This window comes from Bacillus mesophilum, from assembly GCF_008923265.1.
GTDB lineage: Bacteria > Bacillota > Bacilli > Bacillales > Cytobacillaceae > Cytobacillus > Cytobacillus mesophilum.
The window spans coordinates 173,015-230,685 of record NZ_WBOT01000004.1 but is presented as its reverse complement, the minus strand read 5'-3'; the positions used below and the strand labels follow the sequence as shown (position 1 = coordinate 230,685).

Genomic DNA, 57,671 nt, shown 5'->3' with positions numbered 1-57,671 from the left:
ATTAGTCAGTGAACCCTATATTGGAGCTACTGGCAGGTTAATGATTCTGGTTTCTGTTCCCGTTACAGATCAATCAGGTTTATATGCCGGCTATCTTGGAGGGACGATTTATCTTGAAGAATATAATAGCTTAAAAACGGTTCTTGGCCAGCATCCTCTCACTGGAAATAAATCTTATGTATATGTCGTTGATTCAAATGGGACGATTATTTATCATCCCAATAAAAATTTTGTGAATAAGAATGTCCAGTCAAATGTTTCAGTCCAGGAAGTCATGAAGGGGAAAACTGGAAGTCTTCAGGGAGAAAACTCAGAAGGTATTGACATGCTGGCCGGATATGCTCCTACAGCTGCTTCAATCGGCTGGGGAATCATCTCTCAAACACCAGTCAATACACTAATGGAACCGACAGCCGAGCTGGTTAAAAAGTCTATACTCAACATGATTCCATTTATGATTTTCATTCTAGTTTTTTCAATTATATATCTGACTAGAATCGTGCATCCTATTCGTGACTTAGCTCTATATGCACAAAATATAAGCCGCAATAAACCTGAACAAATAAAAAAAATACCAGCATGGTATTTTGAAGCCCGCGAACTCAAAAGAGCCATATTAGTAACTGTTGAACATTATCAAGCGCGACTAATTGAAGCTGAAAGCGAGTCAAAACGGGATCAGCTCACAGGCTTATACAATAGACGGGCATTAGATAAAATGATTGAAGATATTAATCATTATTCTCTCATTTTATTTGACATCGATTATTTTAAAAGTGTGAATGACCAGTATGGCCATTTAATGGGGGATCAAGTTCTTCGCTATACGGCAGAAACCATTATGGCAGAAACGAAAAATACTGATTTTTGCTTCCGCTGGGGCGGCGAGGAGTTCCTTATTCTCCTCCCGGAAACAAAACAGGAAGAAGCCTATTTTATATCAGAACGAATTAGAGAAGCATTCGCTCGCACATTAAGCCCGATAGATAAGCCAATCACCATTTCAGCAGGTGTCGGGACTCTGTATGAAACGTCTGATTACTTCTCCGAGCTGCTGCATTTGACGGATCAGGCATTATATGAGGCAAAGCATTCTGGCCGCAATACAACGATTAGAGCGAAAAACACGCCTAAATTAAAATAAATGACTTGTCATGTAAGCAGTCAACAAGCTGTACCTCACCTGCCCGCCGCTTGGCGGGCAATTTTTGTATTCATCTACAATTACCGTTCATCATGGCAATTGTTTTTTCAGACTGGCGTTTACCTCATCTTCAAGACCTTTCATTTTCAGCTCAAGCCGGTGAATACCTTCATCAATGGTATTTTCTTTCTTGGCTGTCCCGCTAAATATCAGCGGTTCTCCGAAAGTGATAATCGCTTTCCTGCCTTTTAGAAGCTGCGAAAAGCTTGTTGGCCCTTCATAGTGTGCTGGCAAGATCGGGGCATTTGCTTTTACTGCAATGGTTACCGCACCTCTTTTTAATGGTACATCCTCACTTGTTCTGGTTCCGCTTGGAAAAATCCCTACACACTGCTGTGCTCTAAGCAGTTTTAACGGAGTCTTGATCGTACTAGGCCCAGGGTTTTCACGGTTAACAGGAAAGGCATGAATGGAACGCAGAAACTTATTCTTCCATCTTCCCTCAAATAACTCTTTTTTTGCCATAAAATGTACTGGCGTGGGATACAAGGCTATGGCCAATATAATTACGTCTACCCAGCCTATATGTGTACATGTAACAATAAAACCGGTGTTCTGTGGAATATGGTGGTTTCCTTTTACTCTTACAATCTTAAAGATTCTTAAAAAAATATAAATAATAGTGCTGATAAATTTATACATTCCCCACCTCTTATAACTAGATTATAGTACCTAGTCATAATTATATAATGGATAAGTTTGTCTCGGCAATTTTTTTATTTCCTAGACTATTATCTGCTTAAGATGGAATGTATCTTTAAGAATATTTTAATTCTGCATATCAGGAGAACTGTTCCCTGCTCTCCTGATCTTCGGCATCTACTTGAGGTTGAATAGTTCCATAGGCGGCTGTTGATCATTTTTGCAGGTGAAGAAGTGTGGATTGTTTTCATCGTCGAAGACAAGGATATGCGATGTTTGTTCATTTGGAATAATGATAATGAGTTCATCGACATAACCATTCAGCCATTGGTTTTTGACGGGAACACTTGGTTCTAGTGGAATTTTGACCATATAGCCTTCTTTCGGCAGAGGATCAAGCTTTTTATAAACGCCTGTGATTTGCTTAATCATCTTTTCAGCCTCTTTTTGAATCTTTTCATTTGGTGTAATAATACTTGTGACTTCCCTTTTCTTAATGTTATAAATTTCTACATTCTTAGCTGGTGTTGCAGCACTCGTATACATAGGTATTGCTATCGCGAATAAAAAGAAAAGCAGAACTGCCGCTTTTAGTTTCTTCATATTATCACCTCATTCATACGATGCCCTATTATAGTGATGATATGACTTATCCAATTATAATAAAAACCTTAGCCCTCTGCTGAATGCTGCCGGGACATTAGACATATGATTTTCGCCTGCACCTGCAAAAAACTCTGTCTCGAGATTAATCTTTGGGTTGAGGCTTCGTCTTTCGTACATCGCTTTTGAATCTTCAAAGATATCCCCTGCCATTTCCTCGCTGCCTGCAGTGATAAATAATTTTGTTGGGCTTTTAAGTTCACTTTTGGTGGTAAATGATGCTTCTAAATTCAAGATGCTTTTCTGATCCCACCAAATGGATGGGCTGCTGACAAAATAATTCTGAAAGCTGTTTGGCTTTTGGAACAGTGTATATAACGCAAATAAGCCCCCAAGTGAATGACCATATAGTGTTTGTTTTCGTACATCAATTGGATATTTCCGCTGAATTTCCTTCTGTATTTTTTCAGTCAGAACTGATAAAAACTGTGCTGCTTTTCCGCTTTCTGGCCATGGCTTTCCATCTGGCCTAGATGGAATGTTCTTTTCGTCAACAGGTGTTGTGAAATCAGCAAACCTTCTTGGATGAAATCGTTCCTCCCCAGGGTATCCAATGCCTACAAGGATCAGAGGCGATATACCCGTTTTTTCAGGCTGGAACAATTGCAGTTCAGCTATTTCTGTAAACATGGTGAAAAATGCATTGGCATCAAGTATATACATAACCGGAAAACCTTCTGCTGGAACTGGTGTATTTGGAATTGAGACCATGATCTGATATTCTTGTTCCTCTGCTGTCCATTCCCACTTTTCTATTTTGTTTGAACTCATATGTATAACACTCCCCATTAATATGATTGCAGAAACGAAAGATAATGATAATCATTATCAATTAAAATATACCTTATTTTACTACTTATAACAACCGGAATTTAAGAATAGTACACTTAAATTTGAATGTTGCCTGACACTTCTATATTAATGAGATAAAAACGGGCAGACCCAATTGGGTCTGCCTGCAGGATTGATTAGTCTTCTAAATCCACATTATGATAAACACGCTGCACATCCTCTAAATCTTCGAGGGCATCGATTAATTTTTCAAACTGAGCTTTTGCCTCTCCATCAAGTTCAACATCCGTTTGCGCCAGCATCGTTTGCTCTGCGACAGTAAATTCGTTAATTCCAGCATTTTTTAGAGCTTGCTGTACGGCATGGAATTGATCAGGTTCAGCATAAATAATAACGGAATCATCTTCTTCAATGATGTCACGCACATCCAGATCTTCTTCCATTAAAATTTCTAAAATGTCATCAGCTGTTTTTCCTTCTAGTCCTATAACAGCTGTAGCATCAAACATATAGGAAACAGATCCGCTCACGCCCATATTTCCGCCGTTTTTTCCAAAGGCAGCACGAACATTGGATGCTGTTCTATTCACGTTATTTGTCAAAGCATCCACAATGATCATAGAACCGTTAGGACCAAATCCTTCATAACGCAATTCATCATAACTCTCATCTGAACTTCCCTTAGCCTTTTCAATCGCGCGATCAATGATATTTCGGGGCACATTGTATGTTTTAGCACGCTCAAGCACGAATTTCAACGCTTGGTTTGACTCAGGATCAGGCTCCCCTTGTCTTGCCACAACATAAATTTCAAGTGCAAATTTCGAATAAACCCGGCTCGTATTTGCATCCTTTGAAGCCTTTTTTTCTTTAATATTGTTCCATTTACGGCCCATATTTCCCACTCTCTTTCAGCTTTTAACTCTATAATAAATGAATGTATATGCTTGCATATACCGAATATGAACTATTCAAACCATATTATAGCGCAAACCTTTAGGCAAAAAAAGCATCTGGCACTTAATTACATTTGTACTGTATTTATATCATTATTTAAGTAAATCTTTTTAAGTCTTTTTAACCTGCCTTGATGTCTAATATATAAAGGGGGTATTTTCTTGGAGATAGCAGATTTATTAAAGAAAGCCAAAAAAGGCAACGACCATGCTTTTTATCTTTTAATAAAAGTACATAGGGATCGGCTCTTGAAAGTAGCCATTTCGTATTTAAAGAATGAAGGAGAAGCTCTCGAAGCACTTCAAGAGGTTACATTCAGAGCTTATAAATCCATAAAGAAAGTAAAAAAGCCAGAATACTTCTCCACTTGGATCACTCGAATCATGCTTAACTATTGCCACGATCAAGCAAAACATAGAAAAAGAATGACCGTAACAGACTTGTTTGAAGATGATAACAGTAAAGAAGACTATGAACAAAAAATAGTGATAGAAGATGCCTTAGCCAAAATTGATGACCGTTCCAGAGAAGTCATTATCTTAAAGTATTATCATGATCTCAAAATTAAAGAGATTGCGGATATCCTTGGCAGTCCTGAAAGCACCATAAAAACCTGGCTATATAAAGGGATGAAGTCACTGCGAAAAGAATTGGATGAAGGGAGCGGTATTCATGTTTGAAAGAGAAGAAAAAGAGCTGGCACAATCAAGAAACAAAATTGAAAAGATTATGGTTTCTGAAGAATTAGCAGATCAAGCCATATTAAAAGGAATTCAGAAAGCAAAAACTATACAATTAAAGAAAAACAAAACAAGACCTTTGAACTGGCTTCTGTCGGCCTCCATTATTTTCTTGTCGTTTTTCCTTACTATTCACACCTCAGAATCAGCTGCAAATTTTTTTGCCAATATACCTGGTTTAGAGCAGGTCATAAGTAAAATTCGAAATGATACGGGCCTTTTGGCGGCTGCTGAAAACAATTATATTCAAAAAATAGGAATGACCAAGGAACATACAAGTGGAAGTGTAACCATTGATTCTATTATTCATGACGAGAAATCTCTCATTGTCTTTTTTACAGGTGGAAATCCAGATGCTGCTTTAAGCATATCTTTGCTTGATGACCAGCAGGAGCCATTAGATACAGAATATAAATTTGAACAAACAGAAGCATTAGACATATCCGATACATTAGAGTCTGATACCTTAACTTTAACGGATCCTCAAGATACTATGCCGGATGAGATAAATATTCGTGTAGAGGTTAATACAGATAAAATCGAGTATCTTACATTTCCGGTAACATTGGATAAAGAAAAGGCTGCAAAAAAGAAGGAAGTTGAACTAAATGAAACAGTCACAGTTGCTGGGCAGCAAATTACCTTTACTTCAATTGAAATTTATCCAACCATGACAGCTGTTCATGTAAAATACCCGGAAGAAAACAGCATGGAGATTTTTGGATTTAACAACCTGCAATTAAGTGATGAGAACGGAAATGTATGGAAGCAATACCCGTCAGAGCCTGCTGCCAATACAAGTACTAAAAATGAAGAAGTGGTAATCCTAGAAAGCATTTATTTTACAGAGTCCGAAAAGCTATATCTGCACTTTAACTCTTTAAGAGCTTTAGATAAGAAGGAAACATCCGTTGTCATAGATGCAGCCAAAGAGCAATTTATAAAAAAACCTAGTGATGGTCTGTTATCAGATTTGTATATAATAAAGAATGATCTATACATTCGCTTAGATACAAATACAAACTCATTTGAAAATCTGATCTTTCCTTTAGAAGAGGTAAAGGACAGTACAGGCGGAAGTTATGGAATCGCTAAAGATTCAGACCACATGCGTTACAGCATTCCCTACAATGGGTCACAGCTAATTCATTTGAATTTAGTTGATTATCCGGCTGAAATTGAAAGGAAGACAAAAATAGAAATCAAATGACTTTTATGCAGCAAAACTTCTTTATATAGACTTTTTTACAAGGAAATTTGACCAGTGTATAGAGCATTTGGGTTACGACCTCTCCTGACTCGCCATTTTTAATATGGATCAGGAGATTTTTTTTTGCTTTCCTATCAATTTCGGGCTTTTTCCCATCAATTTTTTTGACTTTCCTATCAAATTCAAGCTCCTTCCTATCAAAATTATTCGCTTTCCCATCAAATACAAGCTCTTTCCTATTAAATTGCATTCCCAACGGTGCAATAGTACAAAACCACCACTCCCTCTCCCTACAGTAAAGGGGTTCCGAATTTATTTTATTTTGATATACTGTTTTTTATAAACTGCAATTATGGGGATGAACATGTTTTGAATTTACTTATGATTATGCTGCCAGTTTTGCTGATTTTTGCTACTGGCTATTTAGCACAGAAAAAGTTCGGCTTTGATATAAAGTCCATTTCAAGAATGGCTCTTTATATTATGTCACCGGCTCTCGCCTTCCGAACGTTTTATGCAAATGAAATTACGATTGATTATTATTATATTTTACTGTTTAGTTTTGGGCTCAACATTATCCTTGCGCTGATCGTAGGGGCTGTCAGCTATTTTACCAAAGCAACCCGGCAGCAAATGTCCGCAATGATGCTTGGCGGTATTTTTATGAATCAGGGGAACTACGGTGCACCAATTGTTCTTTTCGCCTTTGGAGCTGCAGGCTTTGATTATGCGGTCATTATGATGGTCTTTCAATCTTTCTTAATGAACACAGTTGGATTATTCTTCGCTTCTCTTGGCGGAGAAGAAGGTGCCAGCATTAAAGAATCTTTACGAAGAATGGTAAGAATGCCAGTATTGCACGGTGCCGTTTTAGGTGTAGTTCTTCAACTGACAGGAGTGAGTATTCCTGTTAATTTCATGGATGCAATCAGTTTAGTTGCAGACGCCTCCATTCCTACTGTGATGCTGATATTGGGTATGCAGCTTGCCGTTATTTCAAGAAAAAGAGTGGCCTATCGATTCGTTTCGATTGTTACGGTTATTCGCATGGTGATTTCACCAGTTATCGCCATTATTGCAGTGCATTTTATGCCGATCCCAGATTTACTGAAGCATGTTTTCATTATACAGGCTGCCATGCCATCTGCTGCGAATACAACCATGCTGGCAGTACAGTTTAACACAGAACCTGATCTTGTATCTTTTACGACCTTTATAACGACAATTTTGAGCATTATATCCATTCCGCTTATTCTAATTTACATTGGGGTATAGACCTTTAAACCGTTTTAGAAATGTTGAAAGGTTGTTATCCTCATGAAAATTCTCAGCCATTCATACCGAAAAAGAGGCGGAATTGAATTTGTTTTTGCAGAGTTTCCAAATTCCAAGGTCCTTCTTGTGCCAATTAAAAAATATTATTTCGTTAAATCTGTGCGCTGGAGTGCTGAGGATCCTCCTGTTTCTCGGCGAGATTTAGAAAAAATGGAAATAGCCGTAAATGAATTATTAGGCACAATTGACTTTTATAAGCAAAGAATATATCCTTTAACTTCATTGAAGAAATATTGAAGTAAAATGAGCATACCAGCTGCACTTATACTTTCTGAAAGTAATAAAAAGGACAGAGTGAAACGTAAAATGTACCCTTGTAAAGGACATTTTAACGATTGCTCTGCCCTTTTTTATTGGAAAATTCACCCTCAATTGTTTTATGTACATTCTTTATTCATAAGTTTTTGTCCCTAGTTAATACTACATATGGAAAGATTTTTAGGAGGGATTCTAATGGAGAACACGGAAAAACTGACTGCGAGCGAACTATCAATATTATTCGGAACATTTCTGTCGGAATCTTTATCAATTTGTGTTTTATCGTACTTTTCACAGCATGTAGAGAACCCTGCAATAAAGCCTTACATCCAGACAGGACTTGAAATATCTCAATCAAATTACGATTACATTCGAAGTTTATTGGAATCGGAAGAAATCCCCATTCCTGATGGCTTTACAGATACCGACGTAAATACTCACGCCAAACGATTGTATACCGACGAGTTCATTCTGCATTATGCTATGAATATTGGCCTTATGGGAATAAATGCCTTTAGTTCTGCTCTCCCCAGTGCAGCCCGAAAAGATATGCGAAATTTTTATGCTTCATGTCTCCAGACAAGTACGAACTTTTTTAATCAGGGAATTGATATTGCACAGGAGATTGGCAATTATATTTGGGCTCCATATATCCCATATCCAACTGAGGTCGAATACATTCATTCCAAGAAATTTTTAGGTGGTTGGTTTGGAGAACAAAGACCACTGACATCAGTTGAAATATCTCATTTGTTTACAAACTTATATCGAAATATGCTTGGTTCTGTTTTGCTTATGGGATTTTCTCAAACCGTAAAAGCGCCTGAAGTAAAAAACTTTTTAAAAAGAGGCGCAGAATTAGCGAAGCATCATTGTGATGTATTCTCCGAATTTCTTAAAGAAAGTGATCTAATCTCGCCAGCAAATTCAAGTATATATGCTACCGCTTCAACTGACCAAGTCTTTTCGGATAAGCTCATTATGTTTCATACAAAAGCCTTGTATTCAGCTGGCATCGGCTTTTATGGAGCAAGTATTGGAGCAAGCGCAAGAAGAGATTTAGTTACAGCTTATACACGGCTCATTGCTGAGGTCGGTGATTATTCAAAAGACGGTGTGAGTATCTCCATTGAAAAAAACTGGCTGGAAAAGCCTCCTACAGCTCCAGATCGTAAAAAACTTTAAAGTGAAACTGCTTATCAGCAGGAATTAAGATAATTCCTGCTGATTATCATTTGATCTTCCTAATTTACACTTAGTCTTCCGGTGGAAATGAGAAATGCAGAGCATGCAATAACCCCACTGTTTTTCATTCCTTTCTTCTTTGAAAAAATCATTGTGATTTTCCTCACAAAATGTTGTATTCGCATTCATTATTCTAATAACTTCTATTTCTGTAAAAAGTTGAAACGACACCAAATTTTCTAGCCTATAAATATTATATTTGTATATCTTATAAACTTCTGTTCAATATTTAGTCAAAACTTTATTACAAGATTGTGAAGTTAATCACAATATTAGTGAGATAAATCTGCTCTCATGTTATATTTTAAGTGTAATCAATAACATAATTCTTATCAATGAAAGGAAGATGTAAGATGATTAACAATTGGCTAAGAGAAAATAACATTGCTGCTGCTCTATTAACAGTTATTCGTGTATACTGGGGTTATTTATGGCTGACTGCAGGCTGGGGGAAAATTACCGGGGGATTTGATTCGACAGGATTCTTAACAAATGCCGCTGCAAACCCCGTTACAGGACCAGATGGCGGACCCGTTTTTGGATGGTACAGCAGCTTCCTTGAAAGCTTTGCCTTACCAAATGCAGAACTATTTAACTTTATCATTCCTTGGGGAGAGTTTTTAGTAGGACTTGGATTAATTCTAGGCTGCTTGACAACCGCAGCTGCATTCTTCGGAATGGTCATGAACTTCTCTTTCTTACTAGCTGGAACAGTATCTCATAATCCAACAGATATATTAATGGGTGTCTTTATAGCTGCTGCTGGATATAATGCAGGTAAATTTGGACTTGACCGTTATGTATTACCTTTCCTTCGCAAGCAACTTAACAGAGCAAAAGACAGCGACGCAAGCACTAGCCGGGCTTAACACTTCCTTGATATAAATAAAAGAGCCATCGATCTTTAGATTGATGGCTCTTTATTTTAGCTGTTTTGTTCGAAGAGATCATTCAGTATACTCATAATAAAAGCTGTTTTGTGAAGTTTGTTTTAGATAAAAAAAGACAATGCACTAAACTTCTTGCATCGCCCTACACATTCTCTTATTTAATTAATTCTTTTACTAACTCCCGGTTCCGCTCCTTAAATGCATCATTATGAGAAGAAACCATGCCATACTTTAAAGCATCTGGCTGGATGAATTGTTTTGCTTTGTTTACAGCATTTGCTGCATCCTGAAAGGCTCCTGCTATTAAATGAAGCTTGCCGTCATGCTTAAGGATATCTCCTGCCGCATATAGACCTGGAACGGAAGACTCACTATTTGCTGAACCTTTGACATAGAAGTCTTCTTCCATTTCAATTTTCAGCTCGCTATTTTGAAGGAGGGCACTATCGCGTTCATATCCATGATTAATTATGACTTCATCAATCTCCAGGTATGTAACCTCTCCTGTTTCGCTATTGGTTAATTCCACTTGTTGAATCAACTCATGATTGTCACCGGCAATCAGTTTTGTAATCGTTGAATTGAAATAACAATCGCAAGAGCTTTCCATTAGCTGCGTGATCTGCGCTTCATGACCATTTAGTGAATCTTTTCTATATGTTAAATATACTTTTTTTGCAATGGATTCCAGCTCGTTTGCCCAGTCAATCGCTGAGTTTCCTCCGCCTGAGATGACGACTGTTTTATCTTTAAAATGCTGTAATGATTTCACAGTGTAATTTAGATTTGCAATTTCAAAGCGCTCTGCACCTTCAATATCAAGCTTTTGAGGTGTTAGAATACCGCCTCCAACGGCTACAATTACAGTTTTAGAATAATGAATTGCACCAGAAGCTGTTTTTAATACGAATATTCCATCTTGATCTCTGCTGACCGAAACGATTTTTTCATTTAGTACAACCTCAGGATCAAACGTTAATCCCTGCTGCACTAATTGTTCAATCAGCTTTGCTCCAGGGATCGGCGATAAGCCGCCTACATCCCAGATCATTTTTTCTGGATATACATGTATTTTCCCGCCAAGCTGAGGCTGAAATTCAATTATTTTCGTTTTCATTTCTCTAAGTCCACTATAAAATGCTGAATAAAGACCAGCCGGGCCACCGCCAATAATCGTGACATCAAACAATTCATCTATGTTCATGCTATCTCCACTCCTCAGCTTGCACTAAAATTGATAATCATTCTCACTATACTATACATGGTTTGAGAATATTTTTCAACTAGGTTTGTGAACGTTTTTCAACATCCGTTGACTTCTTTTATTGTTAGGTTTATAGTTAAGTAGAAAGTTGAAATGAGAATCGTTATCACTATTTATATAAATTCTAAATTAGACATAATGGAGGGCTATTATGGTTCGCCTATATACAAAGGACTTAAATATTGGATACGGTGAACGTCTAATCGTAAAAGACCTCACTGCCTCGATCCCTGATAAACAAATTACAACCATTATTGGTGCTAATGGCTGTGGGAAATCCACATTGTTAAAAGCCATTACAAGAATTATTTCTCATCAATCAGGAACTGTCATTCTTGATGGTGAAAATATTGCCAAAGAAAATACAAAGTTGTTAGCCAAAAAAATGGCCATTCTGCCGCAGACGCCTGAAAGTGCGAGCGGCTTAACCGTTGGAGAGCTCGTTTCTTATGGGAGATTCCCCCATCAGACTGGCTTTGGGCGTTTGACAAAGAAAGACTATGAAGTGATTGACTGGGCATTAGAAGTCACAGGAACTGCTGAATTCAAATCCCGCTCTGTTGATGCTCTTTCTGGCGGTCAAAGACAGCGTGTTTGGATTGCAATGGCCCTTGCTCAAGAAACAGAGATTATTTTCTTGGATGAGCCTACTACTTATTTAGATATGGCACACCAGCTGGAAGTGCTGGAGCTTCTTCAAAAACTTAATCGTGAACAGGAACGCACTATCGTTATGGTGCTTCATGATCTAAATCAGGCTGCACGCTTTGCCGATTACTTAATTGCTTTAAAGAATGGCGAAATTGTTAAAGCAGGAACATGTGAAGAAGTGATTACACAAGAGGTTTTACGAGATGTATTCCATATTGACGCATTGATTGGACGTGATCCGCGTACAAACAAGCCGATGTGTGTAACATATGATCTTGTAAGAAATGCAGAACAAGAGATTCGGCAGCCGCTTTTATCAGCTGCAGGAGCACTTTAATTGATATATCAGAGGAATTCCGGAAACGGATTCCTCTTTTTTATTGTTTTGCATAATCCTTAACTATGAAGGAAATAACTATATTCTCCATTTGATCCTGTAAGCTTCTAAATGGGATGAATACCTCCAAATCGTTTTAAGAATAAGATATAGATGCTAATAGATAGACAAATAAACCTAGATATCGTATCTTAAACACAAAATCTATGCAGCGAATTGAGGTTTATTTATGAAACGTATTTTAGGCTTTGCTGTTTTTATTCTTATATACACAGCCATCGCTTTTTATATTAGCTGGAATGCCTGGGTTTGGCTTGAGACTGTGTTTGGATTTCAAAACCAATGGCTGTTCGCCTTTCTTGCAGGAATTTTATTTTATTCCTATCTCATTGGACAAAGCTCTAAGCGACTTTCCTTCTTTCGGATGATCGGCTCCTATTGGTTCGCCGTTCTTCAATACGCTCTACTATTACTGCCTATAGCCAATCTTACCGTCTGGTTATTGAAACTAATAGGAATTCCTCAAGATGATGGTATTACCTGGGTTGGATTAATCGTCGTAATTATTTTTATTTCCCTTTTCCTTTATGGTTCCTATAATGCGTATTCACCTGTGATACGCACCTATAAAGTTAACATCAATGAACAAAGCAGGATTGATTCCTTTTCAATTGCCATGGCATCTGATATGCACTTTGGCCATTTATCAGGATTAGCGCATGCACGGCGTTTAGTAAAAGAGATTGATCAGCTTCAGCCAGATCTCATTCTGCTTCCAGGTGACATTATCGATGACGATCCTGGAGCATTTATCCGTAAAAATATGGGTGAAGTTTTAAGTGGATTATCTGCGCCGCTTGGCGTGTATGGTGTACTTGGCAACCATGAATATTATGGCGGAGCAATTCCTGAATTTTTAAAAGAGATGGACCGAATAGGCATTCGCATCCTGCAAGATGAAGTCCTCTCTATTAAAGACTCCTTTCACCTTGTCGGCAGGAAGGATAAGACGGATAAGCAGCGAAAATCAATTGCCGAACTAACCAATGATTTGAACAAAAACATACCAATTATTATGATGGACCATCAGCCTGCTGAAATTAAGCAAGCAGAAGAGCATGATGTTGATCTTCTGTTAAGCGGGCATACACACAGGGGACAAATGGCACCAAACCACCTCATTACAAGAAAAATCTTTGATTTGGACTGGGGCTACCGCCAATTTGGCAAATTGCATGCGATTGTATCTTCGGGATATGGATTTTGGGGTCCGCCTATTCGAATCGGCAGCCGTTCGGAAATTATTAAAATTGAAGTTAACATTGCAAAAAAATAAGCAGAAAAAAGCCATCTCCTATTAATTGAGATGGCCTATTTTAATACTTTGATTTTCACCTTATTGCGGCCGCTGGCCTTTGCTTCGTATAAAGCTTTATCAGCATCTCCGATTAACTGAAAAATATCATCTGGATATTGAGCTTTTCCGGCTGTCACTCCAATGCTTATGGTGATATGATTAGCAGCACTTGAGTACCCATGAGGAATCATAAGACGTTCAATCGCTTGTCTCACCTTTTCTGCTTTAGCAAATGCCTCATCGAGATCTACATCAAATAGAACCGCCACAAATTCTTCACCGCCAAAGCGGGCCAGAATGCTCGATTCTTCATTTAAATGTGTTCTAAAGACTCCAGCAACAGTAGCAATCACCTGATCTCCCTCTAAATGACCATAATGATCATTATAATTCTTAAAAGAGTCAATATCCCCCATCAGTACAGCAAACGGTCTCTTTGCTTGAATGTTTTCAAATTCATTCTGAACATATTGACGAAACCCGCGCCTATTAAGTATGAGCGTTAGTTCATCCATCACAGAGAGCTGCTTTAACTGATTATTTGCACTCGCAAGTTCCTTATAAATTTTCTCATTTTCTTCCACTTTTAATCCTAGGTTTTCATTCATTTCCGTTAACAGAAGTCTCTGGTAAAAATTTGAGGAATAGCTTGTATAAAGCATACGGGATGCTAGCCAGCAAAAAAACAAGAATACGGATAGATTGATATAATGACCCGAGACAATCTCTCCGGAAGGCTGTGCATATGGGAGCCCAATATATAACACTGCTACAGGAAGACTGTATAAATAAAGGATCGTTTTATTTGATGCATGAAATAAAACCGAAACACACATAAAATTAACAGCAAATGCCATAACATGACCATAGTTTCTCTGATCAACTAGAGTCACTAATGCTCCCCATGTTAAAAAGAAAATCACAAATAGCCACAGTCCCTTCTGGAACAGCTTTGTCTTTCGCTCACTAAGATTGCTGCGTCTTTCATAAATGGTAATATATATAACCATCAGGATACTAAAACTCCATAATAGCAAATATAAAATGATATATGCATCAAACACTAACAGGGTGCCACTATCTGAATAGGAAGAATACATATGCATAAGAATCAGAATGGTTTCAAAGAGAATCACTATTTTAGCAAAAAGCTTACAGCGCTTAATATTATCCATTAATAGATGCTTTTCAAGCAGCCGTTTTTTATCCTCTGAAACCTCCTGAACAGGAATGGGAAAAATCTTTTTCATCGCTAGCCTCTCAAATCATATTCCAATATGCTTTATTTATTTTGTAAATCCTGATTCATCAAAAGGATAAAAACGGAACTTTACTTCACCCACAACCGCTTCTTCTGATATAAAACCAAACTCTCTGCTGTCATAGCTTCTTAAACGATTATCTCCCATAACAAAATAGGAGTTTTCCGGAACTATGTTCTGTCCCAGAAGCTCTTGTAATGTAAAATCAGCTGTCACTTTATCCATGACTAGATCTCGGTTCACGTAAGGCTCCTTGTAAGCTTTGCCATTTACATATAGAACATCATCTTTCATTTCCACTGTGTCGCCAGGCATGCCTATTATTCTTTTGACATAGTCTTGATCTTCCACAGGAGAATGGAAAACAATCATATCAAACCTTTCAATCTCACTCGTTTTGCTCACAATTAATTTTTGTTCATTCGCAAAAGTAGGCACCATGGACTCTCCACGGACTGTGACAGGTTCAAATATAAAATGCCGGCAGATAAGAGCTATAATAAATGCTAATGCAAGTGATTTAATCCATGAAACAATTTCGTTTTTCGTTTTAGTTTCCATACAGTCCCTCCTGCTTCTTTTTTACCATTTTAACATAAAGTTTATAGCTGTTTATCACCTAAGCTTTTTAAGTTGAAAATAAACTCACAGTGCTAGAATGGTTGATGGTTTGCCATAATAGCTGCTATTTATATGCAGGGCTAAGTTCGCTCCAAACATCAAATAAGTTCCCATCACGATCTGAAAACACAAAATTCCTGCCTGCATGTCCTCTATCCTCTATTTCTCCTATTCCCACTCCTTTTTCCTTCAGCTCTTTATGAAGTGCTTGGAGACTTTCTAATCCATTAACCTCAAATGTCATTGAAAAGCGCTTCTCCCCATAATAATCTATAAAATTAGCACTTTCTCCATCTTTTCCTTTCACAAGAAAAAAGCTTTGATTTGCAAAATTAACAATGGCTTTATCCTTATCACAATAGCTAATATCTGCTTTGAGGATCTTTTTATACCAGTTTGCAGCCTGTTCTGGATTTTCTACAGGTATATATTGAGTGCCTACACGGATTAATTTTTGCTGACTCATTTGATCCCTCTTCTTTCTTTTGTTTGGTTATTTTTGTTAACATCACTTCAAAAAACATATTGTTTTGTTATGATTTCAACTCTTGTATACTCGCTTTCCGGCGGGTCGGGTATGAGCCTCCCGGCATACAAAGAGCCTGAAGTATTATAACAACAGGCTTGCCGATTGAATGGGAGAATCATTCTTTATTTGTTTACACCTTTAATTCAAAACGCTCATTTACTTCTTCTACTAAGTCTATAAGTGCTTTTTTGCTTAAGACAATTTTTCCATCGGCGAGAGCCACGTTGTCATCCAGTATTTCACCTGTAACTAGACATGCTTGTCTGCTTTCGTATTTACGCAGTATAATCTTTTCATCTTCTACGAAAATCTCAATTGGATCCTTAATTTGGATGTTCAATGTTTTCCGAAGTTCTTTTGGGATTACAATTCTACCCAATTCATCAACTTTGCGCACAATCCCAGTACTTTTCATACATTCCCTCCTGCAACCTTAATTTTCTGATTATTCTTATATATCAAGCTATATAAATTTTATATTAAATTACTATTTTTTACAATCAGAAATATTGACACATTTATTTAAAGATCAGAGCTGAGAATGGTTTACTAATCAAAACTTTTACAGCATACAAATAGACTGTTAGACATGCTCGTACCATTGCGCTGCGATCCTACTGGGGAGGAAGAAAAATTATTTAAATAAACATAAAAAAACCGAATGATTAAAAATATCCCCTAATCATTCGGATAGATACTATTCATTGAATTCTTATTGGACCAGCCGCTTTGCTTGATTATCTCGTCTTCATAAGCAAATAGATAAAGTATGGTGCTCCCAGGACAGAGACAACTAAGCCGACTGGTAATTCTGCCGGTGCCAGAACAACTCTTCCTAATGTATCTGCAGTCAAGAGCAAAAATGCTCCAAGCAAAACGGTTACAGGCAGCATTCTTGCGTGCTTTGCTCCTACAATTCTCTTGGCTAAATGAGGTGCTACTAATCCGAGGAAGGTGATGCCTCCTCCTACTGAAACACATGCACCTGCAAGAGCAACGGCTATAATAAGGAGAATCCTTCTTTCCCGTTCCACATGACTGCCCAGTCCAATGGCCATCGGGTCCCCTAAATTTAATACATCAAGAACTCTTGCTTTATAAAAAGCGATCGGTGTAAAGATAAGAAGCCACGGAAGCAGTGCCAGCACAAATGTCCAATTGGTTCCCCATATGGTTCCTGATAACCAGACAAGCGCCTTCGTGAAATCATTCGGTTCCATCATCAATTGAAAAACAAGCATGGCTGCAGCAAACGCAGAATTAATGCCGATTCCCACAAGAATTAACCGAATCGGTGTTACGCCGCCCTTCCAGGCAATTACATAAATAAGAAGTGCTGCAACAAAAGCTCCTAATAATGCTGTAAATGGAAGGGAGAAAATCGATAAAGCTCCAATGGCGAACCCTGTTCCCTGTGAAAAGAACATAAAGAGCACAACAGCAAATCCTGCACCAGCATTAATGCCTAATATTCCAGGATCTGCAAGAGCGTTTTGTGATACTCCCTGCAAAATAGCTCCTGCCAGAGAAATTCCTGCTCCCACTAATAATGCCAGAACCATACGCGGCAGGCGAAAATCAAATAATACCATCTTTGTACCTTCGTCTCCTGATCCAAAGATTGTTTTTACCACTTCAAGAGGCGGGATTTTCGTTAACCCGGTGTTTAAACTAACGAAAAACATAACAATTATCGCGGCTGAAAGGATACTGAGTACAGATATTGTTTTTTTCCATTGCTGACCAAATGAATCCATTTAAAAATTTCTCCCTTCATTCCGTGCGAGATAGAGAAAGAACGGCACACCGATTAAAGCCGTTACAGCACCAACTGGTGTTTCAAAAGGTGCATTAATCATTCTTCCTGCAATATCAGCCACAACAAGGAGAATCCCGCCTAAAACAGCTGAACACGGAACAATCCATCTGTAATCCAGTCCTACTAAAAATCGGGTAATATGCGGAATAACCAAACCAACAAAACCAATCATTCCTGCTATTGATACTGCTGCACCTGTTAAAAGTAAAACAGCAATCGTTCCCAATAGCTTAATTCGTCCGGTATTTTGCCCGAGACCCTTTGCAACATCTTCTCCCAGGCTCAATACGGTCAAAGACCTGGAAAGAAAAATGGCAAGAAGAATTCCAATTGCAACTGGCAATAATAAATATAGAACGCTTGTGCTTTGAACTCCTGCCACACCGCCGGCATACCAGAAGCTTATGTCCTTGGCAACATCAAAGCGAATTCCAATTGCTGTAGAAAGCGAGCTCAGCAGTGTGGTAATCGCCGTTCCTGCCAATGCAAGCTTTACAGGTGACATGCCGCCTTTAGAAGCAGCTGTAATTCCAAAAACAAGTGCTGCGCCTAAACCTGCGCCTGCAAATGAAAAAATCATCAATCCTGAATAATGCAAGCCAGGAAGTACAGCATAAGCTATAGCCATTAAAAAAGAAGCTCCTGCCGTCACCCCCATGATGGATGGAGATGCAAGCGGGTTTCTCGTCATTGCCTGCATAATAGTTCCAGATACGGCTAAGGCAGCACCAATTAAAGCAGCCGCCAAGGCTCGCGGTAAACGAAGCTCACGAATAATCTGATGTGCAGGGTTACTGCTATCAAACTGAAAGACTCCTTGCCAAACCGTACTTAATTGAATGTCCGCGGCACCAAATGCAATAGATGAAGCAATAATGAGAAACAATCCAATTGTCCCTAGAGTTAAGATCAACCAAGCAGCAAATGGCTTTGTTTCTACTTTATATTTTTCATCGTGCTTTTCCGTGACATGCTTTGCTTTTCCTTTTTCATGAATGCTCATATGTATATCATCCTTCAATTTGGCGAACTGAAAATCATTTTCATTATAGGGGAATGCTGTTAAAATCTCAATGTGTTACTCCATAAAGCAGCTGATTCTATTTATTATTTGAAGATTTTTTGAACATTAAATAATATATTTTTTGATCTGCATAATAATAGATTGTAATTGCAAATGAAAATTGTTATCATTTAGCAAGAAGCTTTATTTAAACTATAGGGGGAACAATCATGAATTCAACCAAAAAGAAACTATATAAATTAGCGGCAATATGCACAATGGCACTCGCATTAGCTGCATGCGGAAATGATGAGCAGCCAGCAGAGGATAATGCATCAAATGACTCTGCCTCTGAAGAAACCGTTGAAAAAGACCGAGTATTAACGGATGCCTTAGGAAATGAAGTTACGATTCCAGCAAAGCCAGAACGGGTTTTAGCATCTTACCTTGAAGATAATTTAGTCGCATTAGGCATTACCCCAGTTGCACAATGGTCCGTGAGAGATGGCGATCCCCAGGAATATTTACAAAAAGAATTAGAATCAGTTCCTATGATTCCACATGACCTTCCTTTCGAAGCAGTAGCGAGCCATAACCCTGATTTAATTATTATGGATTCTCCTGGTATGGTAGAAGGCGGCAAGTATGATCAATATAATAAAATTGCTCCAACTTATGTAATAGGTACAGAAGAAAATAATGACTGGCGACAAGAGCTCCTGACAATTGGTGAAATCTTTGGCCGTGAAGATGACGCCCAAAAAGTTCTTGATGATTATGAGGGAAAAGCTGAAGAAGCTAAGCAGCAATTAACAGATGCGATCGGAACACAATCGGCTGCTGCTGTGTGGCTAGTAAACAATAGCTTCTTTATCGTAAGCGATAACCTATCGAGCGGTGCTGTCATGTATGGAGACCTTGGTTTAACCGTACCAAGTGTAGTAGAAGAAATTTCAGCTAGTGCTACTGGAAACTGGAGTGCCATTTCACTTGAGAAATTAGTAGAATTAGATGCAGATCATCTCTTCTTAATAAACAGCGATACGAATATTGAAGATTCCGCTATTAAAGAAGAACTATGGCAGAATATTCCTGCTGTTAAGAATGGTAATGTATATGAGTTCGGACCTGATACAGCTTGGTTATATACAGGTGCTGTAGCAAATGAACAAATTGTCGATCACATTATGGGAAGTTTAGTACAATAATGAAGAAGCCCCCCTTGGGATATGACCAAGGGGGTTCTTTTTTTATAATTTTAGATAGTAGAAATCAGCAGCACTAAGAAAATCCAACTCAGTTTTAATGTAAAAATCTATTAGTGGAATTAAGCCTATGTCTCCAGCCCATAAACTTGCCAATTGGCAAGTTTCTTTATTTAGCTTGTGCAGAAATTTGCCATGAGATTCCGAACTGATCTGTTACTTGCCCATATGCAGGACTCCAGAATGTTTCTTGTATCTCCATGCCAATTTTGCCGCCAGAAGAAAGCTTTTCAAAAATAGCTCTTGCCTCTTCCGCTCCTTCAGGAATGATCGCAATGGTCACTTGGGAGCCTAGTTCGTAAGGCTGCCCTGGAAAGGTATCTGATAACATCAATTCAACCTTGCCAATCTTCAACTGAGCGTTCATGATACGATTCTTCGCTTCTTCCGGAATTTGAAAATCCGGATCAGCGTGTGACTCACCAAAGGTTTGCACGCTTTCTGTAACTGCACCCAAAGCCTCTTCATAAAACTTAATTGCCTCTTTCCCATTACCATTAAGCACCAAATACGGATACATATTCACAATCATGACAGGCACCTCATCCTCTGTTTTTAGAACACACGTTCTTATTGAAATTTAGCACGTTAGCAGAAATTATGCAAGAATATTCCATACTTATTGTTGCCCATTCACAGCAGAAATATATATAAACTCAGAGCCAGTCCATCCGGCTGCACAGGGCTTGTATATGAGCTAAATGGTGCTCTCCATGCCATGCATACCTTCCAATATTCTCTTCAAGCGTAACTTCCCCAGAATCGGGGTGAATAAATATAACTTTCAGATTATCATCATCTAAATTCTGCAATAAATATGTCCAGCGTTCATGCAGTGCAGAAATAAGTGAAATAGAAACACCTATTGGCATCTTTGTATCAGGAAGCTCAGCCCACTTGGCCTCGTGATAAGCTTTAATGACAGGCTGATCCTCGGTAAGCGCCCATTTAAAGCGGATATAAGCATTCATATGGCTATCAGCAATATGATGAACCACTTGCCTGACTGTCCAGCCTCCATCCCGATAAGCTGTATCTAATTGTTCTTCGCTTAACGTTCCAACAAGCTGCTGCAATCTATTTGGCAGGTTCTTTATATCATCAATCCAACTGTTTACATGCTCTGCTGTAATCTTGCCCGGGTGCTGAAATTTCCCTATCGGATATTGCAGATTCATTGTGAATCCTCCTTTTTTCATCTTCTTTAGCAAAACTTGTGATAACCCTTTCTGTAATAGCTTTTTCCATAGATTTTTTCGCCTCAAGTATTTAAATACTGAAGTATTCTCTAATTCTTGTATTCCATAAGTGTTGCAAGGATTCCTGCTTCTGCAAATAAGTGCTACAAAAAAACCGCATCACACCGGATGCGGTTTCTATCTTATTTAATCCACTTTTCGAGCAGTGGGCCTTCTTCTCCAAAGATTGGATCCTGATTTGGTACAGGGACGTTTTTAATCTCAGAAATGGCTTGCGTACGGTCCGCTGGATCCTGTTTCCTTGTATTGTAACTGGCTCCATTCGGATAAGCTCCAACCACTTCAAAATCGTGACTGCTTTCCAGCTTTTTGTGACCCGTGCCTGCAGGAAGCACAATCGCATCACCTTTTTTCAGCTGCAGTCTCTCCCCTTCATCTCCTCCAACAAGAATCGTGGCTTCACCTTCTTTTACTGCTAAGACTTCATGGGTATTGCTGTGATAGTGATGAAAGTCAAATACATCTCCAGTCCATGACCCTTTCCAATTGTGCTGCTGAAATGTTTCCTGTATTGGAAGACCGTCATCAAATGCTCCTTTATAAACAACTACAGGCAAATCACTGTTATTAGGGATTTGACCATCATCTTTAAGGTAAAAGGACGTTACATCCATATTCATGATCTCATCAGCTCCTTACTCATTTTGCTATACTTCTTCTATACCCTGGACTCTATGGATCAAACGAATAGATTGAAAGATCAATACACAATAGATGTCTGTTTAACTTTACCTATCTTTTGCTAAATATGAATGATTCCTTTCATCTGCCAATCCTCCCACTCAGCTTGAAGGCAGTCTTTAAGTGAAAGTATATGAGGATCTGAATCTGCTCCCACTCCACATATTAATTGCAGATTAGAAGAATTGTATACAACTGTATGAAGGGTTCCAAAAAATTGTTTGTATTGATGATAAAAGTATGGAGAGTTGCCCTGGTTAAAATAACGAAAAAGTTCTTGAGGAGATAACTCTAATCCGTCCAATTCAGAGAGCATTTCTTTACGCTTGCAGGAATCTGAGATATTAGGACGATTTTTAGACTGCAGAGCTGGAGAATGGAAATGGTTTACTGCCCTCATAACAGGTGCATTCGAAACAATTTGCTCTTCTGGTGCTGCTTCAATTAATAAGCTATTTCCCTCTTTATCTATGATTGAATAATTATAGCAATATCCATGAGGTACCTTCTTAATTAGCGCGGCTGCTTCTTTCGCGTTTGCACATTGATCCAGTACCATCCTTACAATAGCTGTTGCAATAAACCCTTTACTGAATAATTGATCATTGACAAAATGCAAACCAATGACCAAGCCTTTTTCGTTCATTCCATCCAGCCTTCCGCATATTTGCTGACTGAAACCAATTGAGGCGTAGCCTGTATTCGGCTGGAGGCAAACGAGTCTGGCATCATAGAGATCGGGGCTAAAATCATAATTTCTTACATAAAGACCATCTTGTGAATAGGATGTACAGCCCATTTGCGGGAAGGTGACATCGTAGCCGCTAAACAGACTAATAGCCATGGATTCATCCATCTTTAAAGCATCTGCCATTCCTTTAATCTCTTCAGCAAAAGAAGGAAAATAAGTGAATATCATCTCTTTTCCCTCCATGGTGTTCGAATGGGAAGCCATTTTTTTATATTCATCAACAAGTATACTTCCTTTTTCCAGCAAATATTGCCCTTGTTTATAACCGATTTCATAGTAGCTTCCCTCTATTTTTACTGCATCAGCCACTAGCACTTTCTTCATCTACAAATCCCCCTTTATAATCGGCATTATTAAATCCAGATCTTCAAGATTCTCTCCCCGATACCATTCTAAAATGGCGCCAGCAGGGAACCAGTTATGCTGCTGTGCGCAGTCAAATAATTGTTTATATCCACTTTTTATAGATGAAATTTCAAGACGAAAAGGCATTCCAATACAGACCATAGCGGGCATTGTTTCGCATCTCCCGTCATCATTCAATTTTTCTTTTTCACCTTCATTATTTATGCGGAAACCAACTCGCGCTTTAATACGGTCTTCCCCTGACATATACTGCAAATAAGCTTCATCAACTTGAATTTCCAGCTTTCTCAGCATGCTAAGCTTTTCTTGAAAAACGGTGCTAAACTTTCCAGGCTGCGCCTCTGCTTCAAACCAAATGACTTCACAAGCCGATTTATTAAAAAAATAAATTTCAGAACTGCTTTGATAACTTTCTAAATAATGGAGACTAGCACCCATTACCTGATGCATCTTTTTTAGTTCCGATATCCATACGGACATTTTGTCCTGTCTTTCTTGCCTGCCGAGTGTTAAATAGGATTGAATTTCCTTTATTGGAATCTGTGCTAAACGCAGGCTAGAGATCAGCTTTGCGAGCTGAATTTGCTCTCTGTGATAAAATCGATAGCCATTATGATCCCGGAAAGCAGGCAGAAGCAGCTTTTTCGTTTCATAAAAACGTAGCGCACTCTTTGGAATGCCCGTTCTAACTGAAAATGATTGAATCGATAACATATCCTCCACTAATCGAACACCTCCATAATCATAACTTACACCTTAAAGTAACTTTAAGGTCAAGAGGTTAAACTGATTTCTTTCACTTAACTGCTGCACCTAGTTTAATAGAGTAATCCCCAAGTGTTTGCTTTACATCTTTATAACCAGAAAATGCTACACTTGTTTTACCATCATATATACCTTTAATGTTTTTCTCTTTAATACCCTAAGAAGGGAGCATTTGTAATGGACATAAATGCAAAGATACATTTTCTGCTTAACCGCATGCCTGAGTTGTCTATCAAGAGTATAGATAAAATTAGCAGAGGCTGGGACCATGATGTCATCATTATTAATCAATCCTATGTCTTTCGGTTCCCTAAAAAGGAACATGGTTTACAGAGGCTCCTAACAGAGTCCATGCTTCTGTCGAAACTGCACGAAAACAACCTCTCAATCCATGTGCCTCATTATGAATTATTTTATAAAGAAAAACGGCTTGTTTGCTCCATGCATAAGAAAATTGATGGAGAGCCTCTTGAAAAGCTGGAACATCTCAATTCAGCAGAGGCAGCAGTGCAGCTGGGGGCATTTTTAACGACTTTACATAACTTAAATTCTGAAAAACTGATGCAACATGGATTGAAGACCATACATACACAGCGTTATTGGGAAGAATTTTATGCTGAGATTACTTCTAAGATCAGTCCCTTTCTCCGTTCTTCTGAGCAAAAGGAAGTCAAAATGATCTTTGATCGCTTTCTTTCCAATAGCCAAAAACATATGCATCCAATAGTTCCTATTCATGGCGATTTAACAGGTGCCAATATCTTATATCATCCTGCGAGGAAAAACATCAGCGGCATTATTGACTTCACTGATGCACAAATTAGCGATCCTGCTTTTGATTTTGCAGGCTTTTATTGGGAACATGGTCCACAATTTACAAGAGAAGTATTGGAACATTATCACGTTTCGCTTCCTAAAGAAGAATTGTTTCAACGAGTCTCTGCTTTTTATGGACTTCAGCCTGTTTTCCATGAATGGCTGCATGCTGCAAATGGAAAATCTGACCCAAACTTCGAGAAAGGATTGGATAAATTGCGCAGACTGCAATCTTTACAATAAAACAGTTTTTACTTGCTTCTTTGTGCCTCTATTAATTTTCAAAAGCCAAAAATGTATTGTGCAAGGCAGCTTATAATTGCGCTGGTGCTGATATTCCAGCTCTACCTCACAGTAAAAACATTATGAAAGAAATTCAATTAAAATAAGTTGTATGATTACAAAAAAAACGCTGGAGACGTTTAAATCAAAGTTCCCAGCGGTTTAGTAGTATATTTTTTAAGGCAGCTTATTTCCTGCGGCTTTATAAAGCTCGTACCATTCCTGCTTCGTCAGCTTTAGGTCGGATCCTTTACATGCGTCCCTCATTCTCCCGGTATTCGTCGTTCCTAGAACAACTTGAATATTGGCTGGATGTCTTGTGATCCAGGCAACGGCGACTGCAGTGTTTGTTACATTATATTTATCTGCAATCCGGTCAAGGACTTCATTTAATTCAGGATATTTCTCCAAGTCGCCAATGAATGGGCCATCGAAAAATCCAGATTGAAATGGAGACCATGCCTGCAAAGTCATTTCATTTATACGGCTATACTCCAGCACGCTGCTGTCACGGTTCACTGCTTGATCAATTTTCATATTAACCGCAACACCAGAGTCAATCATCGGTGTGTGAACAATGCTGAACTGCATCTGATTTACAACGAGCTTTTGCTGAATATGTTTTTGCAGCAGCTCAATTTGTTGAGGGTTGTGATTGGAAATTCCGAAATAGCGCACTTTTCCACTGCTTTGAAGCTCGTTAAATGCCTCTGCCACTTCTTCAGGCTCCATGAGTGGATCTGGACGATGCAACAGCAGCAGATCAAGATAATCAGTGTTTAATCTTTTTAATATCCCGTTTGCTGCTTCTATTATATATTCTTTTGAAAAATCATAAATACCTAAGTCTGGACGAATGCCGCACTTGCTCTGTATGACCATTTTTTCACGAACTGCCGGGTTCATTTGAACTGCCTTTGCAAAGAGCTCCTCACATTCCCCTTTACCATAAATATCAGCATGATCAAAGAAATTAATGCCTTCCTCTTGCGCCGTTTTAATTAATGCTTCCGCTTCTGCCGCTGAAAGCTGCTTTAATCTCATATTTCCCATGATCATATTCGATACATGTAAATCAGTATGTGCTATGTTTGTATATTTCATCTTAGCTCCACCTTCTACTGTCATATATAACTCATCTTGATTATGCCATAAGTATGGATTGCAGCCAAAATTTCATTTATCAATTATATATCCTATTATAACGAGCTTCATTTTTTATTTCTATTTACTAGACTTTTTTGAAAATTGAATATAAAATTTGTTCTAAGTAAATTTGCAAGCAAGAACACGATTGACCAAGTATGAAAAGCATAGGCTTAACCGTATCCAAGTTAACTGCCTGATGACTAATTTTCACTTTAATAGTACATAATTCCTCTGTTTTGAAATTTGCATTTAAGGGTGGATCAGCATGGAGCATTCTAATCGATTAAAAAATTTGCCGCCGCAATTTTTTGCATCGCTAGTAAAAAAAGTGGCAAAGGCAGTAAATGAAGGCCGAGATATTATTAACCTGGGACAAGGAAACCCAGACCAGCCAACTCCTCCACATATTGTCAGTGCGCTTCAGGAAGCGGCTGCAGACCCTATTACACACAAGTATTCTCCATTTCGTGGAATAGATGAACTGAAAGAAGCAGCTGCGGATTTCTATATGAAGGAATATGGTGTAACAGTTGATCCTTCAACAGAAGTTGCGATCCTTTTTGGAACTAAAACAGGTCTAGTTGAGCTGCCTATGTGTTTGATGAACGAGGGAGATTTAATGCTATTGCCTGATCCAGGATATCCGGATTACCTATCTGGAGCGGTATTGGCAGATGTTGAATATAAAACCTTCCCATTGCTGGAGGAAAATCAATTTCTTCCAAATTACAATGATCTTTCAGATGAAGTAAAGGATCATGCAAAGCTTCTTTATCTGAATTACCCTAATAACCCTACTGGTGCAGTTGCTGACCATACTTTTTTTGAACAAACAGTCCAAATGGCTAAGAAGCATAATATCGTCATTTTACATGACTTTGCCTATGGAGCGATCGGTTTTGATCATCAGAAGCCAGTAAGTTTTCTTGAAATTGAAGGTGCAAAAGATGTTGGGATAGAGATGTATACCTTGTCTAAAACATATAATATGGCTGGCTGGCGCGTTGGGTTTGCTGTCGGAAATCCCGTCATTGTTGAAGCCTTAAATTTAATTCAAGATCACCTGTACGTCAGCCTTTTTCCTGCAGTTCAAAAAGCTGCAGCTGCAGCCCTTACTGGCGATCAGCAATGTGTAAAAGATCTTGTTGCACGCTATGAAAGCCGCCGCAACACACTTATTTCCTCATGTCGAAAAATTGGCTGGGACGTTTCAGCACCATCAGGTTCATTTTTCGCATGGCTCCCCGTTCCAGATGAATATACAAGTGAGGAATTTTCCGATTATCTGCTTGAACATGCTGATGTTGCTGTAGCCCCTGGAAATGGCTTCGGAACATATGGAGAAGGCTATATCCGTGTCGGACTGCTTGTAGATGAGAAAAGGATTCAGGAAGCAGTAGATCGCATAGGCAAACTTGGCCTTTTCTCCACCAAAGATAAGCTGTCCTTAAAAGAATGACTAAATAAACAAAAGCAGACGGGAACTGTATAAACAATATCCCGCCTGCTTTACTAAAATCTCATGTTAACGAATGCTCATAAAAATATTGCCAGAGTACCCTTTTTAAAGATGAAGCTGTCAGTACATAATTTTGTATCCCATTCCTGCTCAATGCCTCAGCAGCCTTAGGTTTTACACCAATTAATCTAGCCTTTTCCCCTGACATAATCTCAATTGTTTTTAAGAAATCGATCAGCCTCCGAACCCCAGCTTCTTCTATAGATCCAGTTGCTGTTAAGTCTACTAAAATCGTTTCAAAATCACCTTCAGATATATTTTGCAGACAAGTTTCCGAGATCACCCGCAACTTCTCTTCAGCGATATCCCCAAAGATCGGAATATAGCCTATTTTTTCGCTCAGTGGAATAAATGGTCCGGACAGGACATCTAGTCTTCTTAAGGCACGCTCCAATTGTTCCTTTTTTTCAAGTAATTCAAAGTCAGTATCATTTAATCTCGTTTGCAGACTGAGCAGCCTTTCCATTAATATGCTGGTGTCATTATCTTTGGATCGAAATAGCAGATTCGCATGTTCATTCTCATCTATAGATATAAACACCTCGTATAAAGATAAATCTGATCTTGAGGATTTAACATGTATTTCTACACCTGTTGCTGATCCTTCTGCATGAATCGCTCTTTGGAGCTTAGCCATACTTTCCCCATCTACAAGTGAATAGAGATTTCCCCTTAATAAATTGAATTCCTCATAGGCTGTTTTGGAAAAAGAAAGGATGGTACCGTCTTGTTTAATTTTCACAAAAGGAAGCGGCAGATTTACATCAATTGCTTGCATATGTTGAATCCTCCGTCCTTGTGCTCCAATCCATTAGCCAGTCTGTTACTGAATTTAAATCTTTCAAAACAATCGACTGAGATGAGGTAAAATGATTAAGATCATACATGGATGTGAGTCTGCCGCCTACTAAAATAGCAGGTTTCTGTGGAAGCCCTTCAAATGCTTTCGTATATTCTTTAAGTTTTGGCAGGTTTGTTGCTAGTGAAACGGATAGGCAGATCACTTTTGCCTGCCATTTCAAACTATCCTGCAGAGCAACATCTAGGGGGAGGTTGGGTCCATAATACTTTGTTTCCCACCCATGTTCCTGGAAAAGACTGTCCACCATTTTTAGCCCGAGATAATGCTGTTCACCTTCTATGCAAAAGAACATAGCTCTTTTTGTGTTGTTTTCTTCACGTTTATTTTTATACATAAGTTTTGAAAGAACAAAGTCACATGTGGCTGTTGCAAGATGCTCTTCAGCGACCGTAATTTTATTTTGTTCCCATAGCAATCCAATATATCGCATCGCGGGTGTCATAACGTCATTATAAATAGAGAGGTGATCTTGCTTCTTCTCTTTTTGAATGTATTCTATTGCTTTATCGGTGTCTCCCAAAAGAAGGATGGAAGCAAATTCAACTTCTTTACTCACTTGATCACACCCTTTGCTGCTGTTTAAGAATAGTGTAACATACAATCATTTCTGTATGAGATGAACTGCTTATTCTTTTGATCCGGAAGTCGGCCATTCTTACCGTGCAACGATTTTATATTGCGTTACTTTCGGAACAATAGCAGCAAGCTCTTGATCAGGATATTTTTTCTCCAGGTCATGTATTTTTTTAAAATCTTCGCCTCTTACCCAATTTAAATAATTTTCCTTTGAATCAAAAATGAGCTGTACCGTCAGCTCTCCCTTGCGTTTATCGTTTTGGAGCAGCATAAAGTCAATAAATCCTGGTGCGGTATCAACCATTTTAGATCGATTTCTATAGATTGAAATGACTTCATCAGCCTTATGTTCTGGCACGTCAAATGTTGAAAAAACAGTGTACATCGATGTATATCTCCTTTTAGAAGGTCATTGATTTTGAATTCCCATCTTACTCCTTTCGACAAATCTTTCCCATTTCCTTTGGTAAATACAAAGAAAAAAGAGATCACACCCATGCAGTTTCTTCCACATAGGATGATCTCTACCTTATTATTATTCTTTTACTCTTACTGTAAATTCCTCGCCAAAACTGCGGCACCGCCCAATATCCTCCCCTTCAGGAGCGTACTCAACCTTTAAGCCTTCTGTAACGACATCAGCTCCACAACTCGTTAGCCTTTCGATTAATAAATCTACAGCGTTACAGTATGCAGGATAAAAGGTATCTCCCGAGCCAAAAACAGCTGCCTTTTTTCCGGTTAACTGCAGTCCCTCCATATCATCATAAAAGTCTTCAAACTCATACGGAAGATCTCCATCTCCCCATGTATATGAACCAAGAATAATTGCATCATAATTTAATAGCTCCTGCGCGTGACAGTCTGACACTTCCTTTATCGTTATAGAAGTGCCCGTTTCCTTAATGGCAGCCCCAATCAAATCAGCCATTTCTTCTGTATTGCCTGACATACTTGCAAATATTAAGAGAATATTGCTCATTTTACACCTCGATTGATTGAATATGGTGCTGGTTCATTTATGATCTTTTCCCCCGCTATATCTGAGAGGCAGCTCGTTTAAATAACTTGATGCATGATCTTCAAATAAACTTGCTTCCCCGCAGCATGGACAGGCATCATAATACACTTTTCCATTTTCAAAGTAGCCGCAGTCAAAACAATTTAATATGTACATAATTTCTTGCTCTTTTAATGTCATTTTTAAGCACCTCCATTTGAGAATGGTTATCATTTACTTTATTTTAATTGATAATGATTATCAAAATCAATACTTAATTTTCATTCTTTTGAAACCAAAAGGAAAATAATTCCGTCTTATAAATTGGAGGTGCTATGATTGCATAAAAAGAAATTACTAGCAACTTTTAAAATCTTTGTTATTTCTTTTGCTGCTGCTACTCTTTTCGCCTACTTTTTTCGGGGCGGTCTTCTTTTAGATCATATCGGCATTTACATCGAAAGACCTTTTACAAAAGAATTCGAAGTTCCCCTTTTATACGATGAAAAAGATCATAATGACAATGGAATTCCAGATCCTCTTGACTTTGTCTATGCAGCCAGACAGGAGGTTCAACAGCGTACCTTTTATCGAAGCCGTTATTATGAAGGCGGATATCCGCCTGATGATGAGGGAGTCTGTACTGATGTGATTTGGCGTGCAATGCTAAGAGCAGATATTCATTTAAAGGATTTATTGGATGAGGATGTTGCTCTCCATACAAAACTTTATCCTCGGGTAGAAGGAAATCCGGATCCGAATATTGATTTTAGGCGTGTTCCCAATCAAGATGTTTTCTTCAAAAGATTTGCTGAAAATCTCACAACGGATCTAATACCGGGAGATATCGAAAACTTAAAGCAATGGCAGCCTGGAGATATCGTCGTCTTTCTGACAGATCAGTTCCAGCATGTCGGGATTATCTCAGATAAGCGGGCAAAGGATGGAACCCCTTATCTCATTCATAATATTCGGCCCTTTGCTGCTGAAATAAAATTGTCCTCATTTAAAACACCTATTACCGGACATTACCGATGGAAATATGGAAAAAAAGGAGGCAATGAGTGATGGATTTAAAGGGGATTATTTTAATTTGGATGGCACACAATTAGATCCTATAAATTGGAAACAGAATTGAATTATTACTGGTGAATCTTCCTTTTTAGCAAACCATGTTCCGGAAAAAAAAACTTTGATTGGAGAAATATATCTTGAATATACAAGGCATTAACCATTTACTATTTTCTGTATCCAACTTAGAAACATCAATTTTGTTTTACAAATCTGTATTCAATGCTAAGCTCCTTGTAAATGGACGTTCAACCGCGTATTTTGATTTAAACGGACTTTGGCTGGCGCTCAACGAAGAAAAGGATATTCCTAGAAATGAGATAAACTTGTCGTACACTCATATTGCTTTCTCAATTAATGAAGATGATTTTGATGCTGCTTTTAAAAAATTGCAGGAACTTCACGTTCATATTCTGCCTGGTCGTTCCAGAGATGAATTAGACAGAAAATCAATCTATTTTACTGATCCAGATGGTCATAAGTTTGAGTTTCATACAGGGACACTTGAGGATCGAATGAACTACTATAAAGCTAAAAAAGAACATATGAAATTTTATTAAGAATTTAGAGGATAAAAAAACCTCGCCAATTCCGGCGAGGAAGTCTGTAATTCGTATTTCACTTTATTTGGCAAGTCCTCTTTTCAGAAGCTCCATTTCCATTTTATAATGCTCAAGAGCTTCTTCATTCGGAAGCTCTCGCGCAAATTTTTCAATGAAACTCCTAATTGTTACTGCTATAATGATCTGCCCCATACATGCCAGTTCTTGTTCATTCGTAATATTTAATTTCTTTTGATCCACAAGGCCAGCAAACATATTATAGTCGCTATTTCGATCCTGATTATCATGAAAACTTCTTGCATAGGTACTTTCTATTTGGTGAGTCATATTCAGAAAAATATTCTTTAAGAAATGCAGGTTTTCCTCTTCCTCACTTATAATCGACTCATAAAATTCCAGCATAGTCGAAAACAGGTCACCATTGTTTTTTATTAAGATAGAAGCAAAACGCTGTTTGTTTTCTTTTACATGCTCATTCAGCAAGAAGAAAAAGGCATCTTCTTTATCCTCGAAATACTGGTAAAAGCTCCCCCTTGGAATTCCAGCAGCCTTTATAATATTTGTTATAGATGCCTGTGATAGGGGCACCCTTGAAAACTCTTCTCTTGCCGCTTTAATTAATATTGTTTTTTTATCTTCAGGTAAATTAAAGAATGTGATTTTCGGCAATGGTCTCACTCCTGATTCTCTATCAGACTAGCTATATAATCTGTCGCGTTTTTCCTCTTTTAAGAACTCGATAAAATGCTGTATCAGTAAAAAAGGCTGTCCCTTAACAAGCATGATATATTTATTTTTTAAACTCTCACTTGCATCCTCACTCTTGTTGATACGATCAATAATATATTCTGCTGTTCTTTTCAGGATATCTTTTCTTAGTAATTTCCCTTCTTTTGAAAGAGCCATCCCAACCGCCCCGATTACAGCGTATATCATAATGGTTAAAGCCGCATTCTCAGTAGTTGTCATGCCAAACAGCACTAGAAACAGATTCATAATGGAGATAAAAATAAGCGGATATGAAAAGAGTACATATTTTGATGCCTTTTTCATAACTGGCTGTATTTTTTCTTCTAATTTCTCTAGCTCCTTTTTTATAAATGCAGGCATCTCTGCTGTTCTTTGAAACATAAATCTTCCTCCTTAGTTCTGTTGATTTCCTGTTAACAGATCATATGGAAAACGGAAGTGGCGATTGTTGAATATCAATCCCTCTAGGTTTTCCTCTTTATTCAGCTCTTTTATTTGTTTCATTTCTTTATGAATTTTCTCCATTTTCCTATCAAGCTCAGCAGCTGATTCAGCAGCTTCTTTAAGCTCCTCATTTATATTGCTGGGTACTTCCTTATTGTATTTGTAATAAATTTTATGTTCGAGGCTCGCCCAGAAATCCATCGCAATTGTACGAATTTGAATTTCAACGTTAACGAGATCCTCCCGGTCGGACATAAATACAGGGATCTGCAGAATTAAATGCAGGCTCTGATAGCCATTTCCCTTAGGATTTTTAATATAATCCTTGCATTCAATCACTTTAATATCCTTTTGCTTTTGGAGCATATTGCTTATTTCATAAATATCAGAAATGAATGAACAGGTAATCCGAATACCTGCAATGTCATGTATATTCTCTTTTATTGCTGGTAAAGAAAGGTCATAGCCTTTTCTCTGCATCTTCTGCAGGATACTCTCAGGTGATTTCAAACGCGATTTTACGTGTTCAATTGGATTATAGTCATGTATATATTGAAATTCCTGCTTTAAAATATCAATTTTTGTATTCATTTCATCTAAAGCAAATTTGTATGTCATCATAAACCGTACAAGATCTGTCTTAAGTGTTTTCATTTTATCCAAGTCAAAAATCGTTTTCATGGAAGTCTCCTCTTAATTCTTTACTAGTACTGGACGTTTACATAATACAGCGTTAATTCCCTGTAATTGCAGTTTTTTAACGAGTGCTGCTACTTTACTATTTTTCATCATTACACCTCAATGTGACATGTTGTCATGATCATATTAATATCTTATATGACACGGTGTCATCTGTCAATAAATTTGTGACACGGTGTCATAAATGTCATAACAATAGTGAAGAAAAAACAACAAATTATTTGAATAGTAAAAACAGCACAATCGAATTGTAGTGGAATTTATTGCAGTAAAAAAAATTGTATTATTTCTGGCTATATCGTTCTCTATAATAACTTTTAGTTGCGTAAATCCAGCAAGAAATTTATAATGCTTCTTATAACTATAACGTTACAGTTCGGAGGGATTGCATTGGGAACGAGAATTTAAAAATTGGTGAGCTTGCTGAGAGAGCTCAAGTAACAAAAAGAACAATTGATCATTATACAAACTTGGGCCTTCTGCATGCCGAGCGTTCACCATCAAATTATCGCTATTACGATATATCCGCTGTTTCACGTCTTGAATTTATTGAAAATCATAAGAAAAATGGCATGCCGCTTTCAGAAATCAAACAGCTGCTGCATAAAAAGGATTTAGAAGAAGCAGAAGAAATTGATGTTCTTGAGCTGCGGCTAAAAATTAAAGGATTACAAGAAGAAGTATCAGATGTACTGGCTCAGCTTGATAAAAAGCATGAAAATAATCATGAATATGTAAAGAAGCAAGTTTCAAGTGAGAGCATGTCACTTATTCAAGCTTTGTTATTATTACTTAATTAATGTAGACTAAATTTTTTCACAGGAGGTGTAAGTCTTACATCGTACAGTAAGACTGCCATTGACAACCCTTAATTTAACTTTATTTGCTATATTAATCGCCTTAACCGCTTTTTTTGTGGCAACTGAATTTGCAATTGTAAAAATACGCTCCTCAAAAGTAGATCAACTCATTGCGGAAGGTCGAGCTGGCTCACTTGCAGCCAAAAAAGTCATCACACATTTAGATGAATACTTATCCGCCTGTCAGCTTGGGATCACGGTCACAGCTTTAGGAATTGGATTTGTTGGGGAATCAACATTTGAAGTCCTTCTTCATCCCCTGTTTGAATACTTTCAGGTAAATGACTCAATGTCTCATATTCTAACAATTGGAATTGCTTTTGCTATTGCTACATTTTTGCATGTAGTGGTTGGTGAGTTAGCACCTAAAACCATCGCTATTCAGAAGGCGGAAGCAGTTACACTTGCTTTTGCGCGACCAATTATTTGGTTCTATCGCATTTTATTCCCATTTATCTGGTTCTTAAATGGATCAGCTCGACTTCTTGTTGGACTTTTCGGTTTAAAGCCTGCATCCGAGCATGAATTAGCTCACTCTGAGGAAGAATTACGCATCCTTTTATCTGAAAGTTATAAAAGCGGTGAAATTAATAAAAATGAACTAAAATATATGAACAACATTTTTGAGTTTGATGAAAGAATTGCAAAAGAAATCATGGTACCGCGGACAGAAATGGTTGCATTCTCCGCTGATGACTCCTTTACGGATGTCATGAACACCATTAAAACAGAACGATATACACGGTACCCCGTTGTGGATGGAGATAAAGATAACATCCTTGGATTTATTAATGTTAAAGAATTTTTAACTGCTAACCTGCAACGTGAAGATGCAAATGATTTAACACTAGAACGATTCATCAACCCCGTGATTCGTGTGATTGAAACCGTCCCAATCAACGATCTTTTAATCAAAATGCAGAAAGAACGCACACATATTGCTATTTTAATGGACGAATATGGCGGAACTTCCGGACTGGTTACTGTAGAAGATATCATCGAAGAAATTGTTGGGGAAATCCGTGATGAATTTGATGAAGACGAATTGCCTGAAATTCGCAAAATAAAAGAAAATCATTATATTCTAGATGCAAAGCTTCTTATTGATGATGTCAATAATCTTCTCGAAATTGAACTGGATGATGAAGATGTCGATACATTAGGAGGCTGGTTTCTTACTCAAAACTTTGACGCTGAAGTAGGCAGCAAAGTAGAATATGAAGGCTTTGTCTTTACGGTTACTGAAATAGAAGGTCATCAGATTCGTTATATTGAAGTGACAATAAACAAAGAGATAACTTCATAATGTTTTTTAAAAAAAGCTGCCATGGTATTTGGCAGCTTTTTTCTTTGAATAAAAAAAAAGCTTGGTATCATGCCAAACTTTTTCAGAGCCCTATTATAGAATTTCTTTTTTGGTTTTTATTTCATCCAACTTTAATTGTATTTCCAGCTCTTGCCTCATTTTTTCCGTTTCCAGCATGAAGTTTTCATGTTTTAGCTTTTCCAGTTCCAATTGGTCTTTTACAACTTTATGCTTTAGCTTTGTTTGTTTTTGGAAGTGGTCTGCCAAAATCGCAATAATCGGAATTGAAAACACCATTATGACAGCAATGGTACCTGTCGTCATCATTTCTCCACCTCATTTTTTATCCTTCTTTACCATATGATAACAAAAATAATGTAAGAAGTGCGTTATTAAGTAGAATTTCTTCAAAATAAAAAAACAGCTATTCTTTTCATGCAGATCTATATTACATGCTGTATAATACGAACATACCTATTAATCAAACATTTGATTAGTCTTTCACTCTGCAAATATTAGGTCATTTTGGTGAAATCTTTTTATTTACTAACATAAAAAATATTGTTATGATAAGAACACTTTTTAGAGAGGGAGGATTAAAGATGAATCAACATAAAAAAATCATATCCATTGGTTTACTGTTCATCTTTTTGTCTTATCTTCTCATTGGCTTTCCAAACAATATGGCACAGTCCTTCACTGGAGCTGACGATGTCCTAACAGTTGGATCCATTGGTATACATGACCATGCTGGAGAAAAGGATGAAGTGAAAAAAGTACCGTCGCTTTTATTTGATTCTGCAGCGATTATTGTACTCATGACAACTGCGGCAGCAGCTATATGTCTGCATTTCTCAAAGAATACGAGAATAAAGATATTTATGACACCATATTTTTATCAGGCAAATTCAATTTCTGTTACTCCTTGATTTTAATAAAGCATTTAATAAAAATTCGAGGAGGAATTATGATGTTATTTCGTTTTCTAATGATTGGATTATTTTCACTTACAGCAGGAAGCATCTTTGCTTACCAAGGCTATGAAGTGGTCCATGTGTTATTTGACTATATGAAACGCCACTAATTGATACACCGCAGGCATATGCCTGCGGTTTTTAATTTGGTTCATTTCCCTTTTTCATGGTTACATTACCTGATCTCTCCTGCAATTGAATTCTTTTCTTATTGACTTGCCTATATCCATAGACTATCATTTGTAAGTATGTCTGACGTGGTTCGAGAACCTCCCACGATAAAAAACTAAGGAGAGAGAAATAAAATGAATAGTAAAAACCTTGTCCTTAACGGCATTATTGCTGCCCTTTATATTGCTGTTACCATGCTTATTCAGCCATTCGGCTTTACAGCTGTTCAGTTCCGTGTATCGGAGTTGTTTAACCACCTGATTGTCTTTAATAAAAAATACCTTTACGGCATCGTATTAGGCGTATTTTTAACCAATTTATTGTTTTCTCCAATGAAAGGCTATGACCTTATTTTTGGTACCGGTCATTCCTTATTATCTTTGCTGATTACAATATTTATTTGTAAATATGTTAAAAATATTTGGGCACGATTAGCAATTAACACGATTGTCTTTACGCTGATGATGTGGCTGATTGCATTAGAACTGAAACTGGCGTTTGGATTGCCATTTTTAGAAACGTACTACACAACAGCTGCCGGGGAATTTATTGTTTTATTGGCAGGAATTCCAGTTATGTATGCTTTAAATAAGCGTATTAATTTGGCTAAAGCATTATAATCAAACACTAAAAAAGAAGCTTGTGCCCATATGTTGGGAGGCAAGCTTCTTTTTATGGTCAAATACGATTAATGTTTCACTTCACCACTTTGCACAGCTTTATCTTTTGAAAGGAACCATCCGCCTGCTGCGATAAGAATTAAGACGATGTAGAAGATTGATTTCCATTCAGTGGACTTTGCAAATGCTTCTGGAAGGAATGCCAATGCTGGATGTGACATTGTATAAACAAGCAGCTTAACCCCCACCCAGCCGACAATCATAAAGGCAGCAATTTCAAGCCCTGGTCTTCTTTCAAGAAGTCCGACAAAGAAGTTGGCTGCAAAACGCATTATAACAAGTCCAATTAGTCCTCCAGCAAATATAACTAAAAACTTTCCTCCATCAAGTCCGCCGATATTCGGCAGTCCTGAATCTGGGAGTGCTACTGCTAATGCAACTGCTGCTAAGATGGAGTCAACTGCAAATGCGATATCTGCCAGCTCTACTTTAAATACAGTCATCCAAAAACCAGATTTTTTCTTGGGACGCTCTGTCCCCGAATCCTCTGCTTTTTTCACTACAAGCTTTCGGTATATGTGATTAAGCGCGATGAATAATAAATAGATCGCACCGATTGCCTGAACCTGCCACACATCTACCAGGAATGAAATTGCAAATAAGGAACCAAATCGGAAAACAAATGCTCCCGCCAACCCGTAAAACAAGGCTCTCCTTCTCTCTTCTTCTGGTAAATGCTTTACCATGATCGCAAGAACGAGCGCATTATCAGCTGCCAACAGTCCTTCTAGTGCAATCAGAACTAATAACACCCATCCATACTCTAATAATAATGATAATTCCATTTCTTTTTCCTCCTTTAATCGTATTATTCCATATGCTCGGCCGTCCTATATGTAAAATGGCAATAAAAAAACCTTTACCATTTTGGTAAAGGTCAACAAAAATAATAAAGACCTCTACCGTGAATAGGTAAAGGTCTTGCTAACAGTGTTCACACTGCCAACAAAGCCGAGAGCGAAAAGCTCCGAAATGACGACTTTGCTGTTAAAGCTACTCCCCTTTAGGGATATCCGAACATATTTAATTATATTCTTATCATATTAAGGATCGTACTTTTTGTCAACCTAATTTTTCTCAGCCAAATAGTCAGCGAGTTTTTGCATATGAATCAGACTTTCATCAGCAGCTGTAATTTCTGCTTCCCAATCTCGAATGATTCTAGCTGAAATATAATTTTCCATATGTTCTAAATGAATGTGCAGCATATTTTTAAGGGTCTTTTCCTGCCAGCTGGGGTTGGCTTCACTTAGAACTGCAGCCAATTCGTTCGCATTTTCATACCACTTTTTCCGTTCTTGAGCAATCGTCTCCTTCTCACCATTCTTTGCTGCCTTTGTCATTTTTCCAGCCAGTAAAATATGATCCTTTAAGAGAGCGGTTACTTCTGCCGTTCCTTTTTTACCCAGGTAAGGTGATAGTGATACACCAATATCCTCCTGGTTTTTCAGCAATCTATTTAGGACAGCATCACGATCATCCAAGTTCTCCATTTCGCTTACAATATAGCTTTGGGACCATACGGAATGTTCTGTCCATAGCTTTCTATAATCCTCTTGAGTGCTGCTGCCTTTTCTTGAAGCAGCAGCATGCACCGTTGAAAGACACAACGTCATAACCATAAATAAAACAACGTATCTGACAGCTTTTTTCAATTTAATCTCTCCTTTATCATCCTCTCCTTTATATTGGATTTATTTTCTATATTTATTCTCTTTTTTAATAGTCTTTCACTATTAATATTATTAGAAAGATTTCCAAGCTGTATTGGAGTGTACTGAATCTCCACGCCGCTTCACTCCTGTAAGACCTCACATTAATCAACATTATTTGCAAACTGGAAAATCAAAAAACCGATTGCCCACAATGGCAATCGGCAGATATTAATTAAGCAGCATCCGTTTTTTTCTTAGCTGGATTCCACGATTTCTTTTTAAATAAAGGCACAGTCATAACAAGTACTGCGACAATCATCAAAGTTAACCCAATTGGACGTTCAATAAAGATTGATAAACTGCCATCTGAAATGGTCAGCGTTTGTCTCAGGGCCTGCTCCATCATGCCTCCTAGGATAAACGCTAAAATAAATGGTGCTGCTGGAAATGAATAGATTCTCATTAAGAATCCAACTATACCAAAAATCAACAGCAGATAAAGGTCAAATGTACTAAAGCTCAACGCATACACACCAACCATACTAAACGTGATCACAAGTGAAATGAGCATTGGTCTTGGAATCGTTAACACTTTTGATATATAAGGAATGAGCGGCAGGTTTAAGATAAGCAAAAATACATTCCCTATATACATACTTGCGATAATTCCCCAGAATACTTCTGGATTATCTTGAACAAGGAGCGGGCCAGGCTGAATGCCCAACACTAGAAAGGCACCGAGCATAACGGCAGTTGTTCCTGAGCCAGGGATTCCTAAACTTAGCAGCGGAACAAAGGCACCGCTCGTTGCAGCATTATTTGCCGCCTCTGGAGCTGCCAGTCCTTTAACTGATCCTTTTCCAAATTCTTCAGGATTTTTTGCAATTTTTTTCTCTGTTATATACGCAATGAAAGAGGCGATAGTGGCTCCCGCTCCCGGCAGAACACCAATGATAAACCCTAAAAATGACTGTCTCGTAATCGGCCCTTTAATTTCCTTCACATCTTCTTTTGTCAGTTTCAAACTGCCGATCTTTTCATTTTTTTCTTTATCCGCAGATTCATTCCGGTTGAAGATAAGTGTGCAAACTTCTGCTAGAGCAAATAAACCTAAAGCAATGATTAAAAAGTCAATCCCTTCAAGCAGGTAGGCATTCTCAAATGTGAAACGAGCAGTTCCCGTTTGCCCGTCAATTCCAATGGTAACGACTATAATTCCTAATGTGGCAGAAATAAATGCTTTTAAGGTTGATCCATCCGACAAACTGGCAATGGCGGTCAAGCCGAGAAGCATTAGGGCAAAATATTCTACTGGTCCAAAAGAAACAGCAATCGAGGACAGCAATGGTGAAAATAACATTAATAACACAACACTTACTGTTCCGCCTATAAATGAGGCAATGGCGGCAATAGCGAGTGCTTTACCAGCTTTTCCTTGCTGAGCCATCGGATATCCGTCAAATGCAGTTGCAACTGTTCCCGCAACTCCTGGCGCATTCAAAAGTATGGATGAAGATGAGCCGCCAAAAATTGCTCCATAGTAGACCCCGGCCATCATCATTAATGCTATCGCCGGATCCATGCTGTACGTAATTGGAATCATAATTGCAATAGCCGATATCGGTCCAAGTCCTGGCATCATACCAATGAAGGTACCAACAAATACACCAATAAAAACAAACAATATCCCCTGTAAACTAAGTGCGACCTGAAAACCTGACAACAATCCTTCTATTGAGCCCATATATATCCCCCCTTAAAACGGCAAGATTCCTGCCGGCAAGTTAATCTGCAGCATATAATTAAATAACAAGTAAATGAATAATGAAAAAGACAGCGATACAATTCCATTTACAACATGTCTTTTGTAGCCTAAATACCATGAGCAAATAAATATAAACAATGCTGTCATTATAAAAAAGCCGATCATTTCAAATAAAAAAATATAAACAATTATAAACACGCATACAACAAGTAATGTTACAATATCTGCTTTAGGTATATTCCGCTTCTTTCTTTCTTCCTCTGTTTCCTTTTTCTTTGATAAAAACAGCAGTACAGATAAGAACAGGAGCAGAAATCCTAATATTTTCGGAACAAAGTCTGCATCAATGATGGCATAAGGATATTCAGGCAGCTGATAACTCATCAAAAGGTATAAAAATGAAAAGACAATCAGCACTAATGCGGTTTTACGATGAATCATTTTAAGCATATTCTGCACTCCTTCCTCTACTTATCTAAGTAGCTTTAATTCCTCTAATATGGCATACATTTCTTCATTTTGTTCATCTAAGAATTGTTCATATTCATCGCCAGCCATATATAATTCATTCCAGCCATATTTTTCGCGGATTTTTTTCCATTCAGGTGAATCATTTAGCTGCTTAAACTTCTCTTGGTAATACTGAATCTGCTGTTCGTCCATCCCAGCAGGTCCAAAGAACCCTCGCCAATTAACGAATGTTTCATCGATTCCTTGCTCTACGGCAGTTGGGAAGTCTTCCAGTGTCTCACCTTCTAGCCTTTCAGGTGCTGTAATTCCAAGCACTTTAATCTTGCCTGATCTCACCTGTTCAACAGTTTCTGATGTGCCTGCCGAATAAACATCAACACTTCCATTTAATAGCTGAGTTAATGCTCCTCCATCCTGGTCAGAAACATACTTTATTTTCGTCACATCTACTCCTGCAGCTCTGGCAATCTTAATAAATTGAATATGATCCATGCTTCCAGGAGAGGATACTCCTACAACTGAAACACTGCTTGGGTCCTTCTTCATATCATCAAAAAGATCATTTAAAGTATCCCATTTTGCATCAGCACGCACAGCGAAGGCAGCATAATCAGCAATCATGTTTGCAAGTGGAGTAAAATCCTCATATCCATATTTGGACTGACCGTTTAACGGAACTAACAGAATCGGCGGCGAAGTGACAAAAATATTGTGAGGATTTCCTTCTTTTCTTGTCATATAAGCCCATCCCACTGCTCCTCCTCCACCTGGCTTATTAATTACTGGCAACCGTTCTTCAATAATGCCTTCCTTCTCAAATGTTTGTGCCGCCATTCTCGCAGTCGTATCCCATCCACCGCCTGCACCAGCAGTGGCCACGACTTCAATCGGATTATTAGGACGCCATCCGTTATCATCATAGACACCAGTTACTTCTTTGCCTGAACACGCTGACAAAAAAACAGCGGCACATGCCATCATATATAAACAAAATCGCTTTTTCATATGCCTCTCCTCTACCTCCTGTTGTAAACGTTTTCTTTTTGTTAGTATAGAAAAAATCAGAATAATCTGTAACTATTAAACAAGTAAACGACATTAAAAACGTTATATATATTTTGTTCATTTTGTTCACGGAATTTAAGTATGCGGATATTTTTTAAACACCTGTTAAGAGTGAGTTTTATTTGTTAGCATTTAGATCAGTATTTGGGGGAAGATCTTCAGCTTGTTCAGTCCGATTCCTCAGCAATATAGGGAACTTCTGATTGAAGTATAAGTCTCTTATAAAAACTGAGATGATTTATGAAGAAGCTGAGACTTTTCTTATTAAATTTAGGCGGGGTTCTATTACACTTATCGCTTTTCCTATCATATTCAGGCCGGTTCGCATCAAATTAATCGCTTTTCCTATCTATTCAGACGGGTTCCTATCAAACGAAGCTCTTTTCCTATCAAACGAAGCTCTTTTCCTATCAAACTCAGGCGGGTTCCTATCAAACGAAACGTTTTTCCTATCAATTTCAAGCCTGTTCCTATCAAACTAATCGTTTTTCCTATCAAACGAGACTTGATCTCCTAAACATGTCTTTTTGCATTCTAAATCATGAAAATAGGGACCGCCAAAAATAAGCAGCCCCTTTTCTCTAATCCATATAATATTTCCGTTCCGGTCTTCCGACAATTCCGTATTCAAGTTCTGCGCTTGCTTCTCCAGTTGATACAAGATATTCAAGGTACCGTCTGGCTGTTGTTCTTGATGCCCCCATTTGACTGCCTATTTCTACAGCATTCATGCCGGCCTTTTTTTCTTGAAGGATCTCTTTTACTTTAGACAATGTTAAAGGGTCAATTCCTTTAGGAAACTTATGATCCATTGTTGTTTGTCCAGTTCTTCTAAAAAAGTGATCAATCAGGTCTTGGTCCAGCTCATTCTTTTGATTTAGTAAGCTCTTTTTTTTCTGATATTCCTTTATTGCCGTATTAAAACGTTCAAAGCTTACAGGTTTAATAATGTAATCTATCACACCGTTGCGCAATGATTGTTCAACCTGTTCTTTTTCATTTGAAGCAGAGATCATAATAACGTCAACATGCGGATACTTTTTACGGATCTCAGGCAGAAGAGTGCTTCCAAGGCGGTCTGGCATATAAATATCCATGATTAGCAGATCTACACTTCTTTCTTCCAGCAGTTCTAGTGTTGCTTTTGCATTTAGTGCTTTCCCTGTTACTTCTGCTCCAGCAATTTTTTCTATAAATTCTTCATGAATACGGGCAACCCGATAATCATCCTCAGCAATAACAACCTTAATCATTCTTTGACCTCCTTTGGAAGAAATACTGTAAAAACAGAACCTCCATCATCCTTTTGATACACTTCAAGATGTCCAGATAATTGGTGTATAGTTTGCGAAACAAGACTTAGTCCATAGCCTCTGCCTTGCTCTGCTTTCGTTGAAAAACCTTTCACAAAGATTTTCTCCAAGTCGCTATCTGAAATGCCATCGCCATTGTCACTTACCTCAAATACAATATCTTTACCGATATCAGTTGTAAAAAAGCTCACATTCCGCTCACACTTCCCTTCTGTCGCTTCAAATGCATTGTCAATGATATTCCCGATCATCGTAATCAAATGAGAGATTGTAATATGAGCAGGCAATGATTCTGTTCTTGAGTCGGCATCAATCGTAAAATTGATCTTTTTCTCAGAAGCTTTAGCCATTTTGCCGAGCAGGATTGCCTGCAGATTACTATCTGCCAATTGTTCAAACACAATTTTTTGCATATGTTCATGATTCCCTGATTCGTTCTGGATCATCTTTACTGCCTCATCATATTTGCCCAGCTGCATGAGACCCGATAAAACATAGAGCTTGTTTGTAAATTCATGAGTTTGAGCTCTCAATTCCTCGGAGTACTGCTTTACCTCCGATAAGGTATTAACCATTTCATCAATTTCCGTTTTATCTCTAAAGCTTGCAACAACACCTGCTACTTGACCGTTTTTGATGATAGGGGTGCGATTCACAATCACTCTTCTCTCACCTAACATTACATCGAGATTTTTTTCTGCCTCACCAGTTTCAAGGACTCTATAAATATCTGTATCTGGAATAACGCTTTCGATTTTTTTATTTAAACCATCTTTTTCAATATTAAGTATATTTTGGGCGGCTGGATTCAGCATTGTGATCAGCCCGTTTCCATCAATGGCGATAATTCCTTCTTTGACAGAGGAAAGTATCGCATTTCTTTCGTGATATAGTGAGGCGATTTCATACGGCTCTAACCCCATGATATCTTTACGTATATTTTTGGCTAACAAAACTCCACAGCTGATCCCGAATAATATAGCTCCTGCACTTACAACCAGCACAGTTCTTATATTATTGAAAGCGGCTTCTTTTAAGTCATCGACTAAAAACCCCACAGAAACTACACCCATAATGTCGCCATTTATATCAAAAATGGGTGATTTTCCTCGTAGAGATGGTCCTAAAGAGCCCGTTGCTTCGGATATATAGGATTCTCCATGAAGGATTGCGCGATCATTATCTTCGCCTATCATTTTTTTGCCGATTTTATTTTCATCTGGATGTGCATATCTGATACTGTCTGAATTCCCAATTACAATAAATTCAGCGCCGACATCTTTCCTTACTTTTTCAATGAGCGGCTGAATCACTGCTGAAGGATCATCCTCTTTAAAAGCATCCCTTAATGACGGCATTAAAGAAACCGTATTGGCAACCTGAAGTGCCAGCGTCCCCATATTGGTCTTAGTCTGCTCATATTCAATCTTCGCGAATAATCCTGTAAGCACCAATATAATCGTCATAATGATTGCCACAATAAGAACGATAATCTTTGTTTGCAATGATACTCCTTTTCTCTTTTTCATTTGCAGCTCCCTGTTTATTCCTTTTCTATAACTATATACAAATTTATGGATAGTGTCATTTACTTGTCTTCATTTTTGGAGAAGCTTACCCAAAGCAAAACGCCCCTCAAGTACGAGGAGCGTTATGAAACATTCATGCTATACAGGAACAGGAGCGAAAAACTCCCTATAAAGAGCCTCAACTGCTCTTTTTTCATCTATTTCTTTAACTCCAAACATCATACTTACTTCTGAAGAACCTTGATTAATCATTTCGATGTTTACCCTTGCTTCGGCAAGAGCCTTAGATGCGCGTGACATGGTCCCAACATTATGTCTCATTCCTTCACCAACCACCATGATTAAAGATAAGTGGTGCTGTATGACTACCTCGTCTGCTTTTAATTCCATCTTTATGCGTTCAATAATTTTAGATTCTGCTGAAGGTGTTAATTGGTCCTCACGTAAAATGATGGAGATATCATCGATGCCTGATGGCGAATGCTCATAGCTTAATCCAAATTCTTCTAATATAGTAAGCAACTTGCGACCAAATCCAATTTCGCGATTCATTAAATATTTGCTCACATATATGCTGCAAAAGCCATGATCACTGGCAATACCCACAACTGGACCGATTTCCTCTTCCCTTCTGCTGACAATTTTTGTACCTGGAGCAGAAGAATTATTTGTATTTCGAATATGAACAGGAATTCTTTCTGAGAAAGCTGGTATTAACGCCTCATCATGTAATACTGTGAAGCCTCCATATGAAAGTTCTCTCATTTCCCGATAAGTAAGTTCTCGAACCTCCTTTGGATTCAACACAATTGCAGGATTTACAGAATAGACTGCATTGACGTCTGTAAAGTTTTCATAAACGTCTGCCTGTACTGCTTTTGCAAGGATAGCACCTGTGACATCTGAACCGCTCCTGGAGAAGGTCATGATTTCCCCCTCTTCGCTATAGCCAAAAAAACCTGGAAACACAGTAATCCCGCTCTTTTCTTTTAAATTTGATAGTTTTTCATAGGATACAGGCAACACCTGGGCATTTCCAGGTTCTCTCGATACAATAAGCCCAGCTTCTTTCGGATTAATATATGCTGCCTGCAGCCCTTGCGCTTGAAAAAAGCAGGCAACTAGCTGCGCCATATAATCTTCTCCACATGCTTTCATGCGGTCGTAGAAGCTGAATTTATCTTTATAGCCACCCATTAACCGTTCGGCAAAATCTTCTTTTATACTTTCTACAATCGACATGGGCAGTTCAAGTTCAATACAAATCGTTTCATAGCGGCAGAAAATTGCCTCTATGATCTCTGCACAATTTTCTCCTCCAAAATGTTTTTCTGCACATTGTATTAATAGATCTGTTACCTTCCGATCCTCATTGCTGCGTTTTCCAGGTGCAGAGACAACAACGATTTTCCTGGTTGGATCCTCACAAACAATCTGAAATACCTTTTTTATTTGCTCACCTGCAGCTAAAGAGGACCCACCGAACTTGACGACCTTCATAAAACACCTCTCCCAATCCTTCAAAAATTTAATCTTAATTTTACAGCACCTAATAAAATAATCAAGAACTTTTTCTCTCTCACACGCACAATTGTTTACACGAGAAGAACAAACAATGTTACTCTAATATTTTTATAAAAAGGATTATGAAACACTTTTCTAGAAAATTTTAATAATAAAAAATATAATTATGATGTTTAAAACAAAATGAATTGGGTATAGAGAAAGGATATTTAATATGTTTATACAACCGAAGGGAAGTTAACGATGAGAATACTAGTGGTTGATGACAATGAGGCAAATTTATATGTCATCCAAAATATCTTAAAACGTGCAGGGTATCTTGATCTTTTAACATTTACTTCAGCAGATGCAATGTTTCATTATTTCCAAGAAAGTTCACATGTAATTGGTGAAAGCGTGGCTGATGTTATTTTAATGGATATTATGATGCCTGAAATGGATGGGATTGAAGCATGCAGGCTGATTCAGGGATCCGAAACATTAAAGGATATACCAGTCATCTTTGTAACCGCTCTCGAGGATTCCAATAAAGTGGCTGAAGCGTTAGACGCGGGCGGGATGGATTATGTGATGAAGCCAATTAATAAAGTTGAACTTCTTGCCAGAATACGCGTTGCTCTTCGCTTAAAAGAAGAAAAGGATTGGCATAAGGAACAAGAAGAAAAAATTAAAACAGAATTAGATTTAGCCACACAAGTACAGATGAGCGTGCTCAGTGAACCGCTGGATCTCGACCACCTTCTTATTAAAGCTTCTTATTTGCCGGCAAACAAGCTAGCAGGTGATCTTTATTACTGGAGAAAAATTGAAGAGAATCGTTATGCCATCATCCAGCTTGATATGATGGGGCATGGAATATCTGCCTCACTTGTTTGTATGTTTATTTCTTCTGTACTGCGTGATCTAATGAGAACAGATCCTGATCCGGATTATGTTATGCAAGAATTAAATAAATGGATGAATGGACTCAATAAACATAACGGGCAAATACCCTATTACTTTACAGCTATTTATCTTGTCCTTGATACTGAGGAAAAAACGGTCGAATATGTAAATGCGGGTCACCCACCCGGCATTGCTCTTGTCGATGAAAAGGAAGTAACAGACCTTCCCAACAATACATATGCAATAGGCTTTTTTGAAGATATTCAAATTAAGAAATCTACCTTTACTTATACAGAATCACTGCAATTGCTGCTTGTAACCGATGGAATTGTTGAGACATTAGAAGATGAGGGAGTCGAACCTTGTGAATACTTAAAGGAAACATCATCATTCCGCTGGAACTCGGCAGCAAAAATTGAACCGATTAACATGATCCTTTCAAAAGAACAGCAATTATTAGCAGATGATGATATGTGTGCCGTTTTGATTCAAGTTAACTAAGGTACGTATTTTAGCACAATGCAATTAATCATAATTATTATGAGTATACGTTCTTCTATGCATCACTTATTGTATCCAAGTTCAAACAGCCTACTAGAGATTAAAATTATTGCATACATAAATCCGTCAACATAAAAATAAAAATCCGTATGAGCCAAATTCTAATAGATGAATTAACTCGTACGGATTTTTTATTACTTGAAAATTAATTACCTATAATGGAGTGAATTTAATTAAAACATTTGGCTGGAAAATAGAGGCATACTGGTGCTTGTTTCATTTCTCTTCTAAACTTCTCAAACCTTTAATGCTTAAAGGAATATTCTTTAACATTATTTTTTAATATAAAATTTCTCTTTAATATTAAACGGCTCAAACATCTCTGTTTCAGTACGAATTGATTCCTTGCTGCCCAAGCCTAAAAATCCTTTTTTCGTTAAACTTGCGTTAAAAAGGTTTAGTACATGTCCTTGTAATTCAAGATTAAAATAAATCAGTACATTACGGCAGATGATAACATGGAACTCATTAAACGACCGATCTGTAACTAAATTGTGCTGTGCAAAAATAATTCGATCCAAGAGATGCTTATTCAAATAAGCAGCTTCGCTATCAGCCGTATAATATTCCGAAAACGACTTTTTTCCGCCGGCCAGCATATAGTTTTTCGTGTACGCCTGCATTTTATGGAGTGGAATAATCCCGCTCTCTGCTTTCTTTAAAACTTTTTCATTCATGTCAGTAGCATAGATTCTTGTAATAGCTCCAAGACCTTCCTCCTCCATAAGAATAGCCATTGAGTAGGGCTCTTCACCGGTAGAACAGCCAGCATGCCATATTCTTATTTCAGGAAGCCCAGCAAGAAGAGGAACTACTTCTTTGCGAAATGTTTGAAAGAAGCTCGGGTCTCTGAACATTTCTGTTACATTTATCGAGAAGTCGCTTAATATTTTCCTCAGCATGTGTTCATCATGAATAATTCTTTCAGTTAAGAGGGTCATATTGGCAATCCGCTCAAGCCGAAGTCTATTCTCAACTCTGCGTTTAATAGAAGCGCGCATATATTTTCGAAAGTCATAACCTGATAATTTATAAACTGCATGCAGCAGCAAGTCTAATTCTAATTCTTCTTTATCCATGAAAGTTTCATTCCTCATCTTTCTCAATCATTCTTCTAAAAGACGCAATCTTATTGTGTCCGAATATAAAGCAATCCTTAATTACCCAGATTTATAGATGAGTAAACCTATTGTAGCGTTTTCCTATAAAAGATGGCGGCTTGTGTGATAAGCCGCCATCTTCCTGTAACATGTTTTTTGCACCTAATCAGAGTCAAAGCCTGCACCCTCTTGGTACATTTACTTTGCAATCCACACACGCATAACTGATAGGAGCTGGTCTAGTTTAAGTGGTTTGCTGATGTAGTCTGATGCTCCTGCTTCGATACATTTTTCACGATCGCCTTTCATAGCCTTTGCTGTTAATGCGATGATTGGAACATCGTGATGCTGTTCTAGGCCGCGGATTCTTTTCATTGTTTCATAGCCATCCATCACCGGCATCATAATATCCATTAGAACAATATCTACTTGATCTTGGGACACTAAGCTGTCAATACATTGAAGGCCATTTGATGCTGTAATGACATTCATTCCTTCTTTTTCTAAGGCATTTTTCAAAGCAAAGATATTACGATTATCATCATCTACAACGATAACTGTTTTATCCTTTAGGTCCTTTGTCAGCTCAGCCTTTTCAATTGGTTCTTTTATCTCGATTGTTTCTTGTACATGCTCATTTGATAAGCTGTTCTCTATTGCCAATGCAGATGCCGCTTCCTCTTCTGCTTTTAATTCCTCCATTGTGGCAGGCATTCCCCCTGGTAAGCTAGGGATGATAAGAGCAAAGCTGCTGCCTTCTCCTTCAACACTGCGTTCTACCTTACATGTACCGCCAAGCAGAGTAGCAAATTCTCTCGTAATGGATAAACCGAGACCCGTTCCGCCATATTTGCGCATGGTTGCACCGTCAGCTTGCTGGAATGCTTCAAAAATCATTTTTTGTTTATCAGGTGCAATCCCGATCCCTGTATCAGAAACAATTATTTTCAGCCAATTCGATGCATGCTCTGCCATAGGCAGCAGAGCATACTCCTCTCGTTTTGCTTTTTCAAGCAATACAGTTACCGAACCTTCTTCCGTAAACTTGAATGCATTTGATAGCAGGTTTTTGACAACCTGCTGCAGTCGCATCTCATCTGTATGCATTAGCATAGGAATATCATCATTTGAACTCACAGTAAAATCCAGACCTTTGTGCTTCGCCATTTGTGCAAAATGAAGCTTAATGCGATCGGCAAAGTCTACGATATTTACTTCTTCGAATTTAATTTCAAGCTTCCCGACTTCTACCTTTGAAAGGTCGAGAATATCATTGATTAAGTTCAGAAGATCCTGACCTGATGTATGAATTACACGTGAAAATTCTTTCTGTTCATCTGTCAGTACTTGATCCGGATCCTCTTCAAGCATTTCAGATAATAATAAAATACTGTTTAAAGGTGTTCTCAGTTCATGTGACATATTAGCAAGGAACTCTGATTTATATTTTGAACTTAATGTTAATTCCTTCGCTTTTTCTTCCAGCTCTTCTTTTGCAGTAAGAAGTTCTTCAGACTTCAGTTCTGCATCCTTTGTACGTTCCTCAAGCTGTTCATTGATAATACGCAATTCTTCTGCTTGGGTCTGCATCTCTTCAGATTGTGCCTGCAGCTCTTCAGATTGAGTCTGCAATTCTTCTGATTGGGTCTGCAGTTCTTCTGTCTGCGCTTGCGATTCCTGGAGCAAACGGACAATTTCCATTCGGCCAGCAATATTTGTAATAGCTATCCCAAGCGTTTCTGTTACTTCTTCAATCAATTTAATTTGTGCATTCGTAAAATACTGCAGCCCCGCAAGCTCAATCACCGCGACAACTTCATCATTCATCAGGATTGGCGCCATAACAATACTTCTTGGCTGGAATTCACCAAGGCCTGTTGTAATTGTGCGGTAATTATCTGGGATGTCGCGAATTTGTGTTATTTTCATATCCAGAACAGTTTGGCCGATTAATCCTTCACCTGGTGCGAAGGAATCTCTTCCTGCATTATTTCTTTCTCCAGCAACTGCAGCAACTTGTTTATAAAGAATGTCATCTCCATTTTCTTTTTTGAGATAAAAAATGCCAAGGTCAGCACCAGCAACTGGTGTCAGTTTCTTTATAAAATAAGATGCCAGTTCATCTACTGTTATAAACCTGCTGTATGCCCCAATAATGTCAGCGGAAGTAGATTGAATCCAGTTTTGTTCGGTAATTTCGGCCGTATATTTTTTTTCCTTTTTATTATAATCCTCCAAAGAGCCGGCCATATAATTAAACGCTTTCGCAATATCGCCGATTTCATCCTGTGTTTCTACTTCCAAACGAGGAATTTTAGATAACTCGTTATAATCAATATCATTTATTCCTTTAGTAATGCTATTTATGCTCCTGCTTGTACTGCGAATGACCCATATCGTCACACCTATAATTAGGATAATCGCAATAGAAACAGCCGAAATAATGAAAATAAGGAGCTGGTTATATGTATTAGTAGCACTATCAAGAGACTGATTCATTAAACCTTCCTGATGATCTTTAAATTCTGCCAATAGCTGCAGAAGTCTGTCTCGGTTTTCCAGTTCATTTGAATATAATGATGTTACTGCGGCTTCATTACCTTCATTCATTAATTGTATAATATCCTGTTCCATTTCCAGATAGGAGTCATAGCTGGCCCGCAATTGATTGAAGATGTCCATTCCGTTTTCTGTATTTATGCTGCGTTCAAGATCAATCATGCTGCTTTCAATCGTATGGTGGCTTTCTTCCAATGAACTAGCCAGTAACTGAGCATCCAGTTCTTCACCATATGAGATAACATTGAGAAGCATACGGTCGGCTTCGTAAAATTCCTGTCTAATTTCTGTCGCTTCATTTACTTTGCTATATCGGTCCTGAACGATCTCCAGCATATTTTCTCTCATAACGTTTACCATCATTAGAATAACAAACATGAGCAAAAATAAAAAAAGCGTCGTCAGTCCTAACCCGATAAACTGCTTTCTCTTAAAACTCAAAAATGCCCCCCCTATCTCTAACTTTATTCCTACTACAAATATAGCAATAAAAACAGTTTGTTACGAGTTTTTAAGTTGAAAACTTCTAAAATATATATATGCCATTTTTTTCATTGGCAAATAGCGGAAATATTAATTCCAGTAGTCATAGTATTAAATATTCATTATAGCTTTTTGTTATTTTAATCTGAAAAAGAGAGCGAATGATTCGCTCTCAAATTCAAGATTTCTTTTACTGATATGGGATTTTTTCTTGGTTAGAAGAAATCATCCATTCATATTGTCTTAATCTCAAGTCAAAGAGAGTCAATGGATCGCGATAGCGTTCTGGCTGCTTTCTCATTTGTTCTAAACCATGACTGGCACCTTCTATTGCGTCCTTTGTTTCGGTTACTGCTTCCTCTAAAACATCAAATGGCTGCCTAAAAAATATGTTTATATCTCTTTCTAATCCTTGTTCGAAAAGATCAAACGGCTGAATGAACCGCTCTGAAATCTGATTTGTAACTTCATTATAATCTTCATGTTCTATAAACTGTTTATATCTGTTATGAAGCATCGTTTTATTTTGCAGTCCGCCAAAGAGTTTTCCTGCACTTTTCAATATAAATTGTGAAGGTGAAAACTTTAACAGAATATTCACCTGCTCAAAACGCACAGTTCCTCTTGTCATTCTGTCAGCATCTCTCGCCCAGTCTTCAAGCACTTTAAAGTCACATAGCAGCCGCAGCTTTTCTGCATTATACATATCATTAAAGCCTTCTCCTATATCATCAAGAAAGCGCTGGCTCTCAGCTAATTCAGCTTCACTGCTGACGATCCATTCATTAAAACGACTATGAAATTCCGGCAGGACTTCCAATTCGATAAACTGCTGGGCTTTCCGGTTCATCTCTTCATTTAATTCCACATGTATGTTTCCAAAATTGCTGCTTTCCGTAATCAGCTCTGAACATTGTCTAAATAGCTCAGGGAGCTTAGACGTTATTTTATCCTTCATTTCATTTTTCAGCTGGTTAAAAGCAGCTGTAATAGATTGCACTTTACCTTCTTCAGTATCCTCAAGCTGATGAATAGCGCCTTTTAATTTCGCCTGCATTTCTTCGTTCCAGCTGATCTGTTCGACCATTGTGTTTTCCTTTTCACTTCTTTTCTCAAGCAGGTAATTGATTGATTTTCTTACAAAGTAGAGCACTTTTTTTGTCCGTTCTACTTCAAGACTTCTTCCGCTAATCATTTGTCGGATAAATGCTCCCAGCTCTTCCATTTGATCCTCGCCCTGATAATGCAATGAAAAAGAAAAGATAGATGCACTAGGAAAACTTGTGTATATCCTTTGAGCCGCTTCCTCTGCCGCATTTTGGACTCCGAACTCCTCCTGCAGCAAGAGGAAATGTACTGGCAGCTTGGGAGCTTTATTCTGTATTTTTTCAACTGCCTCAATCTCTTCCTCAGAAATTGGATGTCGAACATCCATTACTAAAAGCAGATGATCCGCAAAATGCAAGTATTGCTGCAGATTTTTAGCCATTATATGCTGCTGATCTTTTGCATGAATAATAGCTGTGTGATGCTGCTGAAGAAACGGAACTGGCATTTCTGCATCAACAATCATCTGCTGCAGGCCGCCTCTATATTCTCGCGTCTCTTCAATAGAATTCAGCGGAATTATATTGTCATCCAGTATAGCTGTTAGTTTATTTTCTTCTGAGTCCTTAATCATTACGGCACTGCTTTCAAGTTCACCAGCAAATGGAAAGGATGTTATGGCTTCCAGAAATTCAGCTGCTGAACTTTTTCCTGATCCGGAAACAAGCAAATGCTGTTCATCCAGATTAAGCAGCTCCCGCACCATCCATTTAAACCGTTCTCCCATAAAGACACCATTATCAGATGCCCAGGACATAAGATTTTCAAACAAGGCAAAACCTGACTGCAGTCCGTCTTGCGTACGTAAGGTGTAGCTTAATGTTTTTTCAGCTTGATATATAGTCTCTTCGTCTACATCTGATGGAAATAACTCTTGCCATGCCAGCACAGCGGAACCAGCCAATAAAGAGTGTGCTGAGGGCGCAATTCTTAACCAGATTTTTAACGTATTCGGCATTAGATGAGCTATTTCACGCACTAAATATTTACCAGAGATCAGCTCTTTATAGGCATCAAAATAATGTTCGGAGAGTCTATTCCATGTATAGTTTTCAGCATCATTTACATGGAGCATCATGTGATTTATTTCTTTTAAGAACGCAAAACGCAGCTCTTCTCTTTGCTGATAATGAAGAAATAAAGCAGATGCCAGCTGTTCAAACCTATTTTGATCAACTTCATATAGAGCCATCATTGCTTCGTTATAATAACTAGGTTCAGTTTGCTTCGTTTTTCCATCTTCAATATACCTTTGCAGGACATCAAACCAGCTGACAGCCCTGGTCCGAATTGATTCATCTGCAGCAAGCTGCAATGCATTGCGCCAATCCTGATGTTTTTCAAAAAACATACGGGCAATTTCCGTGACGTCTGGATAATCTGGGTCCAAGGCAACAGCTTCCTTAATAGTATCAACTGCTAATTCAAGCTTTCCACACTGTATATATAAGGAGAATAATTGCAGCAAAACTTCCATTTTCAAGATAGTGGAATCTGTTTCAATTGTTTTGTATATGTCTTCGGCCATTGACAGTAAATCAAGCTCAAAATAGGCATCTGCCATGTTTTTTTTCGCCCAAGGCTCTAACTCATTATTGATATTTTCCCACTTAAAAATGGCTGCCTCATAATCCTTATGCAGAAAGTAGAGTTCACCTTGTGCAAACCGAATTTGTGCTAAATCTGGAACCTCACTGCTCTGCTCTTCCATATAAATATCACCAAGGACTTTCAGCGGGTGTACTCCGTCATGACCATCCATAAATGTTTCATAGTATACTTTTTTTATTAATTGCTTTTCCAAGTGTTCATCAACCTCCGCTATGCATCTTTTTACGCACAGACTCCTTTATCATATATATCTTGTATTCTATCAAAGAAAATACGAAGATAAATGTCATTTCCCTATCAATTCAAAGACAATCATATTAAGAAAAGCGGAAGGCGCTACAGCTAGACACTTTCCCAAACTATAAACCTATACTTGCCTTCATAAAAATAGCTGTTTCTTTTAGCAAGACAGGTTCTAGGAATATACCATTATCATATGATGAAAAGTAAGAAAAAGTATTCTATTAATTTAAAATTCCCAAGTATTTCCCTGCAAGTTATGTAAAAAATGCTTTAATATAAAAGAACGCATAGTATTTTCCTTTACCACTGTCTTTACTCATTAAAACGTTTGAGAGGATCAAAGAAGCGGTATAGATCATATATATCATACCCACTTTGGTTCTGAATTACGACAGTTCGGATGATTTTACGTACCTTTTTCCCAACAATATATGTGATAAATGAAACTTTTATCATACAAAAACGTCTATATGATATAGCTCAAAATTATGAATAAGGAGTTTACTAACATGACAAATTTTAAAAAATGGCTGGCTGCAGCTGCAGCCCTATCTCTTGCTTTTAGTATAAATGGAACAGCTTTTGCCGCAAACGGTAATGAAGAAGAAAGCATAAATGAAAAATTTGGCCTGCCGATCGCCGTTTATGGCGAAGCCTTAACAGCAGCTCAAAAAGAAGAAACACGCAGCCTGCTAAATATAAATGATCCTGAAATGGTGAAAGAAATAACGGTAACAGCTGAGGACATCGTTTATTATATTAAAGGAGATCCTCACTCTAATATGTATTCTTCAGCTAAGATCACACGCAAGGAAACAGGTGAAGGTGTCGTTATTAATCAGGTGACTCCAGAAAATATTACTGAAGTTTCCGATGAAATGTATGCAAATGCTCTTTTAACCGCCGGCATTGAAGATGCAATTGTAGACATCGCCTCTCCTGTTAAAGTAAGCGGACATTCTGCTTTAGTTGGAATTTACAAAGCTTACGATCAAGGTGATGGCATTGCCCTTAATCAGGATCGTACTGAGGTAGCTAATGAAGAGCTTAGTTTGGCGACAAAACTGGCTGGACAAGAAGGACTTGATCAAGATAAAGTATCTGAGCTTCTGACTGAAATAAAAACCGCTATCGCTGAACAAAACCCGGCGACAAAAGAAGATATTCAGCAAATCATCGACGAACAGCTAAAGACGCTTGAAGTATCATTAAGCGAAGAAGATCGCCAGCTTCTGGTCGACTTGTTTGAAAGAATGCGTGAACTGAACATTAATTTTGATAATGTAAAAAGCCAGCTCGAGGACTTAGCTAATGATGTCAAAACGAAAATTGAAGAAGCAGTTGGAGACAAAGGATTCCTTCAAGCTGTGTCTGACTTCTTTAAGAACCTTATTGATTCAATCAAAAGCATTTTTTCATAAACACGGATAAACATTGCCTGGGGACTTTTTTCTCCAGGCTTCTTTGTCTATAATAAGGAAAGTAAAAGGTCCTATGCGATTCGGACGGCTAAATCGCTGATTCGATATAATATTGTACAGAGAGAAAGACACATTGAAATAGCAGCCAAAAATAAATAAAAATGGCTGAATGCTTTATTTCTTGCGGTATAATCATTAAAATATGGATAACTACTTAAATAGAAAGGCTGATCCGAGTTTGGAACATAATTCAAATTTTATTCGAACCATTATAAAAGGAGACCTTGAATCCGGGAAACACAATAAAGTGATTACCCGCTTCCCTCCTGAGCCTAATGGCTACCTGCATATCGGTCATGCAAAATCAATTATTATTAATTTTGGATTGGCAGATGACTTTAACGGAAGAACAAATTTGCGTTTTGATGATACTAATCCGCTGAAAGAAGATCAGGAATATGTCGACGCTATTCAAGAAGATGTCAAATGGCTTGGCTATGATTGGGACGACCTCCGCTATGCATCTGACTACTTTGATGAAATGTATCAGCGCGCCGTTTTATTAATTAATAAAGGCAAAGCGTATGTAGATGACTTAAACCAAGAGCAAATTCGCGAATACCGCGGCACTTTGACAGAGCCTGGAAAAGAAAGCCCATATCGAAATCGTTCGGTCGAAGAAAACTTATCATTATTTGAGCGCATGAAAAACGGAGAGTTTCAAAATGGAGATAAAGTGCTTCGCGCGAAAATTGATATGACTTCACCTAACTTAAACATGCGAGATCCTG

At 38.0% G+C, this 57,671-nt stretch carries 59 protein-coding genes and 1 riboswitch (2 of these 60 running past the window's edge); of the genes, 21 read left to right on the top strand and 38 right to left on the bottom strand.

From position 1 onward, the window contains the following. Positions 1–1,144 carry the 3' portion of a sensor domain-containing diguanylate cyclase gene (locus tag F7732_RS14275; protein ID WP_161598889.1) on the top strand. 422 nt of this gene lie to the left of the window's left edge, so only the last 1,144 of its 1,566 coding nucleotides appear in the window; the start codon falls outside the window, past its left edge; it ends in the stop codon at positions 1,142–1,144. Positions 1,145–1,234: 90 nt separating this feature from the next. On the opposite strand, the gene F7732_RS14270 is transcribed toward F7732_RS14275, so the two are convergent. The 4 genes from F7732_RS14270 to F7732_RS14255 all read right to left on the bottom strand — a co-directional run bounded on the left by F7732_RS14270 (position 1,235) and on the right by F7732_RS14255 (position 4,197). Next, on the bottom strand, positions 1,235–1,846 hold the full coding sequence (locus F7732_RS14270) for a lysophospholipid acyltransferase family protein (RefSeq protein WP_151574701.1): 612 nt from the start codon (positions 1,844–1,846) through the stop codon (positions 1,235–1,237). A 177-nt stretch (positions 1,847–2,023) separates the two neighbouring features. Further along, positions 2,024–2,449: a hypothetical protein gene (locus F7732_RS14265; RefSeq protein ID WP_151574700.1), complete on the bottom strand. Its 426-nt coding sequence runs from the start codon at positions 2,447–2,449 to the stop codon at positions 2,024–2,026. Between the two features lie 54 nt (positions 2,450–2,503). After that, positions 2,504–3,280 (bottom strand): alpha/beta hydrolase, encoded by a 777-nt coding sequence (locus tag F7732_RS14260; RefSeq protein WP_161598888.1) that lies wholly within the window; start codon positions 3,278–3,280, stop codon positions 2,504–2,506. Positions 3,281–3,477: 197 nt separating this feature from the next. Next, a complete protein-coding gene (locus F7732_RS14255; RefSeq protein WP_151574698.1) occupies positions 3,478–4,197 on the bottom strand; it encodes a YebC/PmpR family DNA-binding transcriptional regulator in 720 nt (239 codons plus the stop codon). Positions 4,198–4,419: 222 nt separating this feature from the next. Between F7732_RS14255 and F7732_RS14250 the strand changes: the two genes are divergently transcribed. From F7732_RS14250 to F7732_RS14225, 6 genes are all read left to right on the top strand, one after another. Next, entirely contained in the window at positions 4,420–4,938 is a 519-nt protein-coding gene (locus tag F7732_RS14250) for a sigma-70 family RNA polymerase sigma factor (protein WP_151574697.1), read from the top strand. After that, positions 4,931–6,208 carry a DUF4179 domain-containing protein gene (locus F7732_RS14245; RefSeq protein WP_161598887.1) on the top strand — a complete coding sequence of 426 codons (1,278 nt, stop codon included), beginning with the start codon at positions 4,931–4,933 and terminating at the stop codon, positions 6,206–6,208. The genes F7732_RS14250 and F7732_RS14245 overlap by 8 nt, the downstream gene beginning before the upstream one ends. A 369-nt stretch (positions 6,209–6,577) precedes the next feature. Continuing rightward, on the top strand, positions 6,578–7,483 hold the full coding sequence (locus tag F7732_RS14240; protein ID WP_151574695.1) for an AEC family transporter: 906 nt from the start codon (positions 6,578–6,580) through the stop codon (positions 7,481–7,483). 42 nt (positions 7,484–7,525) lie between these two features. Further along, complete coding sequence (locus F7732_RS14235; RefSeq protein ID WP_151574694.1) at positions 7,526–7,780, top strand: hypothetical protein; 255 nt, start codon at positions 7,526–7,528, stop codon at positions 7,778–7,780. A 216-nt stretch (positions 7,781–7,996) separates the two neighbouring features. After that, positions 7,997–8,986, top strand: a complete 990-nt coding sequence (locus F7732_RS14230; protein WP_161598886.1) for a DUF3231 family protein — start codon at positions 7,997–7,999, stop codon at positions 8,984–8,986. 413 nt (positions 8,987–9,399) lie between these two features. Next, positions 9,400–9,915 carry a DoxX family protein gene (locus tag F7732_RS14225; RefSeq protein ID WP_151574692.1) on the top strand — a complete coding sequence of 172 codons (516 nt, stop codon included), beginning with the start codon at positions 9,400–9,402 and terminating at the stop codon, positions 9,913–9,915. A 175-nt stretch (positions 9,916–10,090) separates the two neighbouring features. On the opposite strand, the gene F7732_RS14220 is transcribed toward F7732_RS14225, so the two are convergent. Beyond that, positions 10,091–11,140 (bottom strand): NAD(P)/FAD-dependent oxidoreductase, encoded by a 1,050-nt coding sequence (locus F7732_RS14220; protein ID WP_151574691.1) that lies wholly within the window; start codon positions 11,138–11,140, stop codon positions 10,091–10,093. 211 nt (positions 11,141–11,351) lie between these two features. Between F7732_RS14220 and F7732_RS14215 the strand changes: the two genes are divergently transcribed. Continuing rightward, complete coding sequence (locus F7732_RS14215) at positions 11,352–12,188, top strand: ABC transporter ATP-binding protein (protein WP_066449876.1); 837 nt, start codon at positions 11,352–11,354, stop codon at positions 12,186–12,188. A 229-nt stretch (positions 12,189–12,417) separates the two neighbouring features. Beyond that, a complete protein-coding gene (locus F7732_RS14210) occupies positions 12,418–13,524 on the top strand; it encodes a metallophosphoesterase (RefSeq protein ID WP_151574690.1) in 1,107 nt (368 codons plus the stop codon). Positions 13,525–13,559: 35 nt separating this feature from the next. Here F7732_RS14210 and F7732_RS14205 read toward each other — a convergent pair whose 3' ends face one another. From F7732_RS14205 to F7732_RS14180, 6 genes are all read right to left on the bottom strand, one after another. After that, on the bottom strand, positions 13,560–14,795 hold the full coding sequence (locus F7732_RS14205; RefSeq protein WP_151574689.1) for a GGDEF domain-containing protein: 1,236 nt from the start codon (positions 14,793–14,795) through the stop codon (positions 13,560–13,562). Between the two features lie 36 nt (positions 14,796–14,831). Continuing rightward, positions 14,832–15,368 carry a signal peptidase I gene (gene lepB / locus F7732_RS14200; protein WP_151574688.1) on the bottom strand — a complete coding sequence of 179 codons (537 nt, stop codon included), beginning with the start codon at positions 15,366–15,368 and terminating at the stop codon, positions 14,832–14,834. Between the two features lie 124 nt (positions 15,369–15,492). Next, positions 15,493–15,894, bottom strand: coding sequence for a VOC family protein (locus F7732_RS14195; protein ID WP_151574687.1), 402 nt, complete (start codon positions 15,892–15,894; stop codon positions 15,493–15,495). A 193-nt stretch (positions 15,895–16,087) separates the two neighbouring features. Further along, positions 16,088–16,372 carry an AbrB/MazE/SpoVT family DNA-binding domain-containing protein gene (locus F7732_RS14190; protein ID WP_151574686.1) on the bottom strand — a complete coding sequence of 95 codons (285 nt, stop codon included), beginning with the start codon at positions 16,370–16,372 and terminating at the stop codon, positions 16,088–16,090. Positions 16,373–16,694: 322 nt separating this feature from the next. Beyond that, a complete protein-coding gene (locus tag F7732_RS14185) occupies positions 16,695–17,714 on the bottom strand; it encodes a FecCD family ABC transporter permease (RefSeq protein ID WP_151574685.1) in 1,020 nt (339 codons plus the stop codon). Beyond that, on the bottom strand, positions 17,715–18,779 hold the full coding sequence (locus tag F7732_RS14180; RefSeq protein WP_151574684.1) for a FecCD family ABC transporter permease: 1,065 nt from the start codon (positions 18,777–18,779) through the stop codon (positions 17,715–17,717). Between the two features lie 230 nt (positions 18,780–19,009). On the opposite strand from F7732_RS14180, the gene F7732_RS14175 reads away from it, so the two are divergent. Then, a complete protein-coding gene (locus F7732_RS14175) occupies positions 19,010–19,987 on the top strand; it encodes an iron-hydroxamate ABC transporter substrate-binding protein (RefSeq protein ID WP_151574683.1) in 978 nt (325 codons plus the stop codon). A gap of 166 nt (positions 19,988–20,153) precedes the next feature. Here the strand turns inward: F7732_RS14175 and F7732_RS14170 are convergent, their stop codons facing one another. The 5 genes from F7732_RS14170 to F7732_RS14150 form a co-directional block, all read right to left on the bottom strand. After that, entirely contained in the window at positions 20,154–20,576 is a 423-nt protein-coding gene (locus F7732_RS14170) for a VOC family protein (protein ID WP_066449903.1), read from the bottom strand. A gap of 124 nt (positions 20,577–20,700) precedes the next feature. Then, the gene (locus tag F7732_RS14165) at positions 20,701–21,222 is read right to left on the bottom strand and encodes a YfiT family bacillithiol transferase (protein ID WP_066449906.1); all 522 of its coding nucleotides are present in this window, start codon (positions 21,220–21,222) and stop codon (positions 20,701–20,703) included. A gap of 203 nt (positions 21,223–21,425) precedes the next feature. Next, positions 21,426–21,923 carry a cupin domain-containing protein gene (locus F7732_RS14160; protein WP_151574682.1) on the bottom strand — a complete coding sequence of 166 codons (498 nt, stop codon included), beginning with the start codon at positions 21,921–21,923 and terminating at the stop codon, positions 21,426–21,428. 122 nt (positions 21,924–22,045) lie between these two features. Continuing rightward, positions 22,046–23,059, bottom strand: coding sequence for a C45 family autoproteolytic acyltransferase/hydrolase (locus tag F7732_RS14155; RefSeq protein WP_151574681.1), 1,014 nt, complete (start codon positions 23,057–23,059; stop codon positions 22,046–22,048). Beyond that, positions 23,060–23,815 (bottom strand): MerR family transcriptional regulator, encoded by a 756-nt coding sequence (locus F7732_RS14150; protein WP_240056647.1) that lies wholly within the window; start codon positions 23,813–23,815, stop codon positions 23,060–23,062. 228 nt (positions 23,816–24,043) lie between these two features. Between F7732_RS14150 and F7732_RS14145 the strand changes: the two genes are divergently transcribed. Beyond that, positions 24,044–24,925 carry a phosphotransferase family protein gene (locus F7732_RS14145; protein ID WP_151574679.1) on the top strand — a complete coding sequence of 294 codons (882 nt, stop codon included), beginning with the start codon at positions 24,044–24,046 and terminating at the stop codon, positions 24,923–24,925. Positions 24,926–25,141: 216 nt separating this feature from the next. Here the strand turns inward: F7732_RS14145 and F7732_RS14140 are convergent, their stop codons facing one another. Continuing rightward, positions 25,142–26,068 (bottom strand): aldo/keto reductase, encoded by a 927-nt coding sequence (locus F7732_RS14140; RefSeq protein ID WP_151574678.1) that lies wholly within the window; start codon positions 26,066–26,068, stop codon positions 25,142–25,144. Positions 26,069–26,378: 310 nt separating this feature from the next. On the opposite strand from F7732_RS14140, the gene F7732_RS14135 reads away from it, so the two are divergent. Next, positions 26,379–27,572: a pyridoxal phosphate-dependent aminotransferase gene (locus tag F7732_RS14135; protein ID WP_275670930.1), complete on the top strand. Its 1,194-nt coding sequence runs from the start codon at positions 26,379–26,381 to the stop codon at positions 27,570–27,572. 61 nt (positions 27,573–27,633) lie between these two features. Here F7732_RS14135 and F7732_RS14130 read toward each other — a convergent pair whose 3' ends face one another. The 5 genes from F7732_RS14130 to F7732_RS14110 form a co-directional block, all read right to left on the bottom strand. After that, positions 27,634–28,410 (bottom strand): STAS domain-containing protein, encoded by a 777-nt coding sequence (locus F7732_RS14130; protein ID WP_066449928.1) that lies wholly within the window; start codon positions 28,408–28,410, stop codon positions 27,634–27,636. Continuing rightward, a complete protein-coding gene (locus tag F7732_RS14125) occupies positions 28,397–29,050 on the bottom strand; it encodes a cobalamin B12-binding domain-containing protein (RefSeq protein ID WP_240056630.1) in 654 nt (217 codons plus the stop codon). Before F7732_RS14125 ends, F7732_RS14130 begins: the two co-directional genes overlap by 14 nt. 99 nt (positions 29,051–29,149) lie before the next feature. Continuing rightward, positions 29,150–29,455: an antibiotic biosynthesis monooxygenase family protein gene (locus F7732_RS14120; RefSeq protein WP_066449933.1), complete on the bottom strand. Its 306-nt coding sequence runs from the start codon at positions 29,453–29,455 to the stop codon at positions 29,150–29,152. A gap of 150 nt (positions 29,456–29,605) precedes the next feature. Beyond that, the gene (locus F7732_RS14115) at positions 29,606–30,052 is read right to left on the bottom strand and encodes a flavodoxin (RefSeq protein WP_066449936.1); all 447 of its coding nucleotides are present in this window, start codon (positions 30,050–30,052) and stop codon (positions 29,606–29,608) included. Positions 30,053–30,085: 33 nt separating this feature from the next. Beyond that, positions 30,086–30,271 carry a hypothetical protein gene (locus tag F7732_RS14110; protein ID WP_151574676.1) on the bottom strand — a complete coding sequence of 62 codons (186 nt, stop codon included), beginning with the start codon at positions 30,269–30,271 and terminating at the stop codon, positions 30,086–30,088. Between the two features lie 138 nt (positions 30,272–30,409). Here F7732_RS14110 and F7732_RS14105 point away from each other — a divergent pair, with 138 nt between their 5' ends. Together F7732_RS14105 and fosB are read left to right on the top strand one after the other, a co-directional pair. Continuing rightward, positions 30,410–31,138: a DUF1287 domain-containing protein gene (locus tag F7732_RS14105; RefSeq protein WP_240056629.1), complete on the top strand. Its 729-nt coding sequence runs from the start codon at positions 30,410–30,412 to the stop codon at positions 31,136–31,138. A gap of 143 nt (positions 31,139–31,281) precedes the next feature. Continuing rightward, a complete protein-coding gene (fosB, locus tag F7732_RS14100) occupies positions 31,282–31,701 on the top strand; it encodes a metallothiol transferase FosB (protein ID WP_066449941.1) in 420 nt (139 codons plus the stop codon). Between the two features lie 63 nt (positions 31,702–31,764). Here the strand turns inward: fosB and F7732_RS14095 are convergent, their stop codons facing one another. The 3 genes from F7732_RS14095 to F7732_RS14085 are packed head-to-tail and all read right to left on the bottom strand — an operon-like array spanning position 31,765 to position 33,579. After that, positions 31,765–32,382 carry a TetR/AcrR family transcriptional regulator gene (locus F7732_RS14095; protein ID WP_306806932.1) on the bottom strand — a complete coding sequence of 206 codons (618 nt, stop codon included), beginning with the start codon at positions 32,380–32,382 and terminating at the stop codon, positions 31,765–31,767. 18 nt (positions 32,383–32,400) lie between these two features. Continuing rightward, positions 32,401–32,835, bottom strand: a complete 435-nt coding sequence (locus F7732_RS14090; protein ID WP_066449947.1) for a DUF5392 family protein — start codon at positions 32,833–32,835, stop codon at positions 32,401–32,403. 12 nt (positions 32,836–32,847) lie between these two features. Beyond that, positions 32,848–33,579: a GTP pyrophosphokinase gene (locus F7732_RS14085; RefSeq protein WP_066449950.1), complete on the bottom strand. Its 732-nt coding sequence runs from the start codon at positions 33,577–33,579 to the stop codon at positions 32,848–32,850. A gap of 407 nt (positions 33,580–33,986) precedes the next feature. Between F7732_RS14085 and F7732_RS14080 the strand changes: the two genes are divergently transcribed. Further along, positions 33,987–34,397: a MerR family transcriptional regulator gene (locus F7732_RS14080; RefSeq protein WP_338024115.1), complete on the top strand. Its 411-nt coding sequence runs from the start codon at positions 33,987–33,989 to the stop codon at positions 34,395–34,397. 58 nt (positions 34,398–34,455) lie between these two features. Next, positions 34,456–35,763 carry a hemolysin family protein gene (locus tag F7732_RS14075; protein WP_151574674.1) on the top strand — a complete coding sequence of 436 codons (1,308 nt, stop codon included), beginning with the start codon at positions 34,456–34,458 and terminating at the stop codon, positions 35,761–35,763. A 93-nt stretch (positions 35,764–35,856) separates the two neighbouring features. Here F7732_RS14075 and F7732_RS14070 read toward each other — a convergent pair whose 3' ends face one another. After that, on the bottom strand, positions 35,857–36,087 hold the full coding sequence (locus tag F7732_RS14070) for a hypothetical protein (protein WP_151574673.1): 231 nt from the start codon (positions 36,085–36,087) through the stop codon (positions 35,857–35,859). A 278-nt stretch (positions 36,088–36,365) separates the two neighbouring features. On the opposite strand from F7732_RS14070, the gene F7732_RS14065 reads away from it, so the two are divergent. Both F7732_RS14065 and F7732_RS14060 read left to right on the top strand, forming a co-directional pair. Then, entirely contained in the window at positions 36,366–36,692 is a 327-nt protein-coding gene (locus F7732_RS14065) for a hypothetical protein (protein WP_151574672.1), read from the top strand. 296 nt (positions 36,693–36,988) lie between these two features. Further along, positions 36,989–37,033, top strand: a riboswitch (PreQ1 riboswitch). 9 nt (positions 37,034–37,042) lie between these two features. Beyond that, complete coding sequence (locus F7732_RS14060) at positions 37,043–37,528, top strand: QueT transporter family protein (RefSeq protein ID WP_151574671.1); 486 nt, start codon at positions 37,043–37,045, stop codon at positions 37,526–37,528. Positions 37,529–37,596: 68 nt separating this feature from the next. On the opposite strand, the gene F7732_RS14055 is transcribed toward F7732_RS14060, so the two are convergent. The 9 genes from F7732_RS14055 to F7732_RS14020 form a co-directional block, all read right to left on the bottom strand. Further along, on the bottom strand, positions 37,597–38,373 hold the full coding sequence (locus tag F7732_RS14055) for a TerC family protein (protein ID WP_151574670.1): 777 nt from the start codon (positions 38,371–38,373) through the stop codon (positions 37,597–37,599). A gap of 282 nt (positions 38,374–38,655) precedes the next feature. Beyond that, positions 38,656–39,243: a glycosyltransferase gene (locus F7732_RS14050; RefSeq protein WP_151574669.1), complete on the bottom strand. Its 588-nt coding sequence runs from the start codon at positions 39,241–39,243 to the stop codon at positions 38,656–38,658. Further along, complete coding sequence (locus F7732_RS22680) at positions 39,240–39,377, bottom strand: hypothetical protein (RefSeq protein ID WP_161598885.1); 138 nt, start codon at positions 39,375–39,377, stop codon at positions 39,240–39,242. Before F7732_RS22680 ends, F7732_RS14050 begins: the two co-directional genes overlap by 4 nt. Before the next feature lie 98 nt (positions 39,378–39,475). Continuing rightward, on the bottom strand, positions 39,476–40,987 hold the full coding sequence (locus F7732_RS14045) for a tripartite tricarboxylate transporter permease (protein ID WP_151574668.1): 1,512 nt from the start codon (positions 40,985–40,987) through the stop codon (positions 39,476–39,478). 12 nt (positions 40,988–40,999) lie between these two features. Then, positions 41,000–41,458: a tripartite tricarboxylate transporter TctB family protein gene (locus F7732_RS14040; RefSeq protein ID WP_151574667.1), complete on the bottom strand. Its 459-nt coding sequence runs from the start codon at positions 41,456–41,458 to the stop codon at positions 41,000–41,002. 21 nt (positions 41,459–41,479) lie between these two features. After that, positions 41,480–42,484 carry a tripartite tricarboxylate transporter substrate binding protein gene (locus F7732_RS14035; RefSeq protein ID WP_151574666.1) on the bottom strand — a complete coding sequence of 335 codons (1,005 nt, stop codon included), beginning with the start codon at positions 42,482–42,484 and terminating at the stop codon, positions 41,480–41,482. Between the two features lie 641 nt (positions 42,485–43,125). Beyond that, positions 43,126–43,797: a response regulator gene (locus F7732_RS14030; protein WP_151574665.1), complete on the bottom strand. Its 672-nt coding sequence runs from the start codon at positions 43,795–43,797 to the stop codon at positions 43,126–43,128. Further along, positions 43,794–45,386, bottom strand: coding sequence for an ATP-binding protein (locus F7732_RS14025; protein ID WP_151574664.1), 1,593 nt, complete (start codon positions 45,384–45,386; stop codon positions 43,794–43,796). The genes F7732_RS14030 and F7732_RS14025 overlap by 4 nt, the downstream gene beginning before the upstream one ends. A gap of 138 nt (positions 45,387–45,524) precedes the next feature. Beyond that, positions 45,525–46,886, bottom strand: coding sequence for an aspartate kinase (locus F7732_RS14020; RefSeq protein WP_151574663.1), 1,362 nt, complete (start codon positions 46,884–46,886; stop codon positions 45,525–45,527). A 267-nt stretch (positions 46,887–47,153) separates the two neighbouring features. Here F7732_RS14020 and F7732_RS14015 point away from each other — a divergent pair, with 267 nt between their 5' ends. After that, complete coding sequence (locus F7732_RS14015; protein WP_151574662.1) at positions 47,154–48,296, top strand: SpoIIE family protein phosphatase; 1,143 nt, start codon at positions 47,154–47,156, stop codon at positions 48,294–48,296. Positions 48,297–48,628: 332 nt separating this feature from the next. Here F7732_RS14015 and F7732_RS14010 read toward each other — a convergent pair whose 3' ends face one another. From F7732_RS14010 to F7732_RS14000, 3 genes are all read right to left on the bottom strand, one after another. Beyond that, entirely contained in the window at positions 48,629–49,435 is an 807-nt protein-coding gene (locus tag F7732_RS14010; protein ID WP_151574661.1) for a CheR family methyltransferase, read from the bottom strand. A gap of 219 nt (positions 49,436–49,654) precedes the next feature. Next, on the bottom strand, positions 49,655–52,456 hold the full coding sequence (locus tag F7732_RS14005; protein WP_151574660.1) for a response regulator: 2,802 nt from the start codon (positions 52,454–52,456) through the stop codon (positions 49,655–49,657). A gap of 232 nt (positions 52,457–52,688) precedes the next feature. Further along, the gene (locus F7732_RS14000) at positions 52,689–55,409 is read right to left on the bottom strand and encodes a GTP-binding protein (protein ID WP_240056628.1); all 2,721 of its coding nucleotides are present in this window, start codon (positions 55,407–55,409) and stop codon (positions 52,689–52,691) included. Positions 55,410–55,968: 559 nt separating this feature from the next. Between F7732_RS14000 and F7732_RS13995 the strand changes: the two genes are divergently transcribed. Beyond that, on the top strand, positions 55,969–56,880 hold the full coding sequence (locus tag F7732_RS13995) for a DUF1002 domain-containing protein (protein ID WP_151574658.1): 912 nt from the start codon (positions 55,969–55,971) through the stop codon (positions 56,878–56,880). 238 nt (positions 56,881–57,118) lie between these two features. Next, a protein-coding gene (locus tag F7732_RS13990; protein WP_151574657.1) for a glutamine--tRNA ligase/YqeY domain fusion protein crosses the window boundary here: on the top strand, positions 57,119–57,671 show its 5' portion. It continues 1,112 nt past the right edge of the window; 553 of the gene's 1,665 nt are visible here — the first part of the coding sequence; its start codon is at positions 57,119–57,121; its stop codon lies beyond the right edge, outside the window.

Coding starts and splice junctions, on each gene's coding strand:
- F7732_RS14270 (WP_151574701.1), bottom strand. CDS start 1,846: ATGTATAAATTTATCAGCACTATTATTTATATTTTTTTAAGAATCTTT.
- F7732_RS14265 (WP_151574700.1), bottom strand. CDS start 2,449: ATGAAGAAACTAAAAGCGGCAGTTCTGCTTTTCTTTTTATTCGCGATA.
- F7732_RS14260 (WP_161598888.1), bottom strand. CDS start 3,280: ATGAGTTCAAACAAAATAGAAAAGTGGGAATGGACAGCAGAGGAACAA.
- F7732_RS14255 (WP_151574698.1), bottom strand. CDS start 4,197: ATGGGCCGTAAATGGAACAATATTAAAGAAAAAAAGGCTTCAAAGGAT.
- F7732_RS14245 (WP_161598887.1), top strand. CDS start 4,931: ATGTTTGAAAGAGAAGAAAAAGAGCTGGCACAATCAAGAAACAAAATT.
- F7732_RS14235 (WP_151574694.1), top strand. CDS start 7,526: ATGAAAATTCTCAGCCATTCATACCGAAAAAGAGGCGGAATTGAATTT.
- F7732_RS14230 (WP_161598886.1), top strand. CDS start 7,997: ATGGAGAACACGGAAAAACTGACTGCGAGCGAACTATCAATATTATTC.
- F7732_RS14225 (WP_151574692.1), top strand. CDS start 9,400: ATGATTAACAATTGGCTAAGAGAAAATAACATTGCTGCTGCTCTATTA.
- F7732_RS14220 (WP_151574691.1), bottom strand. CDS start 11,140: ATGAACATAGATGAATTGTTTGATGTCACGATTATTGGCGGTGGCCCG.
- F7732_RS14215 (WP_066449876.1), top strand. CDS start 11,352: ATGGTTCGCCTATATACAAAGGACTTAAATATTGGATACGGTGAACGT.
- F7732_RS14210 (WP_151574690.1), top strand. CDS start 12,418: ATGAAACGTATTTTAGGCTTTGCTGTTTTTATTCTTATATACACAGCC.
- F7732_RS14205 (WP_151574689.1), bottom strand. CDS start 14,795: ATGAAAAAGATTTTTCCCATTCCTGTTCAGGAGGTTTCAGAGGATAAA.
- lepB (WP_151574688.1), bottom strand. CDS start 15,368: ATGGAAACTAAAACGAAAAACGAAATTGTTTCATGGATTAAATCACTT.
- F7732_RS14195 (WP_151574687.1), bottom strand. CDS start 15,894: ATGAGTCAGCAAAAATTAATCCGTGTAGGCACTCAATATATACCTGTA.
- F7732_RS14190 (WP_151574686.1), bottom strand. CDS start 16,372: ATGAAAAGTACTGGGATTGTGCGCAAAGTTGATGAATTGGGTAGAATT.
- F7732_RS14185 (WP_151574685.1), bottom strand. CDS start 17,714: ATGGATTCATTTGGTCAGCAATGGAAAAAAACAATATCTGTACTCAGT.
- F7732_RS14180 (WP_151574684.1), bottom strand. CDS start 18,779: ATGAGCATTCATGAAAAAGGAAAAGCAAAGCATGTCACGGAAAAGCAC.
- F7732_RS14175 (WP_151574683.1), top strand. CDS start 19,010: ATGAATTCAACCAAAAAGAAACTATATAAATTAGCGGCAATATGCACA.
- F7732_RS14170 (WP_066449903.1), bottom strand. CDS start 20,576: ATGATTGTGAATATGTATCCGTATTTGGTGCTTAATGGTAATGGGAAA.
- F7732_RS14165 (WP_066449906.1), bottom strand. CDS start 21,222: ATGAATCTGCAATATCCGATAGGGAAATTTCAGCACCCGGGCAAGATT.
- F7732_RS14160 (WP_151574682.1), bottom strand. CDS start 21,923: ATGAATATGGATGTAACGTCCTTTTACCTTAAAGATGATGGTCAAATC.
- F7732_RS14155 (WP_151574681.1), bottom strand. CDS start 23,059: ATGAAGAAAGTGCTAGTGGCTGATGCAGTAAAAATAGAGGGAAGCTAC.
- F7732_RS14150 (WP_240056647.1), bottom strand. CDS start 23,815: ATGTTATCGATTCAATCATTTTCAGTTAGAACGGGCATTCCAAAGAGT.
- F7732_RS14145 (WP_151574679.1), top strand. CDS start 24,044: ATGGACATAAATGCAAAGATACATTTTCTGCTTAACCGCATGCCTGAG.
- F7732_RS14140 (WP_151574678.1), bottom strand. CDS start 26,068: ATGAAATATACAAACATAGCACATACTGATTTACATGTATCGAATATG.
- F7732_RS14135 (WP_275670930.1), top strand. CDS start 26,379: ATGGAGCATTCTAATCGATTAAAAAATTTGCCGCCGCAATTTTTTGCA.
- F7732_RS14130 (WP_066449928.1), bottom strand. CDS start 28,410: ATGCAAGCAATTGATGTAAATCTGCCGCTTCCTTTTGTGAAAATTAAA.
- F7732_RS14120 (WP_066449933.1), bottom strand. CDS start 29,455: ATGTACACTGTTTTTTCAACATTTGACGTGCCAGAACATAAGGCTGAT.
- F7732_RS14115 (WP_066449936.1), bottom strand. CDS start 30,052: ATGAGCAATATTCTCTTAATATTTGCAAGTATGTCAGGCAATACAGAA.
- F7732_RS14110 (WP_151574676.1), bottom strand. CDS start 30,271: ATGACATTAAAAGAGCAAGAAATTATGTACATATTAAATTGTTTTGAC.
- F7732_RS14090 (WP_066449947.1), bottom strand. CDS start 32,835: ATGTTTCAAAGAACAGCAGAGATGCCTGCATTTATAAAAAAGGAGCTA.
- F7732_RS14085 (WP_066449950.1), bottom strand. CDS start 33,579: ATGAAAACGATTTTTGACTTGGATAAAATGAAAACACTTAAGACAGAT.
- F7732_RS14070 (WP_151574673.1), bottom strand. CDS start 36,087: ATGACGACAGGTACCATTGCTGTCATAATGGTGTTTTCAATTCCGATT.
- F7732_RS14065 (WP_151574672.1), top strand. CDS start 36,366: ATGAATCAACATAAAAAAATCATATCCATTGGTTTACTGTTCATCTTT.
- F7732_RS14060 (WP_151574671.1), top strand. CDS start 37,043: ATGAATAGTAAAAACCTTGTCCTTAACGGCATTATTGCTGCCCTTTAT.
- F7732_RS14055 (WP_151574670.1), bottom strand. CDS start 38,373: ATGGAATTATCATTATTATTAGAGTATGGATGGGTGTTATTAGTTCTG.
- F7732_RS14045 (WP_151574668.1), bottom strand. CDS start 40,987: ATGGGCTCAATAGAAGGATTGTTGTCAGGTTTTCAGGTCGCACTTAGT.
- F7732_RS14040 (WP_151574667.1), bottom strand. CDS start 41,458: ATGCTTAAAATGATTCATCGTAAAACCGCATTAGTGCTGATTGTCTTT.
- F7732_RS14035 (WP_151574666.1), bottom strand. CDS start 42,484: ATGAAAAAGCGATTTTGTTTATATATGATGGCATGTGCCGCTGTTTTT.
- F7732_RS14030 (WP_151574665.1), bottom strand. CDS start 43,797: ATGATTAAGGTTGTTATTGCTGAGGATGATTATCGGGTTGCCCGTATT.
- F7732_RS14025 (WP_151574664.1), bottom strand. CDS start 45,386: ATGAAAAAGAGAAAAGGAGTATCATTGCAAACAAAGATTATCGTTCTT.
- F7732_RS14020 (WP_151574663.1), bottom strand. CDS start 46,886: ATGAAGGTCGTCAAGTTCGGTGGGTCCTCTTTAGCTGCAGGTGAGCAA.
- F7732_RS14015 (WP_151574662.1), top strand. CDS start 47,154: ATGAGAATACTAGTGGTTGATGACAATGAGGCAAATTTATATGTCATC.
- F7732_RS14010 (WP_151574661.1), bottom strand. CDS start 49,435: ATGGATAAAGAAGAATTAGAATTAGACTTGCTGCTGCATGCAGTTTAT.
- F7732_RS13995 (WP_151574658.1), top strand. CDS start 55,969: ATGACAAATTTTAAAAAATGGCTGGCTGCAGCTGCAGCCCTATCTCTT.